Origin of the sequence: Henriciella sp. (genome assembly GCF_029937755.1) — a bacterium.
Taxonomy (GTDB): domain Bacteria; phylum Pseudomonadota; class Alphaproteobacteria; order Caulobacterales; family Hyphomonadaceae; genus Henriciella.
Window position 1 is genome coordinate 449,222 of record NZ_JAPYPG010000001.1, and the last position, 55,243, is coordinate 504,464.

59 protein-coding genes and 2 tRNA genes (2 of these 61 cut by a window edge) are annotated in these 55,243 nt (G+C 60.4%); 43 read left to right on the forward strand and 18 right to left on the reverse strand.

Annotation, left to right across the window (positions count from 1 at the left end; translation table 11 throughout):
* The 3 genes from Q1K29_RS02200 to Q1K29_RS02210 form a co-directional block, all read left to right on the forward strand.
* On the forward strand, positions 1-894 hold the 3' end of the coding sequence (locus Q1K29_RS02200; protein ID WP_300391031.1) for a hypothetical protein. The gene continues 1,092 nt to the left of window position 1, outside the view; the window shows 894 of its 1,986 coding nt (coding positions 1,093-1,986); the start codon falls outside the window, past its left edge; it ends in the stop codon at positions 892-894.
* Between the two features lie 139 nt (positions 895-1,033).
* Positions 1,034-1,107 (forward strand) — tRNA-Gly (locus tag Q1K29_RS02205).
* Between the two features lie 221 nt (positions 1,108-1,328).
* Entirely contained in the window at positions 1,329-3,668 is a 2,340-nt protein-coding gene (locus Q1K29_RS02210) for a TonB-dependent receptor (RefSeq protein ID WP_300391034.1), read from the forward strand.
* An 88-nt stretch (positions 3,669-3,756) separates the two neighbouring features.
* Here Q1K29_RS02210 and Q1K29_RS02215 read toward each other — a convergent pair whose 3' ends face one another.
* Positions 3,757-4,404, reverse strand: a complete 648-nt coding sequence (locus Q1K29_RS02215; RefSeq protein WP_300391037.1) for a TetR/AcrR family transcriptional regulator — start codon at positions 4,402-4,404, stop codon at positions 3,757-3,759.
* A 160-nt stretch (positions 4,405-4,564) separates the two neighbouring features.
* On the opposite strand from Q1K29_RS02215, the gene Q1K29_RS02220 reads away from it, so the two are divergent.
* Together Q1K29_RS02220 and Q1K29_RS02225 are read left to right on the forward strand one after the other, a co-directional pair.
* Entirely contained in the window at positions 4,565-5,431 is an 867-nt protein-coding gene (locus Q1K29_RS02220) for an alpha/beta hydrolase (RefSeq protein WP_300391040.1), read from the forward strand.
* Positions 5,428-6,711 (forward strand): MFS transporter, encoded by a 1,284-nt coding sequence (locus Q1K29_RS02225; RefSeq protein WP_300391043.1) that lies wholly within the window; start codon positions 5,428-5,430, stop codon positions 6,709-6,711. Before Q1K29_RS02220 ends, Q1K29_RS02225 begins: the two co-directional genes overlap by 4 nt.
* A gap of 8 nt (positions 6,712-6,719) precedes the next feature.
* On the opposite strand, the gene Q1K29_RS02230 is transcribed toward Q1K29_RS02225, so the two are convergent.
* Entirely contained in the window at positions 6,720-7,568 is an 849-nt protein-coding gene (locus Q1K29_RS02230) for a type II CAAX endopeptidase family protein (protein ID WP_300391046.1), read from the reverse strand.
* 80 nt (positions 7,569-7,648) lie between these two features.
* Positions 7,649-7,725 (reverse strand) — tRNA-Arg (locus Q1K29_RS02235).
* 130 nt (positions 7,726-7,855) lie between these two features.
* Here Q1K29_RS02235 and Q1K29_RS02240 point away from each other — a divergent pair.
* Positions 7,856-8,899, forward strand: a complete 1,044-nt coding sequence (locus Q1K29_RS02240) for a TraB/GumN family protein (RefSeq protein WP_300391049.1) — start codon at positions 7,856-7,858, stop codon at positions 8,897-8,899.
* A gap of 9 nt (positions 8,900-8,908) precedes the next feature.
* Here the strand turns inward: Q1K29_RS02240 and Q1K29_RS02245 are convergent, their stop codons facing one another.
* The 4 genes from Q1K29_RS02245 to Q1K29_RS02260 all read right to left on the reverse strand — a co-directional run bounded on the left by Q1K29_RS02245 (position 8,909) and on the right by Q1K29_RS02260 (position 10,201).
* Positions 8,909-9,361: a YcgN family cysteine cluster protein gene (locus Q1K29_RS02245; protein ID WP_300391052.1), complete on the reverse strand. Its 453-nt coding sequence runs from the start codon at positions 9,359-9,361 to the stop codon at positions 8,909-8,911.
* 17 nt (positions 9,362-9,378) lie between these two features.
* On the reverse strand, positions 9,379-9,654 hold the full coding sequence (locus Q1K29_RS02250; protein WP_300391055.1) for a GNAT family N-acetyltransferase: 276 nt from the start codon (positions 9,652-9,654) through the stop codon (positions 9,379-9,381).
* Positions 9,651-9,941 carry a GNAT family N-acetyltransferase gene (locus Q1K29_RS02255; RefSeq protein WP_300391058.1) on the reverse strand — a complete coding sequence of 97 codons (291 nt, stop codon included), beginning with the start codon at positions 9,939-9,941 and terminating at the stop codon, positions 9,651-9,653. The genes Q1K29_RS02250 and Q1K29_RS02255 overlap by 4 nt, the downstream gene beginning before the upstream one ends.
* Before the next feature lie 80 nt (positions 9,942-10,021).
* Entirely contained in the window at positions 10,022-10,201 is a 180-nt protein-coding gene (locus Q1K29_RS02260; RefSeq protein WP_300391061.1) for a CsbD family protein, read from the reverse strand.
* A 105-nt stretch (positions 10,202-10,306) separates the two neighbouring features.
* Here Q1K29_RS02260 and mnmD point away from each other — a divergent pair, with 105 nt between their 5' ends.
* Complete coding sequence (gene mnmD, locus Q1K29_RS02265) at positions 10,307-12,136, forward strand: tRNA (5-methylaminomethyl-2-thiouridine)(34)-methyltransferase MnmD (RefSeq protein ID WP_300391064.1); 1,830 nt, start codon at positions 10,307-10,309, stop codon at positions 12,134-12,136.
* A 4-nt stretch (positions 12,137-12,140) separates the two neighbouring features.
* On the opposite strand, the gene Q1K29_RS02270 is transcribed toward mnmD, so the two are convergent.
* The 5 genes from Q1K29_RS02270 to Q1K29_RS02290 all read right to left on the reverse strand — a co-directional run bounded on the left by Q1K29_RS02270 (position 12,141) and on the right by Q1K29_RS02290 (position 14,146).
* Positions 12,141-12,320, reverse strand: coding sequence for a hypothetical protein (locus Q1K29_RS02270; protein ID WP_300391066.1), 180 nt, complete (start codon positions 12,318-12,320; stop codon positions 12,141-12,143).
* Between the two features lie 92 nt (positions 12,321-12,412).
* The gene (gene pspC / locus Q1K29_RS02275; RefSeq protein WP_300391069.1) at positions 12,413-12,868 is read right to left on the reverse strand and encodes an envelope stress response membrane protein PspC; all 456 of its coding nucleotides are present in this window, start codon (positions 12,866-12,868) and stop codon (positions 12,413-12,415) included.
* 11 nt (positions 12,869-12,879) lie between these two features.
* A complete protein-coding gene (pspB, locus tag Q1K29_RS02280) occupies positions 12,880-13,137 on the reverse strand; it encodes an envelope stress response membrane protein PspB (RefSeq protein ID WP_300391072.1) in 258 nt (85 codons plus the stop codon).
* A 113-nt stretch (positions 13,138-13,250) separates the two neighbouring features.
* Positions 13,251-13,946 carry a phage shock protein PspA gene (pspA, locus tag Q1K29_RS02285; protein ID WP_300391074.1) on the reverse strand — a complete coding sequence of 232 codons (696 nt, stop codon included), beginning with the start codon at positions 13,944-13,946 and terminating at the stop codon, positions 13,251-13,253.
* A gap of 59 nt (positions 13,947-14,005) precedes the next feature.
* Complete coding sequence (locus Q1K29_RS02290; protein ID WP_300391077.1) at positions 14,006-14,146, reverse strand: hypothetical protein; 141 nt, start codon at positions 14,144-14,146, stop codon at positions 14,006-14,008.
* 207 nt (positions 14,147-14,353) lie between these two features.
* Here Q1K29_RS02290 and pspF point away from each other — a divergent pair, with 207 nt between their 5' ends.
* Both pspF and Q1K29_RS02300 read left to right on the forward strand, forming a co-directional pair.
* Entirely contained in the window at positions 14,354-15,409 is a 1,056-nt protein-coding gene (gene pspF, locus Q1K29_RS02295; protein WP_300391080.1) for a phage shock protein operon transcriptional activator, read from the forward strand.
* Between the two features lie 37 nt (positions 15,410-15,446).
* Positions 15,447-16,256 (forward strand): WecB/TagA/CpsF family glycosyltransferase, encoded by an 810-nt coding sequence (locus Q1K29_RS02300; RefSeq protein ID WP_300391083.1) that lies wholly within the window; start codon positions 15,447-15,449, stop codon positions 16,254-16,256.
* On the opposite strand, the gene Q1K29_RS02305 is transcribed toward Q1K29_RS02300, so the two are convergent.
* Positions 16,253-16,456, reverse strand: coding sequence for a zinc-finger domain-containing protein (locus tag Q1K29_RS02305; protein WP_300391086.1), 204 nt, complete (start codon positions 16,454-16,456; stop codon positions 16,253-16,255). The two genes, Q1K29_RS02300 and Q1K29_RS02305, sit on opposite strands and share 4 nt — an antisense overlap.
* Before the next feature lie 111 nt (positions 16,457-16,567).
* Between Q1K29_RS02305 and Q1K29_RS02310 the strand changes: the two genes are divergently transcribed.
* Positions 16,568-17,203, forward strand: a complete 636-nt coding sequence (locus tag Q1K29_RS02310) for a glutathione S-transferase family protein (RefSeq protein ID WP_366524162.1) — start codon at positions 16,568-16,570, stop codon at positions 17,201-17,203.
* A gap of 51 nt (positions 17,204-17,254) precedes the next feature.
* Positions 17,255-18,196, forward strand: a complete 942-nt coding sequence (locus Q1K29_RS02315) for an ABC transporter ATP-binding protein (protein WP_300391092.1) — start codon at positions 17,255-17,257, stop codon at positions 18,194-18,196.
* A gap of 3 nt (positions 18,197-18,199) precedes the next feature.
* On the opposite strand, the gene Q1K29_RS02320 is transcribed toward Q1K29_RS02315, so the two are convergent.
* Positions 18,200-19,150 (reverse strand): glutathione S-transferase, encoded by a 951-nt coding sequence (locus Q1K29_RS02320; RefSeq protein ID WP_300391095.1) that lies wholly within the window; start codon positions 19,148-19,150, stop codon positions 18,200-18,202.
* A gap of 118 nt (positions 19,151-19,268) precedes the next feature.
* On the opposite strand from Q1K29_RS02320, the gene Q1K29_RS02325 reads away from it, so the two are divergent.
* From Q1K29_RS02325 to Q1K29_RS02335, 3 genes are read left to right on the forward strand one after another with little or no spacing between them, the layout of a single operon-like run.
* A complete protein-coding gene (locus Q1K29_RS02325) occupies positions 19,269-20,837 on the forward strand; it encodes a long-chain-fatty-acid--CoA ligase (RefSeq protein WP_300391098.1) in 1,569 nt (522 codons plus the stop codon).
* Between the two features lie 38 nt (positions 20,838-20,875).
* Positions 20,876-21,802, forward strand: a complete 927-nt coding sequence (locus Q1K29_RS02330; RefSeq protein WP_300391101.1) for an aminotransferase class IV — start codon at positions 20,876-20,878, stop codon at positions 21,800-21,802.
* Complete coding sequence (locus Q1K29_RS02335) at positions 21,799-22,545, forward strand: HAD family hydrolase (RefSeq protein WP_300391104.1); 747 nt, start codon at positions 21,799-21,801, stop codon at positions 22,543-22,545. Before Q1K29_RS02330 ends, Q1K29_RS02335 begins: the two co-directional genes overlap by 4 nt.
* Here Q1K29_RS02335 and Q1K29_RS02340 read toward each other — a convergent pair.
* The gene (locus Q1K29_RS02340) at positions 22,542-23,015 is read right to left on the reverse strand and encodes an SAM-dependent methyltransferase (RefSeq protein WP_300391107.1); all 474 of its coding nucleotides are present in this window, start codon (positions 23,013-23,015) and stop codon (positions 22,542-22,544) included. The genes Q1K29_RS02335 and Q1K29_RS02340 overlap by 4 nt on opposite strands.
* A gap of 79 nt (positions 23,016-23,094) precedes the next feature.
* Between Q1K29_RS02340 and Q1K29_RS02345 the strand changes: the two genes are divergently transcribed.
* The 20 genes from Q1K29_RS02345 to metK all read left to right on the forward strand — a co-directional run bounded on the left by Q1K29_RS02345 (position 23,095) and on the right by metK (position 42,960).
* Positions 23,095-24,951 (forward strand): AMP-binding protein, encoded by a 1,857-nt coding sequence (locus Q1K29_RS02345; RefSeq protein WP_300391109.1) that lies wholly within the window; start codon positions 23,095-23,097, stop codon positions 24,949-24,951.
* Positions 24,952-25,021: 70 nt separating this feature from the next.
* Positions 25,022-25,921 (forward strand): hypothetical protein, encoded by a 900-nt coding sequence (locus Q1K29_RS02350; protein ID WP_300391111.1) that lies wholly within the window; start codon positions 25,022-25,024, stop codon positions 25,919-25,921.
* Positions 25,922-25,983: 62 nt separating this feature from the next.
* Positions 25,984-26,937, forward strand: a complete 954-nt coding sequence (locus Q1K29_RS02355; RefSeq protein WP_300391114.1) for an alpha/beta hydrolase — start codon at positions 25,984-25,986, stop codon at positions 26,935-26,937.
* A gap of 113 nt (positions 26,938-27,050) precedes the next feature.
* Positions 27,051-29,309 carry a S8 family peptidase gene (locus Q1K29_RS02360; protein WP_300391117.1) on the forward strand — a complete coding sequence of 753 codons (2,259 nt, stop codon included), beginning with the start codon at positions 27,051-27,053 and terminating at the stop codon, positions 29,307-29,309.
* Between the two features lie 10 nt (positions 29,310-29,319).
* A complete protein-coding gene (locus Q1K29_RS02365; RefSeq protein ID WP_300391120.1) occupies positions 29,320-29,811 on the forward strand; it encodes a hypothetical protein in 492 nt (163 codons plus the stop codon).
* A 7-nt stretch (positions 29,812-29,818) separates the two neighbouring features.
* Positions 29,819-30,496, forward strand: a complete 678-nt coding sequence (locus Q1K29_RS02370) for a hypothetical protein (protein WP_300391123.1) — start codon at positions 29,819-29,821, stop codon at positions 30,494-30,496.
* Entirely contained in the window at positions 30,493-31,827 is a 1,335-nt protein-coding gene (locus tag Q1K29_RS02375) for a peptidoglycan DD-metalloendopeptidase family protein (RefSeq protein ID WP_300391125.1), read from the forward strand. Before Q1K29_RS02370 ends, Q1K29_RS02375 begins: the two co-directional genes overlap by 4 nt.
* A 146-nt stretch (positions 31,828-31,973) precedes the next feature.
* Complete coding sequence (locus Q1K29_RS02380; RefSeq protein WP_300391128.1) at positions 31,974-33,053, forward strand: hypothetical protein; 1,080 nt, start codon at positions 31,974-31,976, stop codon at positions 33,051-33,053.
* A gap of 71 nt (positions 33,054-33,124) precedes the next feature.
* Positions 33,125-33,712, forward strand: a complete 588-nt coding sequence (locus Q1K29_RS18465) for a NifU family protein (protein WP_366524149.1) — start codon at positions 33,125-33,127, stop codon at positions 33,710-33,712.
* Positions 33,713-33,735: 23 nt separating this feature from the next.
* Positions 33,736-34,338 (forward strand): malonic semialdehyde reductase, encoded by a 603-nt coding sequence (locus Q1K29_RS02395; RefSeq protein ID WP_300391131.1) that lies wholly within the window; start codon positions 33,736-33,738, stop codon positions 34,336-34,338.
* A gap of 9 nt (positions 34,339-34,347) precedes the next feature.
* Positions 34,348-34,998: a tRNA (adenosine(37)-N6)-threonylcarbamoyltransferase complex dimerization subunit type 1 TsaB gene (gene tsaB, locus Q1K29_RS02400; protein ID WP_300391134.1), complete on the forward strand. Its 651-nt coding sequence runs from the start codon at positions 34,348-34,350 to the stop codon at positions 34,996-34,998.
* Positions 34,995-35,480, forward strand: a complete 486-nt coding sequence (locus Q1K29_RS02405) for a GNAT family N-acetyltransferase (RefSeq protein ID WP_300391137.1) — start codon at positions 34,995-34,997, stop codon at positions 35,478-35,480. Before tsaB ends, Q1K29_RS02405 begins: the two co-directional genes overlap by 4 nt.
* Before the next feature lie 7 nt (positions 35,481-35,487).
* Positions 35,488-35,898, forward strand: a complete 411-nt coding sequence (locus Q1K29_RS02410; protein ID WP_300391140.1) for a Fur family transcriptional regulator — start codon at positions 35,488-35,490, stop codon at positions 35,896-35,898.
* A 56-nt stretch (positions 35,899-35,954) separates the two neighbouring features.
* The gene (gene miaB / locus Q1K29_RS02415) at positions 35,955-37,328 is read left to right on the forward strand and encodes a tRNA (N6-isopentenyl adenosine(37)-C2)-methylthiotransferase MiaB (RefSeq protein ID WP_300391143.1); all 1,374 of its coding nucleotides are present in this window, start codon (positions 35,955-35,957) and stop codon (positions 37,326-37,328) included.
* 2 nt (positions 37,329-37,330) lie between these two features.
* Positions 37,331-38,290 carry a PhoH family protein gene (locus tag Q1K29_RS02420; protein WP_300391145.1) on the forward strand — a complete coding sequence of 320 codons (960 nt, stop codon included), beginning with the start codon at positions 37,331-37,333 and terminating at the stop codon, positions 38,288-38,290.
* On the forward strand, positions 38,287-38,745 hold the full coding sequence (gene ybeY / locus Q1K29_RS02425; protein WP_300391147.1) for an rRNA maturation RNase YbeY: 459 nt from the start codon (positions 38,287-38,289) through the stop codon (positions 38,743-38,745). Before Q1K29_RS02420 ends, ybeY begins: the two co-directional genes overlap by 4 nt.
* Before the next feature lie 11 nt (positions 38,746-38,756).
* The gene (locus tag Q1K29_RS02430) at positions 38,757-39,599 is read left to right on the forward strand and encodes a hemolysin family protein (RefSeq protein WP_300391149.1); all 843 of its coding nucleotides are present in this window, start codon (positions 38,757-38,759) and stop codon (positions 39,597-39,599) included.
* The gene (gene lnt / locus Q1K29_RS02435) at positions 39,596-41,236 is read left to right on the forward strand and encodes an apolipoprotein N-acyltransferase (protein WP_300391151.1); all 1,641 of its coding nucleotides are present in this window, start codon (positions 39,596-39,598) and stop codon (positions 41,234-41,236) included. Before Q1K29_RS02430 ends, lnt begins: the two co-directional genes overlap by 4 nt.
* 39 nt (positions 41,237-41,275) lie before the next feature.
* Positions 41,276-41,692 (forward strand): helix-turn-helix transcriptional regulator, encoded by a 417-nt coding sequence (locus Q1K29_RS02440; RefSeq protein WP_300391153.1) that lies wholly within the window; start codon positions 41,276-41,278, stop codon positions 41,690-41,692.
* Positions 41,693-41,763: 71 nt separating this feature from the next.
* On the forward strand, positions 41,764-42,960 hold the full coding sequence (metK, locus tag Q1K29_RS02445; RefSeq protein WP_300391155.1) for a methionine adenosyltransferase: 1,197 nt from the start codon (positions 41,764-41,766) through the stop codon (positions 42,958-42,960).
* Here the strand turns inward: metK and Q1K29_RS02450 are convergent.
* Genes Q1K29_RS02450 through Q1K29_RS02460 form a run of 3 tightly spaced genes read right to left on the reverse strand, consistent with a single transcriptional unit; the run spans position 42,957 to position 46,202 of the window.
* A complete protein-coding gene (locus Q1K29_RS02450) occupies positions 42,957-44,537 on the reverse strand; it encodes a hypothetical protein (protein WP_300391157.1) in 1,581 nt (526 codons plus the stop codon). The genes metK and Q1K29_RS02450 overlap by 4 nt on opposite strands.
* A gap of 10 nt (positions 44,538-44,547) precedes the next feature.
* Positions 44,548-45,165, reverse strand: a complete 618-nt coding sequence (locus Q1K29_RS02455; protein ID WP_300391159.1) for a methyltransferase domain-containing protein — start codon at positions 45,163-45,165, stop codon at positions 44,548-44,550.
* Positions 45,084-46,202 (reverse strand): glycosyltransferase family 2 protein, encoded by a 1,119-nt coding sequence (locus tag Q1K29_RS02460; RefSeq protein WP_300391161.1) that lies wholly within the window; start codon positions 46,200-46,202, stop codon positions 45,084-45,086. Before Q1K29_RS02460 ends, Q1K29_RS02455 begins: the two co-directional genes overlap by 82 nt.
* A 126-nt stretch (positions 46,203-46,328) precedes the next feature.
* On the opposite strand from Q1K29_RS02460, the gene trmB reads away from it, so the two are divergent.
* The 9 genes from trmB to rbfA form a co-directional block, all read left to right on the forward strand.
* Positions 46,329-47,012 (forward strand): tRNA (guanosine(46)-N7)-methyltransferase TrmB, encoded by a 684-nt coding sequence (gene trmB, locus Q1K29_RS02465; protein WP_300391163.1) that lies wholly within the window; start codon positions 46,329-46,331, stop codon positions 47,010-47,012.
* 64 nt (positions 47,013-47,076) lie between these two features.
* Positions 47,077-48,267, forward strand: a complete 1,191-nt coding sequence (locus Q1K29_RS02470; RefSeq protein WP_300391165.1) for a hypothetical protein — start codon at positions 47,077-47,079, stop codon at positions 48,265-48,267.
* Positions 48,268-48,471: 204 nt separating this feature from the next.
* The gene (locus Q1K29_RS02475) at positions 48,472-48,681 is read left to right on the forward strand and encodes a cold-shock protein (protein ID WP_300391168.1); all 210 of its coding nucleotides are present in this window, start codon (positions 48,472-48,474) and stop codon (positions 48,679-48,681) included.
* A gap of 102 nt (positions 48,682-48,783) precedes the next feature.
* Positions 48,784-49,383: a ribosome maturation factor RimP gene (gene rimP, locus Q1K29_RS02480; protein WP_300391171.1), complete on the forward strand. Its 600-nt coding sequence runs from the start codon at positions 48,784-48,786 to the stop codon at positions 49,381-49,383.
* Positions 49,380-51,176, forward strand: a complete 1,797-nt coding sequence (gene nusA, locus Q1K29_RS02485; protein WP_300391175.1) for a transcription termination factor NusA — start codon at positions 49,380-49,382, stop codon at positions 51,174-51,176. Before rimP ends, nusA begins: the two co-directional genes overlap by 4 nt.
* Entirely contained in the window at positions 51,154-51,828 is a 675-nt protein-coding gene (locus Q1K29_RS02490; protein WP_300391178.1) for an RNA-binding protein, read from the forward strand. Before nusA ends, Q1K29_RS02490 begins: the two co-directional genes overlap by 23 nt.
* A 55-nt stretch (positions 51,829-51,883) precedes the next feature.
* Entirely contained in the window at positions 51,884-54,451 is a 2,568-nt protein-coding gene (gene infB / locus Q1K29_RS02495) for a translation initiation factor IF-2 (RefSeq protein WP_300391181.1), read from the forward strand.
* Positions 54,452-54,552: 101 nt separating this feature from the next.
* A complete protein-coding gene (locus tag Q1K29_RS02500) occupies positions 54,553-55,158 on the forward strand; it encodes a YcxB family protein (RefSeq protein WP_300391184.1) in 606 nt (201 codons plus the stop codon).
* Positions 55,115-55,243: the start of a 30S ribosome-binding factor RbfA gene (gene rbfA, locus Q1K29_RS02505; protein WP_300391187.1), read on the forward strand. 285 nt of this gene lie beyond the right edge of the window; 129 of the gene's 414 nt are visible here — the first part of the coding sequence; its start codon is at positions 55,115-55,117; the stop codon falls past the right edge of the window. Before Q1K29_RS02500 ends, rbfA begins: the two co-directional genes overlap by 44 nt.

Consider the following 55,243-nt stretch of genomic DNA (forward strand, 5'->3'; position numbering starts at 1 on the left):
CCGGAGTCCGCTCAGCGGCTGATCGACAGTTTCGGCAACACGCCTGAACCGGAAGCAAGGCTTCTGGCTGGGGTGATCAGTATTCTGGGCCAGCCGCTTGGTGTCGGGCAAGGCAATAACCCGACGTGTCAGGCAGCGCGCGCTATCGCGATGTGGTCTTACACCGATCCGGACTATTTGCTGCAGCTTGTGGCCTGGGCGGCTCGCGATAATGAGATCCGCATGTCGTTCGAGGGAGAGTCGATTTCATCGGGCAACCTGAATGCCGGCCTTGCCAAGAGTGGTCTGGTAGATGTCGATCCCGTCTCCGCAATTCTCGTCCCGCACCTCGACCGGGTCTACATGGAAATGGGCCGCCTTTGCGCTGGACGAGAAGGCGATCCACACCGATGGATTAACCCGGAAATGCATGGCTGGTGGGTCGGGCGGCAATTCAACATCGTGGTCGATGTGCCAACCGGCAAGCTTACGGACATTGAGGGCTTCGTGCAGCGCTTCTATGCCGCCTTCCACCCCGATCACAATGGCGGCCAGCCTCTTATTCACCCCAGTCCGGCTGGAATTGCCGTGACCGACAGCGCTGCGCGATTCGTCGGCTGGCATGCAATCGCGATCGTTCGTGTCTCTCGCGACCCTTCGGGCGAGGTGCGCGTCTACTTCTTCAACCCCAACAATGACAGCGGGCAGGATTGGGGCGACGGAATCAAGGTTTCGACATCCGGCAACGGCGAGTTTTACGGTGAGTCTTCTGTTCCCATCGCCGACTTTACGTCACGCCTGTATATCTTCCATTCCGATCCGCTGGAGCAAACGGCGAGCCAGCCTGTCTCCAGTGACGAGGTCGAAAAGGTCCGCAGCAAGATCGCTTCGAGCTGGGGGCAGGATCGACTCTAGTTCGCGATGAGTAGAGGCGCCTGTCCAGAAGCCGCCCAACCTCCAGCCAGCCAGGACGTTGATTGAGAAAGCTACTGCCATCGGGCGCGCTCATCACTTGCATCACACGCAATGACAAAGTATCTCCACCGGCTCCGGTGCGGATATAGCACAATGGTAGTGCAGCAGCCTTCCAAGCTGAGGATGCGGGTTCGATTCCCGCTATCCGCTCCAACTCTTCCCTAAAAGCAAGGCCTTGCCGCACGACTGGCGGAGTACGCGCAAGATCTCTCCTGACGGCCCCCTTCAGGCTGGCGGATTGTTGCTCAAACGCCACGATTTCAGCGAAACCATCGATTGACTCCGAAGGGCCTTCACGCCTATTTCAACATGTGTTGAACTCAACACTTGTTGAAAAGATACGGGCTCAACGCCCGAGGGAGGATAATTCAGCCATGCGTACGTCAACAAACCGACTCCTGCTCGCCGCCTTGTGCGCGAGCGCCATGACACCGATTGTTCCAGCTTTTGCCCAGGACTCCTCTGAAGATGGCGAAACTGAAACCGCGCGCCGCTTCGACGCGGTAACCGTTACCGCTCAACGGCGCGAAGAAAATCTCGTCGATGTGCCGATCTCGGTCTCGGCTTTCGACGGTGACCTGCTCGCCGACCTCGGCGTGGTTGACCTGACGGAAATTGCCAAGATCTCTCCAAACGTCACTCTGGAAGTCTCGCGCGGGACGAACACCACGCTGACCGCTTTCATTCGCGGTGTAGGCCAGCAGGACCCGGTTGCCGGCTTCGAGGCCGGTGTGGGTATCTATGTCGATGATGTCTATCTCAATCGCCCACAAGGCGCCGTCCTTGATGTCTATGATGTCGAGCGTGTCGAAGTGCTGCGCGGCCCTCAGGGTACGCTCTATGGTCGCAACACGATCGGCGGCGCGATCAAGTATGTCACGAAGGGGCTGTCGGACGATCCGACCTATGAGGTGAACCTCCGGGCTGGCAGCTACAACCAGCTCGACGGTGTCGTAACGACATCCCTGCCGGTGACCGACGATTTCCGCGTTGGCGCGGCTGTGGCGAGCTTTAACCGTGACGGCTTTGGCGAAAACATCATCACGGGCGCGGAAAACTATAACAAGAAGCTCTTCGGCGCCCGCCTCTCGGCAGAGTATGATGTCACAGACGATTTCCAGCTGCGCGCAGCGGCTGACTATTCTCTGGACAAATCCAATGCCCGCCAGGGCCACCGGCTTATTCCTGACCAGTTGCCTCCATTCGACTACCCGGTTCTTGGCGATGTCTACGATACGCGCGCCGGTCTCGACGTGGTCGAGCAGCGTGTGGAAGCCTATGGCGGCTCGCTGATTGGCGAATGGGACGTGAATGCCAACTGGACGGTAAAGAACATCCTCGCCTATCGCGAAGACGAGAGCACCTCGCCGATCGACTTCGACTCCCTTCCGGAAGCCGACCTCGACGTACCGGCCATCTACGAGAACGACCAGTTCTCCGAGGAGCTTCAGTTCCTCTATTCAGGTGACCGGCTCGAAGGCCTCCTGGGCTTCTACTATCTCGACGCCAATGCCTCGACCGTGTTCGACGTACTTCTGGCCACAACCGGCGACGTTCTGAGCCTGCCGGGCCTCAACGCCCAGACCTTCGGCGACGTGAATACCGAAACCTGGTCGATCTTCGGCGACTTCACCTATGACCTGACAGACAAGTTCTCGGTTTCGCTGGGTGGCCGCTATACGGAAGACACGCGTAAATCGACTGTCCTGAGGCGCACCTATATTGGCGGTTTCTCCGAGTTCTTCGGTGGCAACGCCGTTCCGATTGCTGTCACGTCCGACTTCCAGGGGGAAGCGACTTTCGATGACTTCAGCCCGCGTGCGTCGGTCAGCTACCACGTGACGCCGGAATCCAACCTTTACGCAACCTATTCGCAGGGCTTCAAAGGCGGCTCGTTCGACCCGCGTGGCCAGACAACCGCGGCGCCGGATCTCGATCAGGACGGCACGGTTTCCGATGCCGAGATCTACCAGTTCATGCAGTTCGACCCGGAAGAGGTGGACTCCTATGAAATTGGTTACAAGGCGAGCCAGTTCGGTGGTGATCTGAGCTACTCCATCGCGACCTTCTACTCCGACTACAAGGACGTGCAGGTCCCGGGCTCGATCGGTGTCGATACCGATGGCGACGGCGTGAACGACACTTTCAGTGGCGTCACGACCAATGCCGGCGCGGCCACGATCTGGGGCGTCGAGTTCGAAGGCAACGCGACCGTTGCCGAGGACATGATCAACGCAGGTGACTATGTGAACTTTGGCTGGTCGGTCGGCTATCTCGACGCCGAGTATGACGAGTTCATCGACGCCTTCGGCAACAATGTCGCCGACGAACGCGTCATCCAGAACACGCCGGACTGGACCGCAAATGGCCGGGTCGCCTACGACACGCCGTTCGCTGGCGGTAACCTGTTGATGAACACCCAGCTGTCCTATCGCGGCGACTCCAGCCAGTTCGAGGCTCCTAACCCGTTCCTGGATCAGGAAGCCTTTACGCTGTGGGATGCGAGCGTTCGCTGGGAGACCGGGGACGGCCGCTGGGGCTTCAGCCTGAACGGCAAGAACCTCACCGACGAAGAGTATATCGTCGCCGGCTACAACTTTGTGACCGTGAACCAGGACGGCACATTCACGCCGACGCTTGGTCTCGAGGGCACACTAACCGCCTTCTACGGTGCTCCGCGCACGGTAACTGTCGGTATCGACTACACCTACTGATCTGTCCTCCCAGACACAGTAGAGACTGGCGGCGTCCCTCAGGGGCGCCGCTTTTTCGTTTGTGTGAGGTTCCGGGAAAGGGGCGGGTCTACCGCTTGCCAATGCGTTCGAAGCCGGCCGTGATGAAATCAACCATCTGGAGATAGCCGCCCTCGAGATCGGTCGAGCAGACCTTGCCGCGTGACAGCTGGTCGAGGCGACCGGTCTGGGCGAAAGCCAGTGTCAGCGCGCCGGAAAGGCAGTGATAGCCCCAATAGATCGCGTCATCGCTGGCTTCCGGAAGGGCCTCCTTCAGTGCCTCGATAAAACTTTCGATGGCAGGGTTGTAGGACTTCGTCATCAGCTGGCCACCCCAGGCCGTCGAACTGTTCACATAGGCGACCATGCCGTAATAATTGCGCCACCCCGGCTCCTTCAGATGCGGGCCGGTCATGAGAGGACGCAGATAGGCATCGATGATATCGCGCACCGAAGCCGGTGACGGCGCGGCCTTTTCACGGCAAGCTTCAAGGGCTTGGAGGCGCCAGGTGTTGAGGATCTCGGCCCGGCGCTGGAACGTCTGTTCGAAAAGTTCATGCTTGCGGCCGAAGTGATAATTGGCAAGTGCCACATCGACACCGGCCTTGGCAGCAATGGCGCGCAGGGTCACTGCATCATAGCCATGTTCGGCAAACAGAGCCTCGGCAGCATCAAGGATCGCATCCTTGCGCGAGACCTTCACTTCCGTTTCAGCCATGCCGCCCCTCTGGTTTTTGTGCGATTGCTCACCCAACCTAAACCCCTCGCCGCAAACGGCAAACTGCCTGCAATACCGCTTGCGCTTGCCTTTGATTCCAATATGTTTCAACAACTGTTGAAGAGACATTGCAAGAGACAATGCGAGGAAGGGGAGGCCGATGCAGACCGAAGATATACGGTACCGCGCGCCAGACGGGCTTGAGCTCTACGCAAAGCGCTATGGCAGCGAGGATGCGTCGTTGACCGCACTCTGCATGCATGGCCTCACGCGGAACCATAAAGACTTCGAACCGATGATCGCTGAGCTGGGCGGTCGGTGCCAGTTCATTTCCGTGGATGTCCGCGGCCGGGCAAATTCCGAGTGGGCGAAAGATCCCGAGACCTACACACCTGCCGTCTATGCCGGCGACATGGCCGCGCTTCTCGACTCTCTGCATCTCAAGAAGGTAGCCCTGATCGGGACGAGCATGGGTGGACTGATGTCCATGGTGATGGCCGCTTCCATGCCTGACCGCATCCGCGGCATCGTGATGAATGATATCGGACCCGTCGTTGAAAAGGCGGGTCTCGACCGGATTGCCAGTTACGCCAATTCGGTCGAGCCGGAAGAAAGCTGGACAGCGGCAGCAGCCACAGTCGAGCGCGTTCAAACGGACATCTTCCCTGATCTCTCCGGTGAGGACTGGATGGCCTTCGCCCGGCGCACCTATCGCGAGATGGAAGATGGCCGCGTCATTCTCGACTATGATCCCGCTATTACGCGCACGGTGGGCGAGGTAAAGCCAGACCCGGATGTGCAGGCACAGATGTGGCAACTCTTCTCGGCTACGCACGCGGTGCCTTTGCTCGTTATCCGTGGCGAGACGTCCGACATCCTCTCTCCGGAAACCGCCGACAAAATGATCGAGCAGCATCCCGATGCCCGGCTGGTCACCATACCGCATGTCGGCCACGCGCCCCTGCTCGATGAGCCGGAGGCCGTTTCAGCCATTTCCGATTTCCTCAACCGCCTGGGGGCAGAATGACCATCCCGACCGCCACAATTCCCAAGCCTGCGATCAACCGCACTTGGGTGCTGATCGTGCTGACACTCGTCTACACCTTCAACCATGTGGACAGGCAGATCCTGATCACGGTGATCGAGCCGATCAAGGCGGACTTCGGTCTCACCGATGGCCAGATTGGCTGGCTGACCGGGCTCGCCTTTGCCGCGCTCTATGCCACGCTCGGCATCCCCGTCGCCATGTGGGCAGACCGCGGAAACCGGCGCAATATCATCGCGCTCGCCCTTACGGTCTGGTCGGGCATGACGGCGCTGACCGGCTTCGCGCAGAACTTCATCCATCTCTTCCTCGCGCGCATGGGCGTCGGCATCGGCGAGTCCGGCGGCACGCCGCCTGCGACCAGTATGATCGCCGACCTCTACCCACCGCAGCATCGGGCTTTTGCGCTTGGCGTCTATACCTGTGGCATCGGCTTCGGGATCATGATCGGCTACATCCTCGGCGCCTATGTCTATGCCCATTTCGGCTGGCGGGCCGCTTTCTTTGCCGCCGGCATCCCCGGCCTGATGCTTGCCCTGCTCGTCCGCTTTACCGTCACAGAGCCTGTGCGCGGCTTTGCCGATGCACGCGAGACGACGGAAGACGCGCCCGGCTTCCTTGAGACGCTGAAATTCATGCTAAGCCAGCAATCCTACATACTGATCCTGCTCGGCTGCCTGATGATCTGTATTTCGGCCAATGCCTTTGTTGCCTTCACATCGAGCTATCTGCAGCGGACCTTCGATCTCCAACCGCAGGACGTGTCCCTCCCGCTCGGCCTGCTGATCGGCGGGGTCGGTGGGGCCGGCGCGATGATCCTCGGCGCAGTGTGTGACCGGCTTTCGGCCAATGACCTCCGGTGGCGTCCATGGATGATCGCTGTCTGCAGCGCAGTTGCCCTGCCCTTTGCCTGGATGATGCTGAGTGCTCGCAGCGTCGAGATGGCTTATGTCTGGAACGTCGTGCCAAGCTTTGTGGGGCTCATTTATGCCTCGATCGCCTATACCGCGACGCAGGAGCTGGTGAAGGTTCGCATGCGCTCGGTGGGCGCCGCTTTCACACTGTTCAGCCTGACCCTTATCGGGATTGGCGGTGGACCGCTCATCGCCGGGATGATCAGCGATTACTTCCTCGCGACCGGACACGAAGCGCCGCTTGCGTCGGCTCTCAAGGTCATCCTCGGTTTCAATGCGCTGAGCATCATCCTGCTCATCCTGGCAGGCTTCAAATATCGCGAGGACGCGGTACGCGCTGCGACCTGACGGACAGTTCAGAAGCCTTCAGCCTTCGCCTTGCGCCAGTAGAAAACAGCAAAGAGGGTCACGACGAGAGGGACCATCAGTCCGTATTCGTCGATCCACATCCCGGTGCTCTCGCTCTCGACTGTGAGGGGCGTGAAGACCTTCTGGATGACGATATTATGGGCGCCGTGGAACATGACGGCCGGCCAGAGGCTCGCTGACCGGAACGTGTAGTATGTCATGATCACCGACATGCTGGTAATCATCAGCGTGAAACACGCCAGCTGGAACAGCGGATCGCCGCCGCCATACTTGATGACGATCGGGAAATGCCATGCGGCCCAGATCAGCCCGCTCACAATCGACACCGCGCCAAACGGCATCACCTTGCGAAGCTCCCAGACCAGGAAGCCGCGCCAGCCAATCTCTTCCCCGGCAATCGACCCGAGCGACTTGACGAACTGGACGCTGGCCAGAAGGGCGATCATGACCAACATCGACAGGGTCGGCACATCCGTAGGGAAGCCGAGCTCCGCGGACCAGTCCGCAATGGTTTCGCGGTTGAACGGCGCCCCCAGCCCGAACACCCAGATCAGGGCATAGGCGAACCCGACATAGGCGACCGGTATAAGATATGCTTGGATATTGCCGCGCCAGTTGCCCCACGCCCATGGCAGACTTGAGAGGTTGCGGCCCCTGATCTTCTGCGTAGCGAGCGCTGCAATCGCGGGGCACAGCATCAAGGCCCCGACATAGAGGCTGGTCGGATTGAGTTCGAGCAGCGCAAAATGCGCAATGGCGCTGAGGCCCGTCAGGATTCCCATGAAGACGAGAATCGTTGTCCAGGCATCCCGCCGATCGGTTTGAGAAATTGTCATCCGAAATGACATATCGAAATTCGATATATTGTCCAGCACTTCCTGCGGCCGCTGGAATGGTCACGTCATCAGAAGGAGAATGGCGCACCTAATAGGATTCGAACCTATGACCTCTGCCTTCGGAGGGCAGCGCTCTATCCAGCTGAGCTATAGGTGCGTTGTGTCTCCCTCTAAGCGAAGCTGGCGCGCGGTGCAATCTCTCGCCCACACGCCGTTTCATCTTTCGCTGTTCAGGTGACTGTGCAAGAAAACGCAAGAATCGATTTGCTGGAGAGGAGCCCACCGGCATGAAATTACGCCCCCACACGCTTGCAAGCTGGACCGTCGCTGCTTTCGCCCTGGCCCTCACCGCTTGCAGCCCTTCGTCGACCGACGGGACAGAAGAGAAGGATCCGGCAACCACCAAGGTGGACACCGAGACCGACACCTCCAACGCCGAGCCGGTAGAACGGCGTGATCGCGAAGATATTATCGAAGAGTATGAAGCCGCCCTGGCCGAAGCCCGCACGACCAGCGGCGAGGGAGACCCGGCGCTATGGACGCTGTCCGATGAAGACACGACCATTTATCTCTTCGGCACGGTACACATTCTACGTCCGGATCTCGACTGGCGGACCGATGAGTTCAGCCAGGCTTTCCAAAGCGCCGATACCCTCGTCCTCGAAGTCGATATGGAAAGCGAGGAAGGCCAGCGCGCCGTCATGCGCGACTTCATGCAGCGCGGGCTGTACGGTGACGGGCGCACACTCAGCGGCCAGCTGAACGATGCAGACCTCGCAGTCCTCATTGATGCCTTGGAGCCACTGGGCGTACCGATCGCCGCGCTTGATCCGATGGAGCCCTGGATGGTCGCTGTGAACCTTTCGGTTCTCGAACTTCAGCAGGAAGGGTTCGATCCGAATGCAGGTGTCGAACGCGTTCTGATCGAAGAGGCCAAGGCAGGCGAGAAAGATTTCGCCTTTCTGGAAACCGCCTCGGTCCAGGCCGACATCTTCGACACGCTTCCTGAAGACGTGCAGGAAACCTTCCTGTACGAAACAGCTCTGATGTTGCCCGATTCAACGACCATGCTCGACCAGATTGTCGAGGAGTGGGCCGATGGGGACGTGGAAGGCCTAGGCGTCCTCGTTGCAAATCCGGATACAGGTGGCGGCGAAGGCATCTATGATGCGCTCTTCGTCGAGCGGAATTCAAACTGGGTTCCCCAGATAGAAGCGATGCTTGATGAGCCGGGCACATTCTTCGTTGCCGTTGGCGCTGGACACCTGGCCGGCCCCGACAGCGTCGTGACCATGCTGCGTGAACAAGGCTATGAGGTCGAGGGTCCGTAAGACAGGCCCCTAGCCAGGCGGGTTACCGTCCCAGTCGATAATCCAGTCGATCTGGTCTTCCTCAATCACCGTGTCTTCGCTGACGGTTTCGCCCCGGATCGAATGGCCTTCGGTGTGGACCCGCTCGGGGTCACCGCAGACGAGATGATGCCATTCCGGCAAGCCCCGGCCCTCGTGCAGACGACGATAAGCACAGCTCCTCGGCATCCATCTGAGTTCCGATACTTTTTGCGGGGTCAGGATCACGCAGTCAGGAACGAATTGCTTGCGGTTCTCATAGTCGGAACACTGGCAAAGCCCGGCATCGAGCAGGCGGCAATGTAACCGCGTATAGGCGATATCACCGGAATCCTCGTCTTCCAGTTTGAGAAGGCAGCATTTCGCGCAGCCGTCGCAAACGGCTTCCCATTCCTCGGCGCTCATCTCGTCAAGGCGCTTTGTCTGCCAGAAAGGTTTGGTCATTCGATCGTCCGGCTGGTCTATGCGACGACGTCTTGCCACTCAGGGTGGCGCTGGAGCTGTACACGGGCAAAACCGCAGACGGGGATGAGCTTGAAGTCCTCGGCGCGGGCTTTCTCGACGAGTTTGCCAACAAGTTTCGTCCCGAGCCCACGGCCGCCAAGCTCGGAGGGTACGCTGACAAAATCGACGCGCATTACATCATCCTTTGTCCAGCCATACCGTATAACCAGCTCGCGCCCGTCAACGGTTGTGCTGAGCTGGTGTCCGTCATCCTTCAGGGTGAGATCATTCATGTCTTCAGAACGTCCTGCCAGTCGGGATGTTTCTCGATTTGTGCTTTCGCATAAGGGCAGAGGGGAATAATCACTCGTCCTTCCTTGCGCGCGTCCTCGACACCGCGTTCGACGAGCGCCTGGCCGACGCCCTGCCCGCCCAGCGCTTTCGGTACTCCGGTATGATCGATTATAATGGTGGACTTGCCGGCGCGCGAATACGTCATCTCGGCCTCCTGGCCGTCAACAACGACGAAGTAACGCCCACCAGATTCGGTTTCTTCACGCTTGATATCGAACGCGCTCATAGTGCCATCCTGTACGGAGGGCCTATCTAACACTGATCGATAGGCCGGGCGAGCGATTTCGCCTCCCGGCCCCTCAATCCTTATGAGCGGCGATTCTCGTTTTCCTTCTCGGACTTCTTGATCTCGTCCTTCACCTTGCCAACGGTTTCCTGGCCCTTGCCTTCGGCTTCGAGCTTGCGGTCTCCGGATGCGACGCCGGCGACTTCCTTCGCCTTGCCTTCGACCTGTTTGCCCAGGCCTTTTGCTTTGTCATTACCCATTTGAGTTTCCTTTCAGGAGTTCTTCCAGTCCCGTAGTAAAACATCAGGCAGAGGCGCGGCGTTCCGGGCCTCGTAAAATTTAATTTGCATGCTAGGTGGCTAGCGATGAGCCGCTTGCCCCCCAGGCCCGATCTTTCGTGGAAAGAGGATGGCACGCCAGTCGCCGGGCGTGTGGGTGATGTTTATTTCTCCCGCCACAACGGGCTGGAGGAGACGCGGACGGTTTTTCTTCAGGGCTGCGGCCTCCCGGGCCGCTGGAAGGGCCAGCCGAGCTTCACGATTGGCGAGCTGGGTTTCGGGACGGGGCTCAATTTCCTGGCGGCCTGGCAGCTCTGGCGCGAGACGCGCTTGCCCGGACAGTGGCTTCATTTTGTCAGCTTCGAAGGCTATCCGCTGGACCGAGCTGATGCCGCGCGCGCCCTTTCAGCCTGGCCGGAGCTGGGCGATCTGTCCAGCAAGCTCGCGGAAGCATGGCCCGAACGTGCATATGGCGTTCAGAGGATGGTCCAGGCCGAAGATGGTGTGACGCTCACGCTTCATACAGGCGAGATTTCCGAAACACTGCCACAAGCATCCATGCTGGCGGACGCGTGGTTTCTGGACGGCTTCTCACCGGCTAAGAACGACGGCATGTGGGCCGAAACGCTTTGGCCGCTGGTACGGGAGCGCTGCCGCGAGGGCGCCGTGCTATCGACCTTCACCGTCGCCGGATCTGTCCGTCGGGGACTTGCTGCCGCAGGTTTCGAGGTCGAGAAGAGACCAGGCTTCGGCCGCAAACGTGAGCGCCTGGAAGTTCGCATCGCCAATCAGCAAGCCCGGCAGCCTGACCCCTACGCCTTACGTCCGTTCGAAACCCGTGCTGGAAAGGTCCGCATCGTTGGCGCGGGGATCGCGGGGGCCTGCGCCACGCGTACACTGCTAGACCGTGGACTGGAGGTCGAAGTGATCGACGCGGCCACCGGTCCTGCGGAGGCCGCGAGCGGCAACCCGCTGGGCCTCGTCATGCCACGGCTCGACGCTGGCGATACGGTGCAGGCGCGGCTACTTATCGATGCCTATCTTGCCGCACGGCGCTTTTATGCAGGCAGGCCCGGCGTCACCGAAACGGGCGTTGCGCAGCGTCCCAAGGATGAACGCGAGGCTGAACGGATTGCCAAGATCCTCGCTGATCCACCGCTTGGACTGGAAAATCTCGAAGCGCTCTCTGGCGGCGGCCAGCTCCACAAGCAGGCGCTGATCATTGAACCGGCGACACTAATCCCCTCCTTGCTGGAGGGAGCGAACTGCCGCTTCGGCGAGACGATCAGGATGGAGGGCCTGCAGGACGAGACACCGACGATCCTCGCGACCGGCTATTCCATTACCAGCCTGCTGGACTGGCTGCAGGTAGAGGGTCGGCTGGGCCAGGTTGAATCCTGCCGGATTGAGGTGGATTCGCCGGCATTCGCGCTCGCGCAGGGCGACTACTGCATCGCGCTGGGGGAGACCCGGCTATGGGGTGCAACATTCGAGCCTTGGACCGGCGGCGAAATCGCGGTCAACGATGCCGCGCAGGACGCCAATATGGCCGCGCTTGAGCGGCTAGATCCGTATTGGAGGCAGATGGCCCAGCAGGCAGAGATTGTGAGCCGGGCCGGCGTTCGCGCAACGACGCCGGACAGGCTGCCGCTGATCGGGCGCGCGCCCGATCCGGACGAAGCGATGAAGGTTTTTGATGGGGTGCGTCATGGGCAGCCCCTTAAAGACGATGCCCCGCTCGCCGGACCGCTGCTAATCGCTGGCGGTTTCGGCTCACGGGGCTTCACCTGGGGTCCCTGGGCGGGGGAGATCCTGGCCGGGCTGCTTCTTTCTGAGCCAGCGCCGGCGACGATATCTGCGCTTCAGGCCGTTTCACCAATGCGCCAGATTCTCCGGCGCCTGAAGCGTGGCGGCTAGCCGGTCAGCTAGCGGCGGCAAAGAAGAGCTGGACGCCTTTCTCGAGGCTGGCTTGCATCGTCATTTGAACGCCACCGGCTTCGATATGCAGGCCGCCTGAGAAGCTGGCGACGGCAGTCACGGCCAAGGTAACAAGGGCTGCGCCGAGCGCGATCCATCCGCTTGTCTGAAGGTTGCTGGGCATTGTGGTCCCCTGAGATTGGAGGTTGGTGTTGATCGGCTCTGGCATCTGCCGCCGCTCTGGTACGGGCATCTGAAGGATGAGAGCCGACATGGTCAGTTCTTTTCGAGGTTGCGGAACTCGCGGCGGAGGCGCCACTCATCCGAGGTGACATTACGCTCGATCTTCTGCAGGCGGTCTTCGAGATCCATGAAGCTGTACTTCAGGCCTGAATAGGTCGCCCGCGGGCGGTCGGAGACGCCGCGCCAGAAGGCTTCTTCTTCCGGCGCCAGGTGGGAATAGCCACGCGGCGCTTTCGACACGAGCATCACCATCAGGATGTAGGCGATGAAGATCAGCGGGCCTGCCACGAAGAAGAAGGCGGCGACGGTCAGAAGGCGGACCACGATCGGGTCCCAGCCGAAGCGTTCGGCGATGCCGCCACAGACCCCGGCGATCACCCGTTCCTTACGGGAACGGTAGAGGCGCTTGGGATTGCGCGAGCGGAACATGTCTTCATCAGACCCGTGCACCTTCTCGCGGTACTTGCGATGATGAGACGAGTTGGTCATTGGTATGTGTCCTATTGGTCGAAGGAGGAACGAGGCCGGCGGGGGGCCGGCATCTCGTCGTCCGGTTGAGTGTCTGTCAGCTTTTCAAGCGTCTCGATGCGGCGTTCCATTGCCTTGGCGGAGCGCCAGAGGTCTTCCAGCATCCGCTCATCGTCGGGCTCCAGGGAGTTCTGTTTCCGCCACAGGGTGATGTAGTGGAACACCATGCCCGGAAAGACGATGAAGAGGGAAACGACCGCAACGATCGCGACGATAAATTCGGGGTCCATGCCTAGCCTTCCTTCGCTTCAGCCTGGTCGTCCATTTGCTGGAGGATGAGGCCTGGCACGATGATAACAGAGAGAATGGCTGCAAGCACAATCAGGGAGGAAATCATTGTCTCTTACTCCTCGGTCTTGTCTGTTTTTGAGGACTTGGAAGAGGCCTTGGCGCGCGACTTCTTGAGCGCTTCGAGTTCCTTCTCGACCTGCTCGTCACGTTCGAGTTCGGCGAACTGGGCTTCCAGCGTCGGCTCACGGCCCTTGATCGTGTCGGCATAGGCTTCCATTTCGTCGACCTTGCGTTCCACGCTGGCATAGCGGGCGAGCGCATCGTCCACCTTGCCGTCATATGTCTGCGAGCGCATGCGGATACGTTGCTCTGCAGCTTCGCGGCGCATCATCAGCGCACGATGCTTGGCCTTCGCTTCGTCGAGCTTGGCCTGAAGCTTGGACAGGTCGTCCTGATGCTTCTCGAAGGCTTCTTCGGCCGCGACCATCGCATGCTTGCGGCGCTCGATTTCGCCCTGGGCCTTCTGTTTGGCTGACAGCGCACCGCGGGCAAGATCCTCACGGCCCTTGTCGATCGCGACTCCAGCCTTGTTGTCCCAGTCGTCGCGGACACGGCTATAGTGTTCGATCTCGCGTTCCATTTCCTTCTTGTCGGCCATGGCGCGGGCGGCAGAGGTGCGAACCTCGACCAGCGTGTCTTCCATCTCCTGGATGATCAGACGGGCAATCTTTTCTGGGTTTTCGGCGCTATCCAGCATTGCATTGATGTTGGAGTTGATGATGTCGCCGAGGCGGGAAAACAGTCCCATTTTTTTATCCTTTCAGTCTCGGTGAATAGGGGGAGGAAACGACAGCCTCTTACAGGGCCCTAGAAGAACAGACCGCCGAGGAAGACACCGGCAGCGAAGAACATCCAGCATTCGGCCGGACGCGAAGCCAGCCAGCGGCCAAAGCGGCCACCCTCATGGCGGGCTTCCTGATAGTGAGTGTCATAACGGTGGTCGGTCATTGTCTTGTCAGTCCTTCATTCGTTTCTGGCGACGCCCATCGCCTGTGCCATACCTACTTCAAGGACCGTGCCAGTTTTGGCGTAACCATTTAAAGCCCTGTTTTTATTATATTTAATTATTTTTGGCCCCGCCGAGAGAACACAGAATTCGTTTTTTTGACGAAATTATTTCGTTGTTTATGCCTTTTATTTAGCTATATTGTTCACATGATTGGCGAAACACCCCAAATCGTCGGCGAGGCGCCGGAGTGGCTCTCAGCGCTTGAGCATGTCTCACGCCTTGCCCCTCTGGACCGCCCCGCGCTGGTCATTGGGGAGCGTGGCACCGGCAAGGAGCTGATCGCCGAGCGGCTGCACTTTCTCTCACGCCGCTGGGATGGCCCCTATGTGAAGGTGAACTGTGCGGCGCTGTCGGATGATTTGCTGGATTCCGAACTTTTCGGCCATGAACGCGGGGCCTTTACCGGCGCCACGGAGCGCCGGCAGGGCCGCTTCGAACTTGCGGATACTGGCACGATCTTTCTCGACGAGATCGCGACCGCCTCCCAGCGCGTGCAGGAAAAGCTGCTTCGGGTAATTGAGTATGGCGAGTTCCAGCGCCTTGGCGGCGAAAAGGTGCTGTCCACCAATGTCCGCGTCGTCGCGGCCACCAATATAGACCTGCCATCTGCCGTGAAACGGGGCAGGTTCCGCGCCGACCTGCTCGACCGTCTGGCCTTCGATGTCATCACCCTGCCGCCGCTGCGCTACCGCCAGGGCGATGCGAGCCTGCTGGCGGATTTCTTCGCCCGGCGCATGGCCCGCGAGATGTTGGAGGATTTTCCCGGCTTCGCGCCGTCCGCCATAGCCGCCATCGAAGCTCATACCTGGCCTGGGAATGTACGCGAACTCAGGAACTTCGCGCAGCGCATCACAGCGCGCGCCCTGTCGGAGCCCAGCCCAGATCCGATCCGCTTCGACCCGGACGCCCTTGACCCCTTCGCCTCGCCCTTTCGCCCGCCACCGGACTTGAAAGATCAGCCTGAAGCCCCACCTGAACCGGCTCGCCCAACCACCCCACAACCGAAACTCGGACTGCCTTTCGAGCAGCAGACTAAACTTTTCGAAACCGCCTTGATCGATGCTGCCCTTGCGGCACATGATGGCCATCAGGGAAAAGCCGCCGAAAGTCTCGGGCTGACCTATCACCAGTTCAGAGGCCTTTTGCGGAAGCACGATTACGGGAAGAAGCCGGGCAAACCGGACGAAGCCCCACAAGCATAGCAGCTTTCTAAAGTTCCAACCTGCAAAGGAGATCACGATGCAGGCTTCCCGGACCGCTCTTCAGGCAGGGCTTGGCGCCGACCAGTGGCGCAATGATCCTACGCCGTTTCTTGGACTCCCTTTCCAGGCAATGCAGACGCGACATGCCGCTCGCCAGATCGCCGCCAATGCGCTCGATGGTGATGGCTTCTGGTATGTCGTCACCCCGAATGTCGACCACATGGTCCGCCTTTCACGGCAACCGCACCTGCGTCCGCTCTACGAAGGCGCAGGACTTATCCTGAATGACAGCCGGATCCTCGAACTGCTCGCCAGGTGGGACAAGCTCGACCTGCCGGCTTCGCCGGGGGCCGACGTGGTGCAATCGCTTTTCGCTCATGAAGTCGACCAGGAAGAACCTGTCGTCGTCATCGGCTGCACCGCAAGCGAGATCACAGCCCTGAAGGCAAAGTTCGGCCTGTCCGATGTCCGCTGGCATGATGCGCCTATGGGCCTTCGGAAAAACCCGGAAGCCATCAAGAAGGCGGCCCAGTTCATGGCTGACAACCCGGCGCGCTTCCACTTCATCTGTGTGGGTTCGCCGCAGCAGGAGATGGTGGCGATCGCCGCTGCCGAGCATGGTGGCGTCTCAGGCGTCGGCCTGTGCTGTGGAGCCAGTCTCGATTTCCTGACCGGCAAGTCCCGCCGCGCGCCGGAGTGGATGCGGCGCTCAAGACTGGAATGGCTGCACAGGCTCACGAACGAGCCGCAACGCATGGTCAAACGCTACCTGATTGATGGCCCGAAGATTTTCACCCTGTGGCGTACCGACCGGCGCCAGCGTCGGAAAGCCACTGAACAGCGCTAGTTTTGCTGCGCCTCAGGGTCGAAGCGCCCGCCGCGCAGGACGAAACGGCGGTCGCAATATCCGCACTCGACCATTTCATCATCGCCCATCTCGTACCAGACGATCGGGTGGCCAAGCGGGCCATTACCGCCGTCGCAGGCGACCCGATGTTCATCGGTAATAATTGTTTCCGGCGCTTCCGGCAGTGGCTTGGTCGACATGATGTTTCCGCTTCCCCGATGTCAGCATTGCCCGCTTCAGATGTGGCGCATAGGTAGACGGTGTCGAGCCTTTGCGTCAATCGGACAAGGCATGGCCGGGGAGAATGAATGATGAAACCGACCCTCTATCACTGCCGCAATGCGCGCTCCTTCCGCCCGCTCTGGGCGATGGAAGAGCTGGAAATGGACTATGAGTTGATCGTCCTGCCCTTCCCGCCACGCGTGAATCACAAGCCTTATCTCGATATCAATCCGCTTGGCACCATTCCCTTCTTCGACGATGGCAAGACGCAAATGACGGAATCGACCGGCATCTGCGAATATCTCGGCCACACCTATGGGCCGACAGACCTTATCGTGAAACCAGGCGAGCCGGAGTATGGCGCCTATCTCAACTGGATGTTCTTCTCCGACGCCACCCTCACCTTCCCGCAAACTCTCGTGCTGCGTTACGAGATGCTGGAACCGAAATCCCGCCGCCAGCCCCAGGTCGCCGACGATTACCGGATGTGGTTCGCAGGTCGGCTGACTCATGTCGAGCGCCGGCTGGAGCACCACAAGTGGATGGTGGACGACCGCTTCACCATGGCTGACATCGCGATCGGCTATGCAATCCTCCTCGCCTCGGTCCTGCCGCCGCTTGAGAATTGCATCACGCCGACCTGCAAGGCCTACCTTGACCGGCTGCGGAAGCGTCCGGCCTTTATTCGCGCGCAAAACATGCAAAAAGAAACACCGATGGTTTAGCTCCGGCCTCCGGCGCCCTATATGACGCGCTGACGTGATTACGGAGGCTCCATGTCCGCACCCGACTATGCCATCGAGGCCGAAGCGCTGGAAAAAGTCTACGCCGCCTCGGGTAAGATGCCCGAAAAGCGCGCGCTGAAATCCATCGACCTGAAGATTCCGCGCGGACAGATCTTCGGTCTCCTGGGCCCGAACGGCGCCGGTAAGTCGACTTTCATCAATATTCTCGCCGGTCTCGTCACGAAGACGGGCGGCAAGGCGCGTATCTGGGGCATGGACATCGACCAGCATCCACGCGCCAGCCGCGCGGCGATCGGTGTGGTGAACCAGGAGATCACCATGGACCCGTTCTTCACCCCGGAAGAGGCTCTGGAGCTTCAGGCCGGTTTCTACGGCGTCCCCAAAGACAAGCGGCGCACCAGCGAAATCCTTGATGCCGTCGGACTGCTAGATAAGCGCGATGCATACGTTCGCCAGCTTTCCGGCGGGATGAAGCGCCGGCTGATGGTCGCCAAGGCGCTCGTCCACAATCCGCCCGTTCTGATCCTCGACGAGCCGACGGCCGGTGTCGATGTCGAACTGCGCCGCTCGCTCTGGCAATATGTTCGCCGCCTGCACGAGGCCGGCACGACCATCATCCTGACGACACACTATCTCGAAGAAGCCGAAGAGCTCTGTGACCAGATCGCCATCGTGAACCATGGTGAGATCATCGCCTGCGAACCAACCAGTCAGCTCCTGAAACGCCTCGATCAGCGTATCCTGCGTGTCACACCGCGTGACCCCCTGGACGCTGTGCCGGAAAGCCTCAACAATCTCGACGCGGTGCTTCTCACCTCCGGAGATCTCGAAATCGCCTATCGCAACAACGAGACGGGGATAGGACGGATCTTGGAGCAGGTGCGCGAAGCGGGCATTGGCGTTGCCGATCTGTCGACCGACCAGCCAAACCTCGAAGACGTGTTCGTTGCGATGACGACGGAAGCCGCCTAAGCGCTATCCGACCCGGCGCACCATAAATCCGGTGCGTGGAAAGTGAATATTGATCGTTTCGGCCTGCTCGTCATGGCGGTGCAGGATGATACGTTCAGGCGTTGCGATCACGATCTCGCCTTCGACCCAGTCGCGGCCATAATCGTCCGGCGCAACGGCGACATGCTCGCCGGGCACGAATTCCTGAAGCTCGCCTTCGGTCTTCGCCGCCTTGAGGCGTGGGGCAGCGTTGCAGGCAATCTCAATTGCCTGCTCGCCGGTGATCGTTTCCGGTGTCTGACCTTCGATCTCCTTCATGCGCTCATACCAGTCCTTGGCGCGCGGGGCTGTCTTGAAACAGGTTTCGAGGAAGTCCGGCACATTCTGCTCCATGAACCACGGATTCATGAAGACATGGACGTCGACGAGGCCAGGTTTCATGCCGATAATCCACTGACCACCGCCAGCACCCTGCCCGCCTTCCAGACGCTCCTCGATCCAGTGAAGCTGGGCGCGCCACTGATCGCGCAGCATAGGCGCGAGCGCCGCCATGGCTTTGGTATCGAACGGGCGTCCGGACATCTCTTCACGGTCCTTCTTGAACTCTTCCGGCACATGGTCACCGAGCGCACCGAAGATGATGCCGACACTCGTCTGGAACCATTTTCCATCCGTCCAGGAACCGATCATGCTGGAAAGGCCCTCATGGCCGGGCAGCTCGATCTGCGGCATCGGGAAGCGTTCTTCGAGAACGCGCAGTATCATCGCGGTGTCGCAATAGATGTCAGCGCCGATCTGCATGACGGGCGTCTTCCGGTAACCGCCCGTCAGAGGCATCAGGAGGGGCTTCGGCATGATGTTGGGAATATCGACCGAACACCAGCCAAGGTTCTTCATGCGGAGCGCGAGACGGATTTTCTCGGAATAGGGGGAACGGTCGTAGTGGTGCAGAATAATAGATTGTTGACCGGCCATGTCTTGCTCAAACCCCTTGTCTGTTGTGCCCTGTCAAATCCGAGGGCTTGCCCTCGACATTGAAAACCCCTTCATGCGGTAAACAATATACAGAGAAGCACAAGAGGAAGCCCAGATCATGCTTGATCCCGTAGCCATGCCGCACCTTGCCGACATTCCGCGTGTTCAGGCAGGCCGCATTCCTGAAAAAGCTGCCTTCTGGTTCGAAGGTGAAACGACAACTTTCGAGCAGCTGGAAACGCGCGCCAACCAGATCGCCAACGGTCTGGTTGCTCTAGGCGTGAAGCCGGGCGATCGCGTCGCCTATCTCGGCAAGAACATGGCGGTCTATTACGAGATGCTTTTTGGTTGCGCGAAAGCCCGCGCGGCAATGACCGGCATCAACAACCGCCTCGCTCCACCGGAAATGCAGTTCATCCTGTCCGACAGTCAGGCAAAGGTCCTGTTCGTATCGGCGGATTTTTACGACGCCGCACAGAAGATCGCAGGCGAATGCCCAGAACTGAAGCAAATCATCGCTATTGATGGCGGCCGCGACGACTGGCCGGCCTTCTCCGGCTGGCGCGACAGTCAGGTTGAAGATGCTCCGGGCATCGTACCACTGGACGATGATGACGTCATCCAGCTCTACACGTCCGGCACGACGGGGCTGCCCAAAGGGGTCATGCTCACGAATGCAAACTACCGGTCAGTCTTTCAGGAGGCCTCGAAACTCGACTGGTCGGCCTATGACGAGGGCGACGTGGTGATGAACGCCATGCCGCTCTTCCATGTGGCGGGCTGCAATATCGGGGTGCTCGCAACCGCTCAGGGGGCCAAGACGGTCGTCGTGCGCGAGATCGACCCCAAGGTCATTCTCGACCTTGTCGAGGAGCACAAGGTCAACCACACCTTCTGGGTGCCGGCGGTGATCCTCATGCTGTCGCAGATGCCAGGCGTCGATGAGCGTGACTTCTCATCGCTGAAGACGATTTCCTACGGCGCCTCACCGATTGCGGAGGATCTGCTGAAGCGTGCAGTGGACCTGTTCGGCGCGAAATTCACACAGCTTTACGGCCTGACCGAAACAGTTGGGCTCGGTACCTACCTCCCGCCCGAAGCCCACGATCCCTCTTGGGGCAAACTTCGGTCCTGCGGCGTGCCGTATCCGAGTTCCGTCGTCCGCGTTGTGGATGGCGACGACAATCCCCTGCCGACCGGCGAAGTGGGCGAGATTGTCATCAAGGGCGACTATGTCATGAAAGGCTATTGGCACCGCGAGGAGGCCACTGAGGAAGCCCTGGAAGGCGGCTTCTTCCATACAGGCGACGCTGGCTATTTCGACGAGGACGGCTTCCTCTACATCCATGACCGCATCAAGGACATGATCGTCTCCGGCGGGGAAAACGTCTATCCGGCAGAGGTCGAGAATGCCGTCTTTGGCCATCCGGATGTTGCCGATGTAGCCGTGATCGGCATCCCGAGCGAGAAGTGGGGCGAAGAAGTCAAGGCCATCGTCGTCCTGAAGGAGGGGGCAGAAGCAAATCCCGAGGACATCATCGCCTGGACGAAGGAAAAGATCGCTGGCTACAAATGCCCGAAATCAGTCGACGTGGTCGAAGCCCTGCCGCGTAACCCGTCGGGCAAGATCCTGCGCAAGGATCTACGCGAGCCCTACTGGGATGGCGTTGAACGCCGAGTGGGGTAGTTAGAGGCAGCCGCGCTCGTCAGCAGAAGGGACATGGCATGGAAGACGAACCGCACGGCGTGCACGATTTTGTCTATGATCCCCGCAATGCGGATGTCCTGATTTCCGTCAATGGCGAGCTGAAGCACCGCGATGAAGCGACAGTCTCTGTCTTCGACAGCGGCTACCTGCTTGGCGATGGCGTCTGGGAGGGGCTGCGCGTCAAGGATGGCGGGGTGGCCTTCCTCGATGAGCACCTGACCCGACTCTATGCCGGGGCCAAAACGATCGACATGGATATCGGCCTGACAAAAGCTGAGCTGACAACGCGCCTGTTCGATTGCCTGAAGGCGCAGCACATGACCGATGGCGTCCACATCCGTCTGATGGTCACGCGCGGCATCAAGAAGACACCCTATCAGGGCCCGCGCTTCACTATCACAAAACCGACCGTGGTGATCATTCCGGAATACAAGGCGCCGTTGCCAGAGGTGATCGAGAAGGGTCTCTCACTCTTCACCGTGCATGTGCGCCGCACCGGACCGGCAGAGCAGGACCAGAAGCTCAATTCCCATTCCAAGTTCAACTGCATCCTCGCCTGCATACAGGCCGACAAGGCCGGGGCCGATGAAGGGCTGATGCTGGATGCGGACGGCTTTGTCGCGACCTGCAACTCCACCCATTTCTTCATTGTCCGGGACGGCGAGGTGTGGACCTCGCCGCCCGATTATTGCCTTGGCGGGATCACGCGCGGCAACATCATCCGCGTCTGCCGCGACGCCGGTATTCCGGTGCATGAGAAGCGGTTTTCGCTGTTTGATGTCTATTCGGCGGACGAGGCCTTTGTGACAGGCACCTTCGCTGGCGTGACGCCAGTGCGCGAAGTGGACGGTCGGGCCATCGAACAGGTCGGCGGCCCGATGGCGAAGCGTATTACCGGCCTCTACCAGGACCTTGTTGCCCGCAGCCTGACACCAATCACATGAGTGAGCCGGTCCGCATCGCCATGTGGTCAGGCCCGCGCAACCTTTCGACAACGATGATGCGGAGCTTCGGCGCGCGGCCTGATACCGCCTGCGTGGACGAACCGTTCTACGCCGCCTACCTCATCTCGACCGGCACGGTCCATCCGATGCAGGAAGACATTCTGGCCGCCCAGCCGCATAGCGGGGTGGATGTGGTTCACCAGCTGACGAAGGCACCGGTGCCCGGCGGCAAACGGGTCTTCTACCAGAAACACATGACCCACCACATGGCGCCGGCCATTCCTCGCAGCTGGATGGGTCAGGTCACTAACGCCTTCCTGATCCGAGATCCGGCGCGCGTACTCGCCTCCTACGCCCGCAAGATGGAGGAGGTCAGCCTCGAGGCGATCGGAGTTCAACAACAAGCGGAGCTGTTCGACCGAGTCTGCCAGATAAGGGGCGAGGCGCCGCCCGTTATTGATTCAGATGACATTCTTGCCGACCCTCCCGGTATGCTGCGTGCGCTCTGCGCCGCGCTCGGCATTGCCTACACCGATGCCATGCTGTCCTGGCAGGCTGGCCCCAAACAGGAGGATGGGGTCTGGGCGCCGCACTGGTATGACGCGGTATGGCAATCGACAGGCTTCGGTGAGCCTCGCCCGGCCCCGCTCGGCCTGCCGTCGGACCTGATGGCGCTTGCGGACGAGGCGCGAGACAGCCATGAGGCGATTGCAGCCCACCGGCTCACGCCCCTGACCGCCTAGACCCAGTAGCCGCGCATCAGCTCCTTTGACCAGTCCGGTTCTTTCAATTCGCCACGTGGCATGAAGCCCTCCATGACAGGCTTGATGTCCAGCACCGGGGTGCCGTCGATTGCGTCGAGGCCCTCAAGATAGATGTGCAAACCCTCAACTCTCAAGATGCGGCAAATCGTGTGACCAAGCCGGTTAGGCCGGTTCTTGCCGCGCTGCGCGAAGATGCCGATTTGCGGCCAATCCTTGTTACCGCGCGGATGACGGGCGCCACGCTCGATCTCCTCTTCCGGCACCCGGTCGAACAGGAAGATCACCGAGGCGTGGGAGAAACCGTCCAGGCCATACAGGGCCTCGGGGCCGAACTGCTCGGCGTCAATTTCGATATGAGCCGCGATGGCATCCCAGCCGTCATCAATGGGTTCATGGCGGTCTGACCTAACAGTTCCGACAGGTTGTAGCGTGAAGTTACGCGAAGGCATGATCATGTCTCACTTGGCAGGAATAGCCTCACGTATAGACTGCCGGGCAACAAGAACAAATCTTCAAGGGAGAGACATGATGGCTGACGGACAGGCGCTTCCGCCGTTCCGCCCCCTGCCGCAGCAAGAGCCGGACATTGAGATGGTCCGCAAGCCTGACGGCACAATCTATCTGACACCTCGCCAGACACCCGGCGATCGGCCGAAAACCATTCCGCATTGCCTGGACGAACGCGCCGCAGAGCATCCTGACCGGCCCTGGCTGAAGCAGCGCGACCCGGAGACAGATGAGTGGCACGTTCTGACCTATGGCGAAGGTAAGAAGAAGACTGACGCACTTGCGCAGGCGTTTCTGGACATGGGCGCAGGCCCGGATGCCCCCGTCATGATCCTGTCTGGCAACACGATCGAAAGCGCGCTGGTTATCCTCGCCGCGCAAAAGATCGGGGCCCCTGCCGCTCCCATTTCGGTGCCCTATTCCACCATGTCGACCGATTTCGGGAAGCTGAAGCACTGCTTCGATTCCGTGAAACCCAAAGCGATCTTCGTCCAGGACGTCGCGCCCTTCAAACCGGCGCTAGATGCACTTGGCGATCACGGCTGCACCGTGTTCGCGAAAGACGGGGCTACCAATGAGATCCGCGCCTTCGACGAACTGGCGGGGACAGAGCCGACGCAGGATGTCGCTGATGCGATGGACAAACTCGATGATACCAGCGTCGCGAAGTACCTCTTCACCTCAGGCTCGACCGGCATGCCAAAGCCAGTGCCAACGACACAGGGCGCAATGTGCTCGATGATCGCCGGGCAGGAAGGCCTGCGGGATGATGCGCGCGATCCGGATTATGATCCCGATGAGGTGGCAGACGTTCTCGACTGGCTGCCCTGGAACCACATTTCCGGCTCTAATGTGAATTTCAACGGTGCGCTCTGGAGTGGCGCAACCTTCTGGATCGATGGCGGCAAGCCGACCCCGCAACTGTTTGGCGAGACCATCCGCAATATCCGGGAAGTCAGCCCATCAACCTTTGGCACCGCGCCAATTGCCCTGTCCATGCTGGCCGAGGCGATGGAGCATGATGACGAGCTGCTTGAGGCCTTTTTCAAGAACATGCGCTCCATCGGCTATGGCGGTGCCACGCTTTCGGATGACCTCTATGACCGGCTGCAGGCCCTCGCTATCAAGGCGACCGGAAAGCGTATCCCCATCATCACCATGTATGGTGCGACAGAAACCCAGGGCATTACTGTCGTGCACTGGGTGGTCGACCGCGTTGGCCTGATCGGTCTGCCACTGCCGGGTATGACACTGAAACTCGTGCCGAATGGCGCGAAACTCGAGGTCCGCGTGAAAGGTCCGAGCGTCATGGACGGCTATCATGAGATGCCGGAGAAGAATGCCGAGGCCTTTGACGAAGAAGGCTATTACAAACTCGGCGATGCGGCGATCATGGTCGATGAGGACAATCCCAACAAGGGCATCATCTTCGACGGCCGCGTCGGTGAGGATTTCAAGCTCTCGACCGGCACCTGGGTCAGCGTCGGCACGCTGCGGCCAGACCTTGTCGCAGCCTGTTCGCCCCTCGTCTTCGACGCGGTGCTGACCGGCCAGGACAAGGATTTCGCGGGTGCGATGTTCTGGCCCTCGCAGGCAACCTTTGAAGCCTATGTAAAGGAAGCAGGCGGCGACATGCAGAAAGCCTTCATTCGGCTGAACAAGGAGCTCACCGAGAAGGTTGCCGCCTTCAATGCGAAAGAGAAGGGCTCCTCGCGCCGGATCAAGCGTTTCCTTGTGATGACCGAACCGCCATCCATCGATGCTGGCGAGATCACCGACAAGGGATATGTGAACCAGCGCGCGGTGACGGACCGCCGGGCTGATCTGGTCAAGAGCCTGTACACCGATCCGCCAGGTCCTGGGGTGATTGCACCCTGATAACGGGTTTGCAGGGAATTCTGCGTCAGATTAACCAGAGACTGGCGCAGAATTCCGGAGCAGGCGAGATATGTTCGACGCGCGCGACCGCCAAAACACAGCAGGCAGTCTGGGGTTTGGCCTGGCTGTCACGGGGCTCGTCGCTGGCCTGTTCTTTACCATACTTCAATTCCCGTCGCTGACCGGGGCGGGCAAGTTCCCGGTAAAAGGATCGGCGGAGACCGAGGCCGTCTCCTCCGGCGTGATCAAGGCAACCTTCAGCGATGAAGCAACGCTCGATTACACCGAAAAGCTGCGTCGCACTTTTCCTTCCGCGGCCAGCGACCTAGAGCGCGAAATCCAGCGAGCAGTCGATCGCGGCGCTAACGAGGTCGAACTCGGACTGATTGTCTTGCAGGCAGGCACGCCCGAAATCGCGTCCAGCCTCGACCGCCTGTCAAAAGCCGATGTCGATTACCCCAACAGGATAATCGATCTGACATCCAGTCAGTTAAACGCCCTCAACCGTTCCGGTGCGCCTTACTGCATGGGCGACGATCTGATGATGTTTGCGGGTCTATCGCAGCAGGAACTCTACCGCGCGGTTTTCGACCGTGTCGGTCACGGCGCCGGACTTTACGAGTATGCCCTGGCGATCAATGGCATTCTCCTCGACGCCATCCACGACGCTCGCCTCCATCCTGTCCTGCACAGTCGCCTTGGCGCGCCAGACCAAGGAGCCTTGAAGCAGCTCGGCTTCGCGCTCATGACAAACCCGCAGCTCGTCCAGCTGCTCACCACAGAGGGCAAGAGCCGAAGCGAAATGGATGCTGTGCTGGCCGAGACCAACTTCTGCGAACTTGGCACGAAACTCATCAGCCAGCTCGACACGCTGCCAGACACCACGAAGGGCCGCCTCTGGGGCGAAGCTCTGCGCCAGATCGAAAGCGGCCGCTGGCGCTATACACTTTACCGCTACACCGGCTACTGATCGCCGCATTTTTGCCGATCATGCACCTTACCTCTCAGGCTTACGAGTTGTAGGATGCACCAATGGCGATCGACGAGACGATCAAGACGTTCATGGACCGGTTCAAGCTACCGGACTTCTCAGGACTCGACTGGAAACAGTCGACTGATCGCCTGCGCCAGAGCTTCTACCGCGCCAGCCGGTCTGTGGAGCGCGATGCGCCGGAGCTTGCAGAAGTTTCGACACTCGCCGTTGATGGGGCCGAAGGCGCTCTGAAGGGCCGCCTTTACACACCCCTCGGGGCTGGCATCGGTCCGGGGCCCGGCATCATCTTTTTCCATGGCGGCGGTTTTGTGCTTGGCGACCTCGACAGCCATGACATGATCTGCCGCCGCCTGGCCGCAGCCTCTCGGTGCCGGGTTCTGTCTGTCGATTACCGGCTTGCCCCGGAGCACCCGTTCCCTGCCGCCCATGACGACGCGGTCGCCGTATGGGAATGGGCCACCCAGCGCACCGACCTGCTGAACATGGATCCGGACCGGCTGTGCGTCGCAGGCGACAGCGCCGGCGGCAACCTGTCGGCCTTTCTGGCCCAGGAAATGAACCGCACAAACGGGCCTCCACCGGCCTTCCAGTTGCTACTCTATCCACTCGTTCAGTTCATCGATATTCGTTCGAAGAAGTCGACCTTCCAGGAAGGTTTCTTCATCTCGCAGAACCTGTTCGACTATTTCCGGGACGCCTACATCCACCACCAGACCGACCGCATGGATCCGCGGGTCTCGCCGTTGTTTGCATCAGATGCCGATTTTCGCGGGCTTGCGCCAACCCACCTCGTGCTCTGCGGGTGGGATCCGCTCAAGGATGAAGGGCGGGCCTACGCCGCCAAACTTGCCGCGCATGGTGTGCCAGTAACGATTCGCGAGCACCCGGGAATGGTGCATGGCTTCATGAACCTGACTGCCGTGTCCATGCCTGCGCGCGATGCCATCCGGGAAGCCGGTGAGGTTGTCGGGGCTGCACTGGGCTCGACCTGACCGCCAGGGTTGCAATTGCCTGAATTGGCCGGGGCAGGCCTCGCCATCACGGTTAACATGTGATTATCATACCGGCCTGCGGGGTGGGCCTGAGTGACGGGGATAGCTTGATCATGACATTCCGGAAGAAACTGGCTGCTGCTCTGGCGGGCCTTGGGCTTTGCGCCGGGTTGGCTGCCTGTGACCGTACCGACGAACGTGTTGACCGGCTGGAGGATATCGGTCGCGGCGTAATGGACCAGCTAGGCGGCGGAGACGGCACTGGCGGCGGCGCCAATCGTATGGAGTCGGCGCCCGTGACTGCCCGTGCGCTCGCTGGCAAGATCATGGAAAGCTCACCTATTCAGGCCGGCCCTTCCGCACAGCAGAAATTCGTCGTCGGCTCCATCGTCGCAAAGCCACGCAGCCTGCCCGAACCGGCTTCACCGGTGCGCAGCATGGATGCGCCGACCATGGCCGATTATGATGCCTATGTAGCTGGTGAAGATTCCGATGCGCTTATCGTCGTGCCATCTGACGATGAAATGGAAGCGCTTGAAGAGACCGAGGCCGGAACACGAACAGTCGAGGAAGCGCCGCAACGGCTGCAGCAAGCCATGCGCAGCCGCCGCACGATCACTATCGACCCGAAGTCACGCGACTTGTCGCAGTCTGGAAGCATGGTGGCGCGTGAAGTGCTCAAGGACAGCCGTCCCGCCCTGAAATCTGCTCCGCAACGCACCCTGTCATTGCCAGAGACCATGGAAAGGGCGGCGCCAGCACCTGCACCTCCCGAGATGGTGGAGCTTCAGGCCCCCCTCCCGGCCAAATCTGCCGAGCGTCGGCTGATGATGCGTCAGGATGCGATGAGCGCACAGGTGAATGCCGAAAGCCGGATGATCGAGACAGCACAGCGATATGGCCTGGCGGCCAACATCCAGCGCTCGCGATCGGGTCAGATGGTCATCGAGATCGGGTCACGCGCCACGAAGCCCACGCGCTATGAAGGCGACGGGGCTGCTGAGGGTGTACCGTGGATCGTCTCTGACGATGATCGTGAGTGCCCGGAAAACCCAACTGAGGCCCAGCTTCAGGCTGACCCACAGCTGGCGACCGTCTGCGTAATTCAGGAACTGAAAAACAGCGGTGACTTCGAATATGTCGAGAAGGACTGGGTGTATCACCACCAGTTTGTTCGCCGGCCAAAGAATGAGGGCCCGGTCACGGCCTCCTCAATCACGCCGAATGATCCGCTATGGCAATTGCAGTGGAATTTCCTCGGACAGGGCTCCGGGGAGGGCAAGGCGCCTGGTGGGGCCGGCTTTGTCGATTTCTGGACCAGTCAGGCCACGCAGGGATCTGATGAAGTCGTCGTCGCGGTTGTCGATACAGGCCTCGAAATGAGCCATCCCGACATCAAGGATTCGCCCAATCTCGCGCCTGGCTGGGACATGGTAACCGATATTGGCATGGCCAATGATGGTGACAGCCGCGATTCCGATCCGAATGATCCGGGCGATGAATGCCCGGAGGATTTTGTCTTCGAGAACACCTATCACGGCACCCACGTCGCCGGTACGGTCGGCGCGAGCGTGACCAACAATGCCAATGGCGTGGCCGGCGGCGCCTGGAATGTAAAGATCGTTCCAGTCCGCGCGCTCGGCAAATGCGGTGGACGGCTATCGGACATCAATGACGCGATCCGCTGGGCTGGTGGCCTGATCCCGGAATATGACGAACTCGGGAATGAGATCTGGAACGACAATCCGGCTGACATCATCAACCTGTCGATAGGGATTTTCCGCTTCTGCCCCGCCTCCATGCAGGACGCCATTGATGAGGTGGTCGAGCGCGGCGTGGTCGTGGTCGCCGCTGCAGGCAATGACAAGGTTTCCACCCAGTTCTATGCGCCGGGCGGATGCAACAATGTACTATCGGTCGCCGCCGGCGATGCGCGCGGCATCATGGCGCCCTATTCCAATTATGGCGCGGAGGTGGATCTGATGGCGCCAGGCGGAGACCTGACACGCGATGACAATGGCGATGGCCGCCCCGATGGCATCCTGTCCACGAAGACAGCGCATGACTGCATCGACCCGGTTACAAATGAGAGCATTGAGGATTGCTTTTATGCATATGAACAAGGCACCAGCATGGCAGCGCCGCATGTCTCAGCCGCGCTGGCGCTGATCAAGAGCAAGCGCCCGGAGCTGCAGGGGACATCGCTGTCAGACGTCCTGCTCGCTGCTCTCACGCCGCGCAGCCAAGAACAATGTTCAGGCCCATGCGTTCAGTATCCAGGCGCCGAGCCCGTCGAGGGGTCACCCGACCTTTGCAAACGGCCCTGCGGCAGCGGCCTTCTGAACCTTTCAAACATCAACCTGGACGACTGAGACAAGAGCCTTGAGCGAACGCAACTCCACCTCCACCAAGTCCCAATTGGGCATCGCGGCCATCGGCGTGTCGCTGTGCGCAGCCTGTGGTGTTGCATGGCTCGGTGGTGGTGGTGACAGCACCTCGCCTTCAATGTCCTTTGCGCCAACGCAATCAACGGCCACATCGTCAGATGATGGCAAGGTCACGGCCCAGTCGGCAGGCGGCTACTCCGCCCAATATGCGATTATCGTGAAGTTCGAAAACGAGCCGGTAACGCAGGAAATCGGCAAGACCTTTCGCAAGGATCCCGAGGGAACCCGCCAGCGCTTCCGCGAATGGGCCGCTGACAAGCCGGCCCTCCAGGGCCTGTCGCTTGAGCGGGCGAGCTATTCCGGCGAACTGGTACTGACCGGATCGGGGGCACGCAGCGTCGACGACGTCATCCGTGGTATTCTGGCGATGGACAATGTCGCGTATGCTGAGCCAGACTATATCGCGGAACCAAGTAAGGAAGGCTAGGAACGCCATGGTCGAACGGGTGGGAATGGTGCTGACGGCGGGAGTTTGCCTGATATTGGGCGCCTGCGATTTCACGAATGGCGCAGCCGACAAGCCGCCTGCGGATACAGAAACCGGGCTGGCCGACACCAGCAATAGCGGCAATGATGCGACAATCGACATCCAACCCGAACCGGAAGATGTCGATGTGGCCGAAACCGGGACAGCCAAGGTCGCATCCACAAAGAAGAGCGATATCGACTGGGATACAGCCCGTCGTGACCTTGCGTCTTCCAACGAACGCGACACCACTTTTAATATCCAGAGTGGCAGTTCCGCGCCTCCGGTGCCGGTCCTTCTGCCAACAGGCCCGGTCCGCCCGGCAAGCGCAGACGGACCACAACCTCAATTTCGGCCGGTCCCGGATGGCTATTTTGCCGTGTTTCCTGGCGACAGATACAATCTTATCGTGAACGGCACGAACGAAGTGACCGATGTGCCCGGCGGATCCGCTGGCGAGGGCGGGTCCGAAGACATGAGATATGTGGAGACATCCACCGGCGCGATGGTTTCCTTTTCACGGTATGGCGCTGATTATATGGTCGAGTTTGAATGTCTGGGCTCGGGGGCAGAGGGCGGCAGCTGCATCACGGAAGATGAAGCCATGTCCGTTGCGGAAGAAATCGTGATCTCGGGGACTCAATGATGTCAAAACTCTGGTGGGGACTTGTTCTCGCGCTGACCCTCATCGCGCTGGCGGCCTGCGATGCCATTCGCTATCCCAATGATGGCCGTGGACGGGAGTACCAACCCGAAACGCCACCCGGCGCACCAGGCCCTGCCCCGCCCAGCGAACCCGTGACAGACCCCTATGGGGACAGCGACGCTGACGAGCCGGAGACACCCTCCCCGGAGGCATCCGACCCCGATGAGGAAATCGAGACACCGACGCCACCCTCCGAGACGGAGAGCGACCTCGACACAGCTGAGCCAGTCGATCCCAGCGATGACACGGATGATGTGGACGCTAACCCTGAAAACACGGACGCAGTCGAACCGGAAACGCCCGATTCGGACGTGCCGGAGCTGGACACGACCGAGCCCGACAGCCCCGACACTGAGGGGAGGGCCGAGGACGATACCGAAACATCGCCCGAAACCGACGGTCCCGTCGATACCGAAACACCGGAGGAGAACGGTACAACGGACGTGGCCGACAATACCGGCACCGACGTCACAGAGCCCGAAACGCCCGAAGAACCAGAGCCAGCCGTGGTTTTCTCCTTCGTAGAGCCCGGCCAGCTTGTCTCCGGGTCCGGCACCGGGACCTCGGATCCCGAAACCATTTTCTCCCCGGACATGCGCTTCCCGATCAAGTCGGCGCCAGCCTTCCTCCAGTCGCAGGTCTGGGGCTTTGGCGGCGGCATCAAGGGCGGTGATCAGTGTGATGCGCGCAATTACGAATATCCTTGGCGCGACAATTTCTGCGAAACGCGGTCTTCCACCCGCAACTCGCCCTATTGCCCGGTCAGCCGCATCCACCAGGGCCAGGACATTCGTGTTGGCACCGCTCAGGGCTGCAATGACCTGCGCCGCACGGCATCGGCCGAACGCGCCCTTTACGAAGTGGTTGCGGTGGAAGACGGCATCATCCAGTCGATCGGCACCTATACGGTGACGCAGCGCTCCGGTCCGCGCGTTTACAAATACATGCACATGAACATGCGCGCCCTGCAGGTTTCCGCGGGGGACACGGTCACCAAGGGGCAAAAACTCGGCTATGTCTCGAACGATTTCGGAGGGACGCCGACGACCTTCCACCTTCACTTCGAGATGCTTCAGAATACCGCCGACAGTGGCTGGGTGCATGTGCCGCCCTACACGTCGCTCGTTTCTGCCTATGAGCGCCGCGAAAGCGGAATTGGCGAGAAGATCACTGCAAATATCGGGGTCGCTTCAGCGCCGCCGCCGGCGGAGATTCCTGCGGATCAGGCGATCGATGAGAGCTTCGTCGTCATCGACGAGTCCATGGAATAGACACCGCTACCGTAAACTGGCGCATGGTTTGCGTTCAGCTGTATCTTTGTCTGAAGTTTAATGCGTTAAGCGCTTGATAAGATGTTGCCCTGCGGCAACACTTTCTGACGAGCGCGGGGGCGCCGAACACGATAGAGATACTGCCGATGAGCAATGTTGAAAAACTGCCCGTCCAGCCGCGCCGCGAAGGTACGGCCGTGACGCTTATCGGTACAGACCTTCCTGCGCCCTATCTCGACGAAGCAGAACCTTCTCCCCTGATGCACACCGCCTCACTCTGGTGGCGGCGCATTATCCGGACACTGCAAATCCTCGCCGTGCTGGTTCTTGTGGGCTTCTATCCGGCGCTGATCATGGCTTCGCATGACGTCAATGATTCCCCGGTTATCCTGTCAGCAGAATCGCCTTGGGCCTCGCCCGAAACAGGTGTCATCGTCACGATGATCGGGCGCGAACTGGAAGGTCCCGGCTGGGCCGCCGACCGTCCGGGCTGGCACCCGCAGGCCCGACTGACTGGCCTGCCCGCCTGGCAGAATGCACTGTCGACCTCGCTCAGCCAGTATGCGCGTCTGATGGCCGGCAAGTCCGAGACGCCGGATGGCAATCCCGACCCCGATCTTTCTGCCGCCGCCCGCCTGCTGATGCCTGAGCAGGGCCTCGATCAGACCCCGCGCCTCACAGCCGCCGCAGAAGCGCTGGCACGCTATGAGGGGCGCCTTGAGCGTGACCTCGCCAGCAAGCCGGCTGGCGTTTCGGATGTTGTTGACGAACTCGCTCTTTTTGCAGGTTGGGCTGACGACTCTTATCAGCGCCTCAGCCAACGTATCGGCACGCGCGAAGGCTGGCCGGCCTCCAGGGAAGACATCCAGGTCTTCTTCGAAGCCCGCGCCCGGGCGCAGATTGCAAGCCAGCTTCTGACCGCCAGCCTCGTCTCCGAGCCTGACATTGCAGTGCGCAGCTCCGTGGAAAGCCGGCTCGACAAGATTGAGGCCAGCTGGCGGCGGGCCGCCGAACTGGACCCAATCTTTGTCTCTAGCCAGGCCGGCGATGCCCGCCTGATGGCCGACCACCTCGCCATGATGGCCTACTATCTGCGTCAGGCCAGCGATGCGACCCGCGGTCTTGGTTCGGCCCTCATTGCCGAAGAGCAGGCCCGTGCTGCGGCGGCCGAGGCGGCCAAAACCGAAGACGGCGCCGAAAGCAGCGAAGACGCGACTGACTCCTGAACGGATGCCTGCTTGAAAGGCAGGCTCCGACCGTCCATTTGAGAGGCGAGCCAGACAGAGCAGGCACGCCCATGTTTATCCAGACCGAACCGACCCCGAATCCGGACACGATCAAGTTTCTCCCGGGAGAAACGGTGGCCGGGTCCACCGGACCTTTTGATTTTGCCAGCGAGGCCGAAGCCGGAATGAGCCCGCTCGCCCAGGCCATCTTCCAGGTCGATGGCGTCACCCGCGTATTCCTTGGCGCTGATTTTCTTTCGGTTTCCAAAACCGAAAATGCAGACTGGAAACATGTCCGCCCGATGGTGCTGGCGGCGATCATGGACCACTATGTTGCTGGGTTGCCCGTGATCGGTGACGGCGCATCTGCAAGCCAGAACGATGAAGGTGCGACGACTGCGGCCGATTATGAAGGCGAGACCGCCGAAATCGTTGAGGAAATCCTGGAACTCATCGAAACGCGCGTGCGTCCTGCCGTTGCGCAGGATGGCGGCGACATCACTTTCCAGCGTTATGATGCCGACTCTGGTATCGTCCATCTGGCAATGCGCGGCGCCTGTGCTGGCTGCCCGTCTTCGACGATGACGCTGAAACAAGGTATTGAGAATATGTTGAAGGCCTATGTTCCGGAGGTGAATGCTGTAGAAGCAGCCCTTTAGGCCAAACCAACCGGAGGTAAGGAATGTCCGACCCAGTCAATGATTACGCGCTTGATCTCATCTGGCGCAAAGGCAGGAGCTATAATGGCTGGCTCGACAAACCCGTCCCGGAGACGATGATCCGGGCGGTCTACGACCTTACAAAAATGGGGCCGACCAGTGCAAATTGCTGTCCGGCCCGGTTCGTCTTCATTCACACGGATGAAGCCAAGCAGCGGCTCAAGCCTCACCTGATGGAAGGCAATGTCGAGAAGTGCATGACTGCCCCGTGGGTCTGTATTATCGCCAACGACCTGATGTTCCACGAGAAGATCCCGCAACTTTTCCCGCACAATCCCGGCGCAAAGGAGTGGTTTTCCGAGCCACACGCACGCCAGGAACATGCCGAGCGGAACGGGTCGCTTCAGGGGGCTTATCTGATGATGGCAGCCCGCGCTCTGGGCCTCGATTGCGGACCGATGTCCGGCTTCAACCAGGACGGTGTGGACTACGAGTTCTTCGCCGAGAAGGAAGGAACCCATCACTGGCGCTCAAACTTCCTCTGTGCGATCGGCCATGGCGATGACAGCACGATCTTCGATCGCAGCCCACGCCTAGCGTTTAACGAAGCCTGTCAGATTCTCTGATCGCATCACATGCTGGTCCTTTCGATAGATACCTCAGGGCCAGCCTGTGATGTGGCCGTTCTCGAGAACGGCACCCTCCTCGCAGAGGCGAAGGAGACGATGGCTCGTGGCCAGGATGCCCGGCTACCGGGCCTCATCGATGAAACGGTCCATTCAGCGGAACGGAGCCTTGCCGATCTGGATCGCCTCGCTGTCGTAATAGGGCCTGGTAGTTTTACCGGGGTGCGTGTGGGCATTTCGTTCGCTCGCGGCCTGGCCCTGGCGCTGAAGTGTCCCTGCATTGGGGTTACGAGCCTTGAAGCTGCGCTGCCTGCCGGCCAGCAAGGCTCTGCCATTATGCTTCTGCCCGCCAAACGGCGCCCGCCGGAAATCAGTTATTGGGCGCAGCGCTTCCGGTCCGGGCGGGCGGTCACCACCCCCGAGGAAGTCGGGCTGGATGAGCTAGTCGCCGAGCTGAAGGCACACCCTCACTTTGTTTACGGCACAGGCCTTGAGGCGCTGGCTGCAGCCTTGCCCCAGCTCACACTGCATGAGGCAGCCCCGACAGCGGCCCGGACCGGTGCTTTCGCAAGCGACATCGACACAGAGACTGCCGCACCGCCAAGCCCGGTGTATGTCCGGGCCCCAGACGCGGCATTACCTAGCGGCAAGCGCCCGTGACCCAGCCCCTGAGGCTGCTGACGCGAGAGGATGCGGCTGCTGCGCATGCCCTGCATGCGCTCTGCTTCCCACCTGATGAGGTCTGGAGTGCCTGGGCCTTTCAGGACACATTTGCGCTGACCACTACACTCGGCGTGGGCGCCGAGGATGAGAATGGCCGCCTGACAGGCATGATCATCGTTCAGAAGACGCCGCCTGACGCTGACATTCTCACCATGTGCGTTGCCCCAGACAAGCGCCGCCATGGACTTGCTGCACACTTGCTCAGCGGTCTGGTGACCCTGCTCGGCCCCTATGGCATGGCCAGGCTCTGCCTTGATGTCGCCGCCGACAATACTGCAGCGATAAAGTTTTATGAAAGCAGTGGCTTCCTCAAAGATGGGCGACGGAAGAACTATTATCTCCGCGCAGGCGGCGCACGTGTGGATGCCATCCTCATGTCACGCGCTATCGCTGGACATACAGGTGAATCGGAGGCATGAAACAACCATGGATCGCCTAGAGAAGCTTTGCGCCGAAAAAGGCCTGAGAATGACGGAGCAGCGCCGTATCATTGCGCGTGTGCTTTCCACGTCTGATGACCATCCGGATGCGGAAGAACTGCACCGGCGGGCCAATGAGCTCGACAACTCCATCTCGCTGGCGACGGTCTACCGCACGGTGAAGCTCTTCGAAGAGAGCGGCATCATCGAACGCCACGAATTCCGCGACGGGCGTGCGCGCTTCGAGGAAGTGCCGGAAGAGCACCATGATCACCTGATTGATGTGCGCAATGGCGACGTCGTCGAATTCCAGTCCGAGGAAATCGAGAAGCTGCAGGTCGAGATTGCCGAACGGCTTGGCTACAAACTTGTCGACCACCGCCTCGAGCTTTACGGCGTTCCGCTGAAGAAGGACTAGGTGAGACTAACACCTGAGTCTGGCCCCGACGTCGCTTTTGAGTCATAAGCGCGCGCATGACCACCCAGACTTCGCAATCCGAGCCGAAGCGTCTTTTCATCAAGACGTATGGCTGCCAGATGAATGTGTATGACAGTGAGCGTATGCGCGACGTGCTGCGCCCGCTCGGCTATCAGCCCGTCGACACGGCGGACAATGCCGATCTCGTCGTGCTGAACACCTGCCATATCCGCGAGAAGGCGACCGAAAAGGTCTATTCCGAGCTTGGCCAGATCAAGAAGATGAAAGAGGCCGCCGGTGGCAAGATGACAATCGCCGTGGCCGGCTGCGTCGCGCAGGCTGAAGGCGCAGAAATCATGCGCCGCCAGCCGGCCGTGGACCTGGTGCTTGGCCCGCAGGCCTATCACAAGCTGCCGGAAATGGTTGCCCGCGCCAGCCGCGCGACAGGAGAACGGCTGGAGACCGAGTTCGAGACGCTGGAAAAGTTCGACGCCTTGCCCAAGGCCCGCGAGGCCGACGGACCGAGCGCTTTCCTCTCTGTGCAGGAAGGCTGTGACAAGTTCTGCACCTTCTGCGTCGTGCCCTATACGCGTGGCGCAGAGCTGTCGCGCCCGGTCGACGACATCACCATCGAGGCACGCAGCCTTGCCGCCCAAGGCGTGCGCGACATCTCGCTGCTCGGCCAGAACGTGAATGCCTGGCACGGCGCCGGCCCGAAGCTGGACGGCGACGGCGAGTGGGGGCTTGGCCAGCTGGCCCGTCACCTCGCCAAGATCGGCGGGATCGACCGTATCCGCTATACGACCAGCCATCCGCGCGACATGGATGACGACCTGATCGCTGCGCATGCCGAAGTGCCGGAGCTGATGCCCTTCCTGCACTTGCCTGTGCAGTCCGGATCCGACCGTATCCTCAAGGCGATGAATCGCGGCCACACGGCAGACCACTATCTCGATATCATGCGCAAGATGCGCGAGGCGCGCCCCGACATGGCGCTCGCCTCCGACTTCATCGTCGGCTTTCCGGGCGAGAGCGACCAGGACTTCGAGGACACGATGGACCTGGTCCGCGAGGTCGGCTATGCCATTGCCTATTCATTCAAGTACTCGCCGCGCCCCGGCACGCCGGCTGCCGACATGTTCGGCCATGTGCCGGAAGAGGTGAAGAATGAGCGCCTGCAACGCCTGCAGGCCCTCCTACGCGAGCAACAGGGCGAATTTAACGCCTCCAAGATCGGCCAGACCATCCCGGTCCTCGTCACCGGCAAAGGCCGCAACCAAGGCCAGATGCATGGCCGCAGCCCGTGGATGCAGGCGGTTCACTTCGATGCACCGGGCCACCTGATCGGACAGATCGTCGACGTGAAGGTCGTCGGCGCAACGCTGAATTCGCTCGCCGGGGAATATTCGGCTGCGGTGGAGGCTGCCTGACCTTGAAAGGCACGATCACCCGCCTCTACACGCCCGACAATCCGTCCCAGCTCCAGGCCATTTGCGGTCCGCAACATCGCAATCTGATGAAGCTGGAAATGGCGCTGATCGATGGCAAGCTGGAAGCCGAAAGCCAGGGCGGCAGCATCAGACTGTCCGGTTCCCCTGATGCCGTTGCCTCTGCCGAGGCCACCCTGGCAGCGTTCGAGCGTATGCTGAAAACAAATCCCTCAGCCGGGGAAGACGTCTTCGAGGGCGCGATCGACCAGGCCCGCGCGCCGGCAGAGAGCTATGGCTCTCTATCGGGCTTGCGCGTGCCGGTCATGCCGCAGACCAAGACACAGGCACGCTACATCGACCTGCTGACCCGTCCGGGCACAGACCTCACCTTCGGCGTCGGTCCGGCCGGCACGGGCAAGACCTTCCTCGCCGTGGCCGCCGGGGCCGCTGAGCTACGCAAGAAAACCAAGGAACGGCTGATCATCACCCGCCCGGCTGTCGAGGCTGGCGAAAATCTCGGTTTCCTGCCGGGCGATCTTGAAGAAAAGGTCGAGCCCTACCTGCGTCCGATCTGGGACGCGCTCAACGAAGTGCTCGGTCCGGATCAGGTTGACCGGATGCGTGAGAAGAAGATCATTGAGGTGGCGCCACTTGCCTTCATGCGCGGGCGCACGCTGAAAAATGCCTTCGTCATCATGGACGAGGCCCAGAACGCCACAGTCGGCCAGACCAAGATGGTCCTGACACGCCTTGGCCGCGACTCGCGCATGGTGGTCACCGGGGATCCCGGCCAGGTCGATCTGCCACCGAAGACGCCGTCGGGGCTTGCTCACGCACTGAAGATCCTTTCCGGCGTCGAAGGTGTCGGCGTCGTCGAATTTTCCGCCAGCGATGTTCGCCGTCACGCTCTCGTCTCACGGATCATTCGCGCCTATGACAAGGATGCCGAAGCAGACCGATGAGCGTCACCCTCGACCTGCGCGTAGAAGCGGACGAATGGACAGCGCACCTGCCCGGCCTTACCGAAACATGCGAACACGCCTTGTCGGCCGCCTTTGCCCTGACATCAGAGGCTGGCGAGGTGGCTCTCCTGCTGACAGATGATACCGAGATGCACGCCCTCAACCGCGACTGGCGAAACAAGGACAAACCCACCGATGTCCTGTCCTTTCCGGCTGACCCAATCGAGGCGCCGTTCCTTGGCGATATCGCAATCGGCCTGGGGGTTGCCAGCCGCGACGCCGAGACTCGCGGCATCACGCTTGCCGATCATCTCAGTCATCTCATCATTCACGGTTATCTCCACCTGCTCGGCCATGACCACATGGAAGACACAGAGGCACGGCAAATGGAGACCTTGGAGATACGCGCGCTTGCCACGCTCGGTATCGCTGATCCATACTCGGCCCAATCCTGAAGTGTAGGGAAATGAACGACAGCACTGATCGAGAGAGACGGCGCCGTCCGCGGTTCTTCAACTTCCGCCGGCGGCGCAATCCTGACCCTGAACCCGCCGTTCCGGACGCTCGTCCCGCGCGCCATTCATCCCAGCAATTACGGCTGCGTCTGGCCGAGTTCGAAGAAGCGCGTGTCGCGGATGTCATGGTTCCGCGTGCCGAGATCGTTGGTGTCGAGCTTGGCACGGACCTCCCTGCTCTGATCCAGCTTTACGCCGAAGAGTCCCACTCGCGGCTACCGGTTTACCGGGAATCTCTGGATGATCCGATCGGACTGGTCCACATCAAGGACGTCGTTGGCGAGATTGCCCGCGGCGGGGATGGAATGGATCGTCCGCTGGAGCGCCTGCGCCGCGACGTTCTTTTCGTTCCGCCATCCATGCGGCTGGCTGATCTTCTTGTGAAAATGCAGACAAGCCGGATTCACATGGCGCTCGTCGTGGACGAGTATGGCGGCACCGACGGTCTCGTCTCGCTTGAGGATCTGATGGAAGAAATCGTTGGTGACATTGAGGACGAACACGACGAAGACCCGGCTATGGTGGTCCGTCGTGGGCGTCATGCCTGGGAAGCGGATGCCAGAATGGAGATTTCCGATTTCATGGAGAAGACGGGCGTCAATCTCGACATCCCTGACCTCGATGTGGAGGTCGACACGCTGGGTGGACTGGCCTTCGCGATCGCCGGCAAGGTCCCTCTGCGCGGTGAAGTGCTACGCCATCCGTGTGGCGCGGACCTGGAAATCCTCGACGGCGATGCGCGCCGGGTGGAGCGTCTGATCGTTCGCCACCTGCCGGCTGAGGGCAAAGCTTGAAGGATGGCATCCGCAGCCACGGCTTCACAGCGCTCGGCCCGCTGCATGAAGCACTCGCAAAGCTGACAGGCTGGAAAGCTTGTGGCTTCGCAGCCCTGCTTGGGGCATTCGCCGCCCTTGCCTTTGCCCCATTCCACCTGACTCCAGCCCTGGTCGTATCCGTGACAGGCCTGATCTGGATGATGGATGGCGCTCGCGGCATGGTCCGCTGGGGGCGTTCCATGTTCATGCGTGGCTGGGCCTTTGGCTTCGGTTTCTTCCTTATCGGGATGTACTGGACGACCTCGCCTTTTCTGGTCGAGCCGGAGAAACATGCCGTCTTCCTGTGGATGCCGCTGATCGCATTGCCAGGCGGCATGGCATTGATCTGGGGTGCAGGGGCAGCTCTGGCTGGCGCTTTCTGGTCGGCTTCGCCGTCGCGCGTGTTCATCTTCTCGATCTTCTTCGCGCTTTGCGAACTTGTGCGCGGGCACCTGTTTGGCGGCTTCCCCTGGAACATTTTCGGGACGACGTGGGCGCCAGGGCATGCGGTTTCACAGGCTGCTGCCATCGGTGGCGTCTACTGGCTGACCCTGCTCACCCTGCTTGTCTGCGCTGCTCCAGCGGCCCTGGTCGACACACGCGATTCACGCGGCGTACTTGGCCGGGCGCTTCCTGTCCTTGTCGCCGTCGTCCTGACTGGCTTTGGCTGGGCATGGGGTGCCCAGCGCTTGTCCCAACCGTCCGTGATGAGCGAGGAGACTATCGTTCTCATGGATGCCGGTATCCCCCAGGCTGAAAAGTACAAGGGCACGGGCGACCGGGTTCTGGCGCGCTATGGCGAATTCCTTCGCGACATCGAAAGTGACCCTGACGACATCGTGGTCTGGCCGGAAGGCGCCCTGCCTTTCGAGCTGCTTGCCAATAATTACGCCCTAGACGTCATCTCCGCCTATCTTGGCCAGCGCAGCCTGATCGTGGGCACGACGCGGCGCAGCTTCGACGGGCGCGAGGGCGTGTATCACAACAGCCTTGCGGTGCTTCAGACCGAAAGCGGGCGCGCCGAACTGATCGCGCTTTATGACAAGCATCGGCTCGTCCCTTTCGGTGAGCTGCCAGCAAGCGAAATCATTCCATTTGGCAATTCGATCTCCGGCATCCTTCCAGGCGCCATGCAGCAACTTGCCACGTCTGGCTTCGAGCCGGGTAGCGAACCAACGGTCCTCTTCCCGGCCAATCTCCCGCCCTTTGTCGCGCTCATCTGCTACGAAGGCCTGTTTCCGGAAATCACCCGCAAGGCCGGGCCGCAGCGCTCCGAGGCAAAGTGGATCGTCACCATTTCCAATGATGCATGGTTCGGTCGCGGTATGGGTCCGGCCCAGCACTATGCGCAGAATCGCTACCGCTCGATAGAAAGCGGCCTGCCCATGGCGCGTGTGGCAAGCCGCGGCGCGACCGCGATGGTTGACGGTATGGGCCGCGAGACGGCCCGCGGCCAGCGCGTAGCCGGCGACCCGGATGGCTGGATTTCGTCGGTGGTGAGGACGCCGCTGCCAGCCGCATTGCCGGCCACGCCCTATCAGCGCTTCGGGCCCGCCCTGTTCTGGCTTACCCTCACAGGCTTCGCCGTACTGGCCTTTCTGTCCTGGCGACGTTAGACCGCTAGGCTGGTTGCGTAATTATCTCAATTGGTCCGGATGTCTGAGAGCAAACTCCCCAGCAAGATCGATCATCTCGTCGGCCAGCGCCTTCGCTGGCGGCGCCGTGAGTTACGCCTCACCCAAGAGCAACTCGGCGAAAAGCTCGGCCTGACCTTCCAGCAGGTCCAGAAATACGAGAAAGGCGTGAACCGCATTTCGGCCGGACGCCTCTATGAGCTATCCACCGTTCTCGATGTGCCGGTTCTGTATTTTTACGAAGGCGCTGAGGATTATCTCGCCTTGCCAAATGGCTCGCTTAATGAAGACAGTGAGCCGGCAGCCCCGCTGCCGCTGATGGACCAGGAGGCCATGGAGCTGCTATCAGCCTTTCAGAAAATTGAGGATGAAGAGCTGCGAAAAACGCTACTGGCGACAATCAAGGCAGCCGCTGCAGTCAGGCAATCTAATTCGTGACAGAACCTAGCCGGGGGCGTTCTAACCCGATAACAGGGCAGGATCACTCACTCTAACAACCGGATATTATTTTGACCGAAGCAGATTTTCTTTTCACCAGTGAAAGTGTTTCTGAAGGCCACCCAGACAAGGTTTGTGACCGCGTCTCCGATGAGGTTGTCGACCTCTATTTCCGGGAAGCGCTGAAAGCCGGATACGACCCGGCCCGGGTGCGTGTTGCCTGTGAAACGGCGGCTACCACCAATCAGGTTGCTCTCCTTGGTGAGATGCGCGGGCCCGACACGATTACCGATGACATGGTCGAGCACGTGGTGCGCAACGCCATCAAGGATATCGGCTACGAGCAGGAAGGCTTCCATTGGGAGAAGCTCAAGCTCCATAATTGGCTGCATGGCCAGTCGGAGGACATTGCCGCCGGTGTTGATGAAGGCACCGGAACCTATACCGATGAAGGCGCTGGCGACCAGGGCATCATGTTCGGTTATGCCAGCGATGAAACCGATGAGCTCATGCCGGCTCCGATTTCGTTTTCCCACCGCATCCTGAAGCGTATGGCCGAGCTTCGCCATTCCGGCGAACGCCCGGAATTCGAGCCTGACGCCAAGAGCCAGGTCACCATGGCCTACAGGGATGGCAAGCCGATTGGCATTGACGCCGTGGTCGTCTCGACCCAGCACAAGGACGGCCTTTCAGCCAGTGACGTGCGCGAACTTGTCCGTCCGGTCATCACCGAAGTCCTGCCGGACGGCTGGCTGCCGAAGGAAGAAAAGCTCTACGTCAATCCCACCGGCAAGTTCGTGATCGGCGGCCCTGACGGCGATGCCGGCCTTACCGGCCGCAAGATCATCGTCGATACCTATGGCGGCTCCGCACCGCATGGTGGTGGCGCATTCTCCGGCAAGGACCCGACGAAAGTCGACCGCTCTGCCGCATATGCGGCCCGCTATCTCGCCAAGAATGTGGTCGCCGCCGGCCTCGCCAAGCGGTGTACGCTGCAGCTGTCCTATGCGATCGGTGTCGCCCAGCCACTGTCGATCAACATCAACCTGCACGACACGGCGAATACAGACGAGCGCAAGCTCGAGAAGCGTCTCATGGAAATCATGGACCTCTCCCCGCGCGGCATCCGCACCACGCTCGGCCTCAACAAGCCGATCTATGCCCGCACCGCCGCCTATGGCCATTTTGGCCGGGCACCGGACAATGAGGGTGGCTTTTCCTGGGAGAAAACCGACCTCGTCAAGGATCTGAAGGACCTTGCCGGCTAACAGCGGCCCGTTTTGTAAAGGATGGCGTTGTCGCTGCGGGCGCGCTCGCACACCGGCAAACCATCGAGGCTGGAGCTGGGACTGCCTTTGAAGAAGAGCAGGTAGTCCCAGCGTTCCGGCCAGTTATCCGCGTAACCTAAAGACCAGTAGCCATTCTCGGAATGCGCGGATGGACGTCTCGCGGCTGCCTCCAGTTCCCCCACACCAATAGGGAGCGACTGGGGCATGTGGATTTCAATATTCGAAAGGGCGACATCAACGGGCGACGTATTCGTGAATAGCCCCGGGACATAGGCGGAGCGCTCGATGACAGCAATGCCGCTCGCATGCATGGCAAAGGGAAGGTCGAAACCCGGCCCTGCATCGTAAGCTGATAGCATGCGTGCACCGCGCGGCATGGCGGAGAGCAGACTGCGCACCTCGTCGGCTTTCGAGTCCGTTTGCGCCATATGGACTGCGCCATTCAGGAACATCATGGTCCCCAGGCCAAACATGACGACGCCAGAGACCTGTCTCGCCATGACGGGTGCCTTCCTTGTAAACTGGGCGCTTGCGAAAAAGACGATAACCAGCGGCGGGACGAAGCGCAGGTGAAGCCCCCAGATCCCAAGCACGCTGGTTGGGATCACGATGTTGAGCAAAAGCAGTCCCGCGCAAACCCAAGTGAGTTTACGCGGCAACTCGATATAGCGCTTCACCAGTAGCCAACCCGCGAGACTACAGACACCCAGAAGCGCGACAAAGCCCACTGTCGAATTGAAGAAGTAGAAGCCCGAGGAGAAGCCATAGGCTTTTTGCGGCAGTGAGAAAAAGTCTGCCGTTCCGCGTGGCAGGTCTGATGCGCCAAGCGTGGCAAGGATGATCAAGGCGATACCGGGCAGCATCGCGGGCAGATCAAGCGTCGCTGCGCGGCGCAGGAAAGGCCACCGCGCGCCACGTTCGCCTTCCGCGAAGCTTGCCAGCTCCCAGACCATTGCGAGAAAACCAAAAAGCAGGAAAGCCAGCGCATGATTGAGCGCCAGAAGCAGGCCGAGCGGCGCGAACATCAGCGTACGCTTCAGGCCCGGTTCCGTCCGCATCCACACGGCAAAAGCGAGCAGGGCAAGTCCGCTCGAAGCAACGTAGTTCACGAAGCCCCACTCCATGCCAACATTGAATGCGGCGAGAAAGCCTCCAAGGGCCAGCCAGGTCACACGCCCATGTGCCGTGCGGGCAATCGCGATCCCTCCGAGCGCGGGCAGGACAAGAGCGAGCCATATGGTGAGCGCGCCCGCTCGCCACGTCCCAAAGAGCCATGACAGCCACGGTACGACAAGATCCATCGTCATGTCCGGAATGACGTCGAAGGAGAGCCGGTAGTGCTGCTGGATATCTGCGTCGAACCAGATCGCGGACTCAATGTGGTTGCGCGCAAGATGGTTGAAATAGTCCCGGACCAGGCCGATCGGAAAAAGAAGTGTCAAAACGCCAAGGACGAGAACCAGCGCCAATGCACCCTTCGCTGGCGTTATAAGCGAATGGCCCCAACCCTGCCCTTCGCGAACCGGTGAACCGAAATCGACGGTTTCGTCACTCATTCCTGCCAGCTCACTTAGGCTCGGCGAGCAGGATCACGAAAGGAAAGCGCGTCTTTACGTTAATCACGCGAGCATGTTCGCCGACGAAGGCCGCAAACGTCTTGGCGTTCCAGTGATTGATATGTTCGGGATGGTTTCCCAGCCGGATGAAGTCGCGACCACGAGCAAGATTTGCCAGCTGAAACCACGGCTCATTCGGGACTGTAAGCAGCAGTTTACCCGAGCAAAGCGTGACCAGGCGCTCAAGCGCCTTCTCGGGCTCAAACAGATGTTCGAGCACTTCCAGCGACATCACCATGTCATAGCGGCGCTCATCAAGTGCGCCGTCGAACAGGTTTGCGCAAGTGAAGCGCTGTTCGGGCCAACGGCTTCGTGCGGCTGCCAACGCATCCTCACGAAGGTCGAGCCCTTCATAGCCCTTCAGCGATACGCCGCGCTCAGACAACTCGTCGAGAACGAATCCCTCCCCACACCCGAAATCGAGAATGGAGCTGGGTGCGACCTCACGAACGGTCTCCGCGACCAGGTCGTGGAAGCGACCGAGGCTCAGCCGGTGGATCGGGTTCTTGTTGGCGTACTTTGCGACGTGGCGCTCGGTTGTGTCGTGCCGGATTGTTGTTGCGTCCATGCTGACTGGACCTCCTTCATCATCGTCGCGGCGTCGCGCAGCTTGCGGGAAAGCTCAGGTGTCATCTGGCCGTCTTCGAAATTCGTCACACTGCGGATGGTGTAGCGTTTGCGGTCAGCGCCCTGATGCTGGATGAATTCTCCAAGCAAGCCGATCGTGACGAACTGAAAGCTCGTCATCACCATCAGTATGCCCAGCATCAGCAAGGGCCGATCGCCAATCGGACCGGCGCCCACGAACCACAGAACCGTAAGGTAGGACAGGATCGCAAAGCCGATCCCGCCGAAGAGGAAAGCGGCCCCACCAAAAACATGAAGCGGGCGCGTCGCATAACGCGTGTTGAGCATCACGCCGAGGAAGTCGAGTCCGCCCTTGAACAGGCGGCCCATTCCATATTTCGATTTGCCGTATTGGCGAGCGCGGTGATTGACCGCGATCTCACCGATCCGGAAGCCCTGCCAATGCAGGATGACGGGGATGAAACGATGAAGTTCGCCGTACAGGCGCAGACCGGCCAATGCTTTAGACCGGTATGCTTTGAAGCCGCAATTGAAGTCATGAAGGCTGACACCGGACAAATGCCCGACAACGCCATTAAAGACTTTTGATGGAAGCGTCTTATCCAGAGGGTCATTGCGCTGGTGCTTCCAGCCAGAGACGACATCGAGACCAGAATCAAGCGCCTCAAGAAAGCGGGGAATCTCTGCCGGGTCGTCCTGCAGGTCGGCATCCATGGTGAAGATGATTTCACCACGCGCGACATTGAAGCCGGCATCGAGGGCTGCAGCCTTCCCGAAATTGCGACGAAAACAAATCAGGCGGGTCATTTGATGACCGGCGCACAGCGTGCGCAGATGCTCGGGCGTGGCGTCGCTCGAGCCATCATCGATGAAGATGATCTCTACATCGCGGTCGAGACCAGCGAAGACATCGAGGATCTCTACATGGAGCTTGTCTACGCTCGCCTCCTCGTTGAAAGCGGGGATGATCACTGAGACCAGTCCCGGAACGCCCTGATCTGCTCCCATATTGTCCATCACACCCTCTACGCTTGCATCTGCGGCTTGAAGCCGCTTGCCTGCCCGGATAAGGCCACACCTTGATTGAGAATTGGTTAGCTGGCCGGTCACACGCTCGACCGTCGCCACAGGAACGCCCGCCCCATGGACAGACAGGATACCCCCATCAGGACTTTCGGACGGACCGGCGGGCGTCCGCTATCGGCCCGTCAACAGAGGCTGATTGACGAGCGCTTGCCACAAGTCGCTATACCGGTCGAAGGCAATCCGCTCTCGGCCTTCGGGGACCGCCCTGATCGGTTCTGGCTTGAAGTCGGCTTCGGCGGCGGCGAGCACGTGGCGGCGCAGGCGAAGGCCAACCCCGATGTCGGCTACATCGCCTGTGAAGTTTTTGTCGAAGGCGTCGCGAAATGCCTGACTGCCGTCGAGGAAGACGGGCTTACCAATGTGCGCTTCTGGACAGAGGATGCCCGCCAACTCATCGAGCACTTCCCTGACGCCTGCCTCGAGCGCGTCTTCATCCTCTTCCCCGATCCGTGGCCCAAGAAGAAGCACCACAAGCGCCGTCTCATTCAACCGGATTTTCTTGATGAGCTGGCGCGCGTTATGAAGCCAGACGCCGAGCTCCGTTTTGCCACGGATGTGCGCTCCTATGCCGATGAAGCTCTCGCGAAATTTCTCGCCCATGGGCGATTTGTCTGGCTCGCCGAAAAGGCGGATGACTGGCGCACGCCGCCGGAAGACCATGTCCGTACGCGATATGAGTCCAAGAACCTCGGCGACATCGCGCCTGTTTTCTATGACTTTCGTATAGCAGGTCCGGAATAATCACAGATTGATTTATCTCCCCCGCCGCTGCACTAATTGCAGCAAGGGTGTAAGGGAGCGAGCAATGAGAAGTTACGCTTTGGCGATAACCATTCTGATTATTCTGGCGTTTTTGGCACTACCTGTGTCGGCGCGTGACACCAACGACGCGATCAAGGCATACAACGCAGCCATGACCGGTGGGGATGCCGAAGCAAAGCTGCAGACAGCCGAAGTTCTGGGCCAGACTGCCATCGCCGAGAGTTCCCGGCGCGACGCTCCGCTGCTCGCGCTCGAAGCGGCCAAGACGCTTTGTCTCTACGGCGATTGCAAATCCGCGCTGAGCTTAACTGACTGGATCTCTTCCCACGCCGGCGGGGATGGGCAAGTCTCCAAAACTGAGGTGGCTCTGGTAGATGCTTTCGCACGCTGGCGCACCCAGCCATCGAGTGCCTCCCGTGCAGCCTTGGATAAAGCGCTTGTCCCGTTTATCGAGGGTGACCTAAGCACGCTGACGCTCGCGGCGTTTCAGCATCGCTACACCTATGATGCGAGCAAACAACGCTGGGCGAAAGCGATGAAGTCCGCCAACGAGGCAAGCACCCATTTTGAACCGTTTCGCGGGGCAATCGCCCAGCAATGGAGCGAGGCGGAAATGATGCGGATTATCGCCGACTTCAATGCCACACCTTCGGCTAATGAAGTCATCGCCATGGCGGAACATCATGTGGCCGTCTCGGAGCTGATTGGCCAGTATACTGTTCCCAAGCCCGACTGGCTGTTCGACCATTTCTATCTGACCCTCGCCTGGGAAAATGCCCTCATGGCATATTTTGATTCCGGCTATTCCGAGCGCCGATGGAGCAACTTGCCCGAAGAGGATGTGGTCGCCCTTAAGGCCAACCAGCGCGCCCTCATGCGCGAAGCGCTTTCACCCGGGGCAGCCATCTGGAGAAGACCGGGCACTGAGGATGACTATTCGCACGGAGACCTCCCCTTTTGCAGCGGACACTTCGACAAGAAACCAGCCATAAAATACGGCGGCATGAATGCCTATCGTGGCCAATTTGGATCAGTCGTGCTCAGGGTTGATATAGAAAACGCAAAAGTCAGCGATCTTGAAATCCTCGCGGCCGTTCCTGCCGGACAATTCGAAGACGAAGCAATCGATGCAATCAGCCAGTGGACGTGGGTTGTCGAGAGCGGCACCCCGGGAGTGACATGCAGAACGTCTCAGAAAAACTTCATTCAGGAAGTCATTTTTCACATTGAATAGCACGCGACTTGCTGCGGTCCTATAAACGTGTTTGCGCCACGCCTGCACTTCAGGCATACTCGCGCTATCGAATATACCGGTCGGTCTGAATGCCAAGACCCCGTCGGACCGACGGCCTGACTTTCTTCCCCCGTTATTTCGAGACCCTTCGTGACCGTCCGCACGGTGCGGGTCCGGCGCGGGGAGAAGACTGGAGTAGCCACTATGGCAACCGGAAAAGTGAAATGGTTCAACGACCAGAAGGGCTATGGATTCATCAAGCCTGACGCTGGTGGTTCAGACGTTTTCGTGCACATCTCGGCGGTTGAAAAGTCGGGCATGCGCACCTTGGCCGAAGACGCGCCGATTCAGTACGAGCTCTATACCGACGAGCGTCGTAACAAGACCTCGGCTGTGGACCTGAAACTTCTCTAGACATTGAGCGCCTTCGATACTATCTAGGCGCCAAGTCGAAAAATATCGGCGGCGGGTCCGGCAACGGGTCCGCCGCTTTCTTTTGCCCCGGAGACAATTTCCGTGATCGCGCTCTCGCAGCAGGAAAAGACCATTCTCTCCCTGATCGAGCCCGTTGCAGACGGCCTCGGCATGGAGATCGTGCGCGTGCGCCTGATGGGCGGCAAGCGCCCGACGCTGCAGATCATGGCGGAGAAGGCTGACGGCGCCCCGACCAATGTCGAGGATTGCGCTGACCTGTCCCACGGGATCTCCCCGGTTCTGGAGGCTGCTGACCCGGTCAGCGATCCATACCGTCTCGAAGTGTCAACGCCCGGTATCGACCGGCCGCTGACGCGCCAAGGCGACTTCGGGCGCTGGAAAGGCCATCTCGCCAAGGTGGAGCTTGCCATGCCAATCGATGGTCGGCGCCGCTTCCAGGGTGTGATACAAAGGGAAGACGAAAACGGCGTCGCGATCGAGCTTGATGATGAAAGCGAACTGGTCGCCCAGGTGCATGAAATGTCCAAGGCGAGCCTTGTGCTTACCGATGAGCTGATCGAAGCCGCCAAGGCTTCGGGCGGCCTGCCACCGCAGCCCGATGACGAAAATTTCTCCGGTCTCGATGTCGATGACTCGGAAGACGAAGACAATAACGAAGAAGAAAGTGGAGCAACGAGATGAGTGCAGTCGGCGTATCAGCCAACCGGCTGGAAATCCTGCAGATCGCCAAGGCGGTTGCCGAGGAAAAGGCGATCGACCGTAACATCGTCATTGAGGCGATGCAGGAAGCCATCGAGAAGGCTGCCAAGTCGCGCTACGGCCAGGAGCATGACATTCGTGCCCTGATCGACGCCGACACCGGCGAGCAGACCCTGTGGCGCATCCAGACCGTCGTTGCAGACGATGAGGTCGAGGACCCTGCCCAGCAGATTTCCCTCACCGATGCCAAGAAGATCGACGACACCCTCGAGGTCGGCGGCGAAATCAAGGAAGAGCTCCCGCCCTTCGATTTCGGTCGCGTCGCTGCCCAGACCGCCAAGCAGGTCATCATGCAGAAGGTGCGTGATGCCGAGCGTGAGCGCCAGTACGGTGAGTACAAGGACCGTGTCGGCGAGATCATTAATGGCATCGTCAAGCGCGTCGAGTACGGCCACGTGATCGTCGATCTCGGTCGCGCCGAAGGCATCATCCGCCGTAATGACGGCATTCCGCGCGAGAACTTTCAGCCGAACGACCGCGTGCGCGCCTATCTTTACAAGGTCTCACGTGAGACCAAGGGTCCGCAGATCTTCCTGTCGCGCGCCCATCCCGACTTCATGGTCAAGCTGTTCGCCCAGGAAGTGCCGGAAGTCTATGACGGCGTCATCGAAATCCGCGCCTGCGCCCGCGACGCCGGTTCGCGCGCCAAGATCGGCGTGATCTCCAATGACAGCTCGATCGATCCGGTCGGTGCCTGTGTCGGTATGCGCGGTGCGCGCGTCCAGGCCGTCGTTGGTGAGTTGTCGGGCGAAAAGATCGACATCATACCGTGGAACTATGACGCGGCGACCTTCATCGTGAACGCCCTGCAGCCAGCAGAGGTCTCCAAGGTCGTTCTCGACGAGGATGAGCAACGCGTCGAAGTTGTCGTCGCCGACGATCAGTTCCCGCTGGCCATTGGCCGGCGCGGCCAGAATGTCCGTCTCGCTTCGCAGCTGACCGGCTGGCAGATTGACCTTGTCACCGAGACAGCGGATTCCGAGCGTTACCAGAAGGACTTCCAGGCGCGCACGGAACTCTTCATGACGGCGCTCGATGCCGACGAAACGCTGGCACAGCTGCTGGCCTCTGAAGGCTTCGAGACGGTCGAGGAAATCGCCTACGTTTCTCCGGAAGACTTCATCTCGATCGAAGGCTTCGACCTTGAGGTCGCCGCCGAGATCCAGGAACGTGCCCGCGAATATCTCGACAATCTCGCCGCTGAACAGGATGCCCGCCGCAAGGAACTGGGTGTTGAGGACAATGTGCTTGAGCTTGAGGGCATGAATGTCGGCTTTGCCGTGAAGTTTGGCGAGAACGATATCCTCACCGTCGAAGATGTGGCTGGCCTCGTACCTGACGATATCACGGGCTGGCGCGAGCCCGGCCCGGATGGAAAGCCTGTCTTCCAGGATGGCATCCTGAAGAAGGGCGAGATGCGCAAGGATGAAGCCCAACTCTTCATCATGCGGGCCCGGGTTGCTGCCGGCTGGATCGAACCGGAAACGCTTGAGCAGCTGCAGGCCGACATGGCCGCCGAAGCCGCTGGCGAAGCCTCCGACATGTCTGAGGAAGAGCGTGCGCTGATGGCGCTCGGCGAAATTGGCAAGGGTGGTGACGAAAGCGAAGAGCTCGCCGAGGAAGAACTGATTTTCGACCTTGATGCCCTGGCTGCGGAGGACGCGTCCGAGGAAACCTCATCAGAGGACGGCGATGATGCCGAGCCCAAGGAATGAACCTGACCAGCGCCTGACGGCGCGCGAGGACATGCCCACTGGCGATGCCCCCCATCGCCAGTGCATTGTCACACGAGAAAGCCTGCCCCAGGAAGCCATGATCCGCTTCGTGCGCTCACCGGACGGGATCGCCGTTCCGGACGCTTCCGGAAAACTTCCCGGACGTGGCGCTTGGGTCACAGCGAACCGGGAGACGGTCGAAAAAGCCGTCGAGAAGGGCGCTTTCTCGCGTGCCTTCAAGGTGAAAACTGCCCCTGCCGACGGGCTTGCCGACATGGTCGAGACACAATTGGCCAATCGCTGCATTGGCCTGCTGGGCATGGCTCGCAAGGCAGGTGTAGCCATTCTTGGATTTGACCAGGTTCGTAACTATCTAAGAGGTAGCGCGCCCGGTTACCTCCTTGAAGCAGCCGATGGCAGCGAGGATGGCCGTAACAAGGTTCATTTTCTCGCCAAGGCGCTGTATGACACTCCCAGAACAGCAGGCGCACTGACGTCTGCTGAATTGGGCATGGCCTTTGGCAGGGAGCGTGTGATACATGCCCTGCTTCAGGAAGGCTCGCTGTCGGACTCGTTTGCTACAGCCTATAAACGGCTGACAGGGTTCCGGGCAGCACCAGAACAAGACTGGTTCTCCGGTCGGATTCGATAAGACACAACGGCAGGGGATGGCCCCTGCCGATAAAAACGCAGATATACGGAGTCGCATGAGCGATACGAAAGACAACGGCAATACGGGCGGACGCAAACCTCTGACGGTTTCACGCGGATCGAGCGGCACAGTGAAGCAGAGCTTCAGCCATGGCCGCTCGAAGCAAGTGATCGTGCAGACCAAGAAGCGCCGCGTGGTTGGACCGGGCGGATCCGGTCAGGGTGGTGGCAAGCAGCCGCCGGCCTCCAGCTCCGGTGCGTCCTCTGGTGGCAAACAGCAGTCCAAGCTCGCTGAAGCCGCGAAGAAACTCGGGATCACGGAAGAGGAACTGGTTGCGCGGCAGAAAGTGCTGCTGCAGCGCCGTGACGCCGAGCAACAGCGCGAAGCTGAGAAGAAGCGCCAGGAAGCTGCACGCGAGCGTCTGCTGTCCGAGCAGGAACGCAAGGTCCAGGAGGACAAGGAGCGCGAAGAAGCCGAGGCCCGCCGCAAGGCCGAGGAAGAAGAGCGCAAGGCCAAGGAAGAAGCCGAAGCCAAGAAGAAGAAAGACGGCCCTCCGCGCGACGATCGCGGTGCCAAGCCAGCGCCAGGCGCTGCCCCTGCGCCAGACATGCCGATACCCGAACCGGCCCAGAGCCGTGGCGGCGGCAAGAAATCCCGCAAGGGACGCCAGAACGATCGTGACTTTGACGATTCCGCGGCTGGCGGCAAGGGCGGTGGAAACAAACGCCGCAAAGGCAAGCTGACCATTGCAAGCGCCCTTGGCGATGATGGCGACCGCCAGCGTTCGCTGGCATCGGTTCGCCGTGCCCGCGAGCGTGAACGCGAACGTCGGCAGTCGGGTGGCGAAGAGCGTGAAAAAGTTTCACGCGAGGTCACTCTGCCCGAATCCATTACACTTCAGGATCTTGCACAGCGCATGAATGAACGCGTCGCTGACGTCGTTAAATACATGATGCGCCAAGGCGAGATGATGCGTGCCAACGATATCGTCGATGCCGATACCGCCGAACTGATCACCGAGGAATTCGGCCATACAGTGAAGCGCGTTTCGGAGGCCGACGTCGAGATCGGGCTTGAGGGCGACGAGGATGATCCGAAGGACATGAAGCCGCGGGCGCCGATCGTGACCGTCATGGGTCACGTCGACCACGGCAAGACATCCCTTCTGGACGCAATGCGCTCCACAGACATCGTGGCAGGCGAAGCCGGTGGCATTACCCAGCATATCGGTGCCTATCAGGTGCAGCTGCCGTCTGACGACAAGATCACCTTCCTTGATACTCCGGGCCACGCTGCCTTCTCTTCGATGCGGGCTCGCGGTGCGAATGTCACCGACATCGTTATCCTCGTTGTGGCAGCTGATGATGGCGTCATGCCGCAGACCATTGAGGCGATCAAACACGCCAAGGCGGCTGACGTGCCGATCATCGTGGCGGTCAACAAGTGCGACAAGCCGGATGCCAATCCGGACAATGTCCTGACCGAACTGCTCCAGCACGACATCCAGGTCGAAGCGATGGGCGGCGATGTCCAGGCGATCAAGGTCTCTGCAACCGAGCGTACAGGTCTCGAAGAACTTACCGAAGCAATCGTGCTGCAGGCCGAGCTTCTTGAGTTGAAGGCCAATCCCAATCGCGAAGCAGACGGCATCGTGGTGGAGTCGCAACTCGACAAGGGCCGCGGCCCTGTGGCCACCGTGCTCGTCAACCGCGGCACACTTCAACGCGGCGAGATCGTCGTGGCCGGCAAGCAGTGGGGCAAGGTCCGCGCTCTGATCAACGAACGCGGCCAGCAGCTGAAGGACGCCGGTCCGGCCGTTCCGGTCGAGATCCTCGGCCTCGACGGCGCTCCGGAGCCTGGCGACATGTTCAATGTCGTCGACACTGAAGCCCGCGCCCGCGAGATCACTGAGTACCGTAACCGCGCCGAACGCCAGAAGACCGGCGTAGCCTCCGCCCGGGCCTCCCTCGAGTCGCTCATGAACTCGATGAAGGACGATGCCACAGTCTCCGAACTTCCGCTTGTCGTGAAGGGGGATGTGCAGGGGTCCGTCGAAGCGATCACGCAGGCTGTCGAGGGTATCTCGACCGACGAAGTCCGCGCGAACGTCCTCTATGGCGCCGCTGGCGGTATTTCGGAGAGCGACATCCTGCTCGCCAAGTCCTCGAACGCCCCGGTCTTTGCCTTCAACGTCCGCGCCAACAAGCAGGCGCGCGAGCTGGCAGAGAAGGAAGGCGTGGAGATCCGCTACTATTCGGTGATCTACAACCTGATCGACGACGTGAAGGACACGCTGTCGGGCATGCTGGCGCCGGAGAAGCGCGAGACCTTCATCGGCTATGCCGATATCCTGGAAGTCTTCAACATCACCAAGGTCGGCAAGGTTGCCGGCTGCAAGGTGAGCGAAGGCACGGTGAAGCGCGGCTGCGGTGTCCGCCTGCTGCGCGACGATGTCGTCATCCACGAAGGCAAGCTGAAGACGCTGAAACGCTTCAAGGACGAGGTGGCCGAGGTCACGTCCGGCATGGAGTGCGGCATGGCCTTCGAGAAGTATGAAGACATCCGCGAAGGCGACAAGATCGAGTGTTTCGAGGTCGAGATGATCGACCGCAAGCTCGACTGATCTTCACTGCAAGAACACCCCCAGAGGGACGAGAAAGCCGGGAGTTTTCCCGGCTTTTTCCATTTCCGGTTAAGCTTCGCGTGAGACACTCATAAGCAGTCATGACCACCCCCTCCCCGCACCCGATTGCCGCCAATGATATCGGCCCCAGCTGCCGGGTCAGCGGGACCCTGACGGACAAGGACATGAAGCGCCTCGTCAATGAGACGCGCTCCTCCAATATCGGCCCGACTGCGCTTTATTATGCCGGTGTGACCGCGCCGGTGATCTCGGCCGGCATGGCGCTGATGGCGCGCAATACGCTGGATGCGACGCCGGTCTCGGACTACTGGATCTGGTTCCTCTCCTCGCTGCTGGCCGCGATGGCGGGCATCGTCTGGTACCTCATCTTCGTGCGCTGGTCGTACCGCCACCAGGCCGGGCGCGCCGCCGAGACGGCCGCTGAAACAGACATTGACCTCAGCCCCAAGGGTGTCCACATCACCAGAGGCGCGGTCGAGACGTGTATTGCCTGGTCAGCCATCCGGACAGTGACGACACGGCGCGCCTATACGCTGGTCACATTTGACGGCGCCGATCCGCTGATCGTGCCGGACAAGTGGTTCGCCCGCGACAAGGCGTCGGCCCGCGCCTTCAAATCGCGGCTGCAAGAAGGAGCCCCCGATGGCGCGCAACCAGAAAAGAAAGCCCGATCCGGCCAGTCTTGAGCCGTCCCAGCGCCAGCTGCGCGCCGGCGAGCTCGTCCGCCATGCCCTCACCGACATCTTCATGCGCGAGGAGTTCCGCGACCCG

What these genes read in the sequence shown, in the direction of transcription:
- Q1K29_RS02210 (WP_300391034.1), top strand. Translation starts at nt 1,329, where the DNA reads ATGCGTACGTCAACAAACCGACTCCTGCTCGCCGCCTTGTGCGCGAGC.
- Q1K29_RS02215 (WP_300391037.1), bottom strand. Translation starts at nt 4,404, where the DNA reads ATGGCTGAAACGGAAGTGAAGGTCTCGCGCAAGGATGCGATCCTTGAT.
- Q1K29_RS02220 (WP_300391040.1), top strand. Translation starts at nt 4,565, where the DNA reads ATGCAGACCGAAGATATACGGTACCGCGCGCCAGACGGGCTTGAGCTC.
- Q1K29_RS02225 (WP_300391043.1), top strand. Translation starts at nt 5,428, where the DNA reads ATGACCATCCCGACCGCCACAATTCCCAAGCCTGCGATCAACCGCACT.
- Q1K29_RS02230 (WP_300391046.1), bottom strand. Translation starts at nt 7,568, where the DNA reads ATGACAATTTCTCAAACCGATCGGCGGGATGCCTGGACAACGATTCTC.
- Q1K29_RS02240 (WP_300391049.1), top strand. Translation starts at nt 7,856, where the DNA reads ATGAAATTACGCCCCCACACGCTTGCAAGCTGGACCGTCGCTGCTTTC.
- Q1K29_RS02245 (WP_300391052.1), bottom strand. Translation starts at nt 9,361, where the DNA reads ATGACCAAACCTTTCTGGCAGACAAAGCGCCTTGACGAGATGAGCGCC.
- Q1K29_RS02250 (WP_300391055.1), bottom strand. Translation starts at nt 9,654, where the DNA reads ATGAATGATCTCACCCTGAAGGATGACGGACACCAGCTCAGCACAACC.
- Q1K29_RS02255 (WP_300391058.1), bottom strand. Translation starts at nt 9,941, where the DNA reads ATGAGCGCGTTCGATATCAAGCGTGAAGAAACCGAATCTGGTGGGCGT.
- Q1K29_RS02260 (WP_300391061.1), bottom strand. Translation starts at nt 10,201, where the DNA reads ATGGGTAATGACAAAGCAAAAGGCCTGGGCAAACAGGTCGAAGGCAAG.
- mnmD (WP_300391064.1), top strand. Translation starts at nt 10,307, where the DNA reads ATGAGCCGCTTGCCCCCCAGGCCCGATCTTTCGTGGAAAGAGGATGGC.
- Q1K29_RS02270 (WP_300391066.1), bottom strand. Translation starts at nt 12,320, where the DNA reads ATGCCCAGCAACCTTCAGACAAGCGGATGGATCGCGCTCGGCGCAGCC.
- pspC (WP_300391069.1), bottom strand. Translation starts at nt 12,868, where the DNA reads ATGACCAACTCGTCTCATCATCGCAAGTACCGCGAGAAGGTGCACGGG.
- pspB (WP_300391072.1), bottom strand. Translation starts at nt 13,137, where the DNA reads ATGGACCCCGAATTTATCGTCGCGATCGTTGCGGTCGTTTCCCTCTTC.
- pspA (WP_300391074.1), bottom strand. Translation starts at nt 13,946, where the DNA reads ATGGGACTGTTTTCCCGCCTCGGCGACATCATCAACTCCAACATCAAT.
- Q1K29_RS02290 (WP_300391077.1), bottom strand. Translation starts at nt 14,146, where the DNA reads ATGACCGACCACCGTTATGACACTCACTATCAGGAAGCCCGCCATGAG.
- pspF (WP_300391080.1), top strand. Translation starts at nt 14,354, where the DNA reads ATGATTGGCGAAACACCCCAAATCGTCGGCGAGGCGCCGGAGTGGCTC.
- Q1K29_RS02300 (WP_300391083.1), top strand. Translation starts at nt 15,447, where the DNA reads ATGCAGGCTTCCCGGACCGCTCTTCAGGCAGGGCTTGGCGCCGACCAG.
- Q1K29_RS02305 (WP_300391086.1), bottom strand. Translation starts at nt 16,456, where the DNA reads ATGTCGACCAAGCCACTGCCGGAAGCGCCGGAAACAATTATTACCGAT.
- Q1K29_RS02310 (WP_366524162.1), top strand. Translation starts at nt 16,568, where the DNA reads ATGAAACCGACCCTCTATCACTGCCGCAATGCGCGCTCCTTCCGCCCG.
- Q1K29_RS02315 (WP_300391092.1), top strand. Translation starts at nt 17,255, where the DNA reads ATGTCCGCACCCGACTATGCCATCGAGGCCGAAGCGCTGGAAAAAGTC.
- Q1K29_RS02320 (WP_300391095.1), bottom strand. Translation starts at nt 19,150, where the DNA reads ATGGCCGGTCAACAATCTATTATTCTGCACCACTACGACCGTTCCCCC.
- Q1K29_RS02325 (WP_300391098.1), top strand. Translation starts at nt 19,269, where the DNA reads ATGCTTGATCCCGTAGCCATGCCGCACCTTGCCGACATTCCGCGTGTT.
- Q1K29_RS02330 (WP_300391101.1), top strand. Translation starts at nt 20,876, where the DNA reads ATGGAAGACGAACCGCACGGCGTGCACGATTTTGTCTATGATCCCCGC.
- Q1K29_RS02335 (WP_300391104.1), top strand. Translation starts at nt 21,799, where the DNA reads ATGAGTGAGCCGGTCCGCATCGCCATGTGGTCAGGCCCGCGCAACCTT.
- Q1K29_RS02340 (WP_300391107.1), bottom strand. Translation starts at nt 23,015, where the DNA reads ATGCCTTCGCGTAACTTCACGCTACAACCTGTCGGAACTGTTAGGTCA.
- Q1K29_RS02345 (WP_300391109.1), top strand. Translation starts at nt 23,095, where the DNA reads ATGGCTGACGGACAGGCGCTTCCGCCGTTCCGCCCCCTGCCGCAGCAA.
- Q1K29_RS02350 (WP_300391111.1), top strand. Translation starts at nt 25,022, where the DNA reads ATGTTCGACGCGCGCGACCGCCAAAACACAGCAGGCAGTCTGGGGTTT.
- Q1K29_RS02355 (WP_300391114.1), top strand. Translation starts at nt 25,984, where the DNA reads ATGGCGATCGACGAGACGATCAAGACGTTCATGGACCGGTTCAAGCTA.
- Q1K29_RS02360 (WP_300391117.1), top strand. Translation starts at nt 27,051, where the DNA reads ATGACATTCCGGAAGAAACTGGCTGCTGCTCTGGCGGGCCTTGGGCTT.
- Q1K29_RS02370 (WP_300391123.1), top strand. Translation starts at nt 29,819, where the DNA reads ATGGTCGAACGGGTGGGAATGGTGCTGACGGCGGGAGTTTGCCTGATA.
- Q1K29_RS02375 (WP_300391125.1), top strand. Translation starts at nt 30,493, where the DNA reads ATGATGTCAAAACTCTGGTGGGGACTTGTTCTCGCGCTGACCCTCATC.
- Q1K29_RS02380 (WP_300391128.1), top strand. Translation starts at nt 31,974, where the DNA reads ATGAGCAATGTTGAAAAACTGCCCGTCCAGCCGCGCCGCGAAGGTACG.
- Q1K29_RS18465 (WP_366524149.1), top strand. Translation starts at nt 33,125, where the DNA reads ATGTTTATCCAGACCGAACCGACCCCGAATCCGGACACGATCAAGTTT.
- Q1K29_RS02395 (WP_300391131.1), top strand. Translation starts at nt 33,736, where the DNA reads ATGTCCGACCCAGTCAATGATTACGCGCTTGATCTCATCTGGCGCAAA.
- tsaB (WP_300391134.1), top strand. Translation starts at nt 34,348, where the DNA reads ATGCTGGTCCTTTCGATAGATACCTCAGGGCCAGCCTGTGATGTGGCC.
- Q1K29_RS02410 (WP_300391140.1), top strand. Translation starts at nt 35,488, where the DNA reads ATGGATCGCCTAGAGAAGCTTTGCGCCGAAAAAGGCCTGAGAATGACG.
- miaB (WP_300391143.1), top strand. Translation starts at nt 35,955, where the DNA reads ATGACCACCCAGACTTCGCAATCCGAGCCGAAGCGTCTTTTCATCAAG.
- ybeY (WP_300391147.1), top strand. Translation starts at nt 38,287, where the DNA reads ATGAGCGTCACCCTCGACCTGCGCGTAGAAGCGGACGAATGGACAGCG.
- Q1K29_RS02430 (WP_300391149.1), top strand. Translation starts at nt 38,757, where the DNA reads ATGAACGACAGCACTGATCGAGAGAGACGGCGCCGTCCGCGGTTCTTC.
- Q1K29_RS02440 (WP_300391153.1), top strand. Translation starts at nt 41,276, where the DNA reads ATGTCTGAGAGCAAACTCCCCAGCAAGATCGATCATCTCGTCGGCCAG.
- Q1K29_RS02450 (WP_300391157.1), bottom strand. Translation starts at nt 44,537, where the DNA reads ATGAGTGACGAAACCGTCGATTTCGGTTCACCGGTTCGCGAAGGGCAG.
- Q1K29_RS02455 (WP_300391159.1), bottom strand. Translation starts at nt 45,165, where the DNA reads ATGGACGCAACAACAATCCGGCACGACACAACCGAGCGCCACGTCGCA.
- Q1K29_RS02460 (WP_300391161.1), bottom strand. Translation starts at nt 46,202, where the DNA reads ATGGACAATATGGGAGCAGATCAGGGCGTTCCGGGACTGGTCTCAGTG.
- trmB (WP_300391163.1), top strand. Translation starts at nt 46,329, where the DNA reads ATGGACAGACAGGATACCCCCATCAGGACTTTCGGACGGACCGGCGGG.
- Q1K29_RS02470 (WP_300391165.1), top strand. Translation starts at nt 47,077, where the DNA reads ATGAGAAGTTACGCTTTGGCGATAACCATTCTGATTATTCTGGCGTTT.
- Q1K29_RS02475 (WP_300391168.1), top strand. Translation starts at nt 48,472, where the DNA reads ATGGCAACCGGAAAAGTGAAATGGTTCAACGACCAGAAGGGCTATGGA.
- nusA (WP_300391175.1), top strand. Translation starts at nt 49,380, where the DNA reads ATGAGTGCAGTCGGCGTATCAGCCAACCGGCTGGAAATCCTGCAGATC.
- Q1K29_RS02490 (WP_300391178.1), top strand. Translation starts at nt 51,154, where the DNA reads ATGATGCCGAGCCCAAGGAATGAACCTGACCAGCGCCTGACGGCGCGC.
- infB (WP_300391181.1), top strand. Translation starts at nt 51,884, where the DNA reads ATGAGCGATACGAAAGACAACGGCAATACGGGCGGACGCAAACCTCTG.
- Q1K29_RS02500 (WP_300391184.1), top strand. Translation starts at nt 54,553, where the DNA reads ATGACCACCCCCTCCCCGCACCCGATTGCCGCCAATGATATCGGCCCC.